The sequence below is a fragment of the uncultured Chitinophaga sp. genome, assembly GCF_902168175.1.
GTDB lineage: Bacteria > Bacteroidota > Bacteroidia > Chitinophagales > Chitinophagaceae > Chitinophaga.
The window spans coordinates 173,015-230,685 of the sequence record NZ_CABHOU010000054.1; the positions used below are offsets into that span (position 1 = coordinate 173,015).

Genomic DNA, 57,671 nt, shown 5'->3' on the forward strand with positions numbered 1-57,671 from the left:
GTTTTAAGATCGATGGTGCGTACTTCGTCGCGGCCGCTGAGGTAAACGCCTTCTGTACGCTCTTTGTTAAGCGTAAGTTGACGGTTGTTCTTCGCATCGCTGGTGAGTTGTTTAGCGGTACCACTGCCATCGGCAGCAATAGAGTACCAATTGGTGTAACCGTTCAGCGTTTGGCTGAAAAGGAGGGTACGGTTATCTTTCAGCCAGTTTACTTCAGAAGCACGTTCGGCCGGCTTCGACAGTTGTTTTACGAACTTTCCTTCCGCATCACTCACAAACAATTCACCACGGGAAATGAACGCGATCTTTTTACCATCGGGCGATACGTCGAAGGTGCTGATCTTACCGTTTACCTCAAAACTTTGTTGCTTAGGCAGGGTAAAGTTGCGCAGTACTCTTAAAGGTATTTTAGAAGACTGAGCGGTGGCTACATCGTAAATGTATACCTGGTAATCTTTCTCGAACACTACTTTACCGCCATTAGCCGCTACGGATGGGCGTTTGATGGAAGTATTGAATTTCGTAAGACCTTTCTTTTTACCGTTCTCGAAAGTGTACAGGTTATATTCTCCGTTCGCTTCGTCGCTTACAAAGTAGATATTTCCTTTACGGTCGATGCTGGTCCAGAAGTCTTTACCGCGGTAATCGGTATAACGTTTATGGGTCTTGGTAGCGGGAACGTAGGATTGGATATCGGGGTTGAAGTCGCCCTTGTAACCTTTCCTGTTTGCCATATTGCTGCTTTCCCAGGTATCGTTAAAGAATATTTCGCCTGTTGTTGGGTGCAGGGCTATATTGTGTAACTGGTTAAAGTAGTGAGGGAACAGCCTTTCGGGGTTACCGCCTTCAACCGGGAGTTTATACACCGTTGGTGCGCCCTGGCGACTGCTGCGAAAGTAAATGAACTTCGAATCCCAGCTCCATGTTTCCATGTCGTCGAGCGAGGCGTGGAAGGTGAGTTGTTTCACTTCGCCGCCTTCAATGGGAATGATAAATATATCAGCATTGCCGAACTGGGAGCCGGTAAAGGCCACCCATTTACCATCGGGCGATACTCTTGCATTGCCTTCCTGACCGGCCATGGCGGTGAGGCGGGTAGCATGCGGATTAGCCACATCGGCTTTCCAAAGGTCGCCTTCGTAGCTGAATATAACCGTTTTGCCGTCGGGGGTAAGGGTGGGCATGGTAGTAAAGTAGGCTTCACTGGTTTGGGCGCTGGCCGCCTGGCATAGTAGTGCGGCCATGAAACTTAGTATGGTAGTCCTCATAAGGTGATTTTGTTGAAGGGTAAAATAAGAAGGAAACAGGGAATTAGGAAACCGATTATTATTAACGGTTATTCCCGGCCTTCTATCAGCTGGAAAAAGGCATCGCGGTAGGTATCGCCAATGGGTATAACCTCTTTACCGATAAAGATGCGGTTGCGTTCGATGGTATCGGTTTTTTCGAGGGACACGATGTAGGATTTATGCACCCGCATGAACCTGGGCGCTGGTAATATTTTCTCCATCCTTTTCATGTTCTGCAGGGTAATGATCTTTTCGGTGGTGGTCTGGATGGCGATGTAGTCCTTTAATCCTTCCACGAAGAGGATGTCAGACAGTTGCACCTTTACCATCTTATTATCGGTTTTAACGAATATAAAATTAGGGATGTCGGTGCTGGTCTTTTCCGCTACGGGCATTGGCTGGCTTGGGCTGATGAGTGTTACCGCTTTTTGCGCTGCTTTGTAAAAACGTTCGTAGGCAATGGGTTTAAGCAGGTAATCTACCACATCGTGCTCATAACCGTCCAGGGCGTATTGCGGATAGGCGGTAGTGAGTATTACGCGTGCTTTGCCATGGATGATCTTCATGAACTGCAGGCCGTTCAGTTGGGGCATCTGGATATCGAGAAATACCAGGTCTGCCCCGCCGCTTTCCACGAACTGTAAGGCATCCAGCACCTGGTTGGTGCTGTACACCAGCTCCAGGAAGGGCGTTTTGCGGATGTAATCTGTAATTACATCCAATGCCAGCAGTTCATCGTCGACCGCTATACAGCGTAGTTTTTGCATGCGTTATGCCAGTTGAAGGGTGAGTTCACAAATGTAATGCGTTCCGTTATTATCGATCTTCAATTCGTGCCTGCCGGGGTACAGCAATTCCAGGCGACGTTTGATGTTCGCGATACCGATGCCGCCGGTCTGGTCTTTTTGCTGTTGATTGATTTTGTTTTGTACATAGAGTTGCAGTTGTTGTCCCTCCACTGTGATCTGGATCAGTACCGGCTCATCCGGATCGTTGAGTATGCCGTGTTTAAACGCATTTTCCACAAAGGCGATGAGTAACAGCGGGGCAATCTGATGCTGCATAACCGCGCCTTCTACCAGCAGGTCGGCATAAATGGCTTCTTTAAAACGCATCTTCTGTAACTCCACAAAGTTACGCAGGTATTGAATTTCCTTATCCAGTGGCACCAGTTTCTCTTCCGTATCGTACAACATGTAACGCATAATTTCGGAGAGTTTGAGGATAGCGGCGGGTGCTTTTTCTGAATGTTGATAAGAAAGAGAATAAATGCTGTTAAGGGTATTAAATAAAAAGTGAGGGTTGATCTGTGATTTCAGAAAAGAGATTTCTGCCGCAGAATGCTGCTTCTCCTGTTCCCGCTGTTGTTCGCGTAAACGAAGCCAGTCCTGTATAAAGCGGATAATACTGCCGATGATGATCCAGGTGCCAAAGCGGAGGTAGTTATCTTCAAAATAATAAGTGTAAGTGGTGCCCTGGAAGTAGTTGGAATAGCCGAAGAGCTTTAAGTACAGTACTTCTTCCACCAGGTAGCGGATCACAATGAACGATAATACCAGCGCTACCACGCTGAACAGCCACAGCAAATACTTCTTTTTCGACAGCAGCCTGGGATGCAGCCATTGGTAGTTGATGTAAAACAGGGCCAGTTTCATCAGGGTAAAGCTGATGCCATAGAAGCTAAACGTAGTGTCGATGTGTACGTTAAGATAGAGGTCCATGAACCCTACCCCGATGAAGAGCAGGACGTTAAAGAGTATATGTTGCCGTTTGTTCATAGTGCCGTTTTGTAGTATTCAAAGTTACCAAGCCGCCTGCCGGTGAATACCCCTGCTTCGACAAACGGCCCTTTTCGTCCGACAAACTGCCATGGTCGGTGTTCGTCGTACGGGCGGGGCTGTTGGTATAAAAGGGAAAGAGCGGGCGGGCGCATCCAGCCATCTTTGTACTGTTCTCAATTTAAGACATATGAAAACAGTAATTACCTCCTTCCTCCTTTTTTTACACCTTAGTACATATGGCCAGGGCCGCATTGCCGGCCAGGTAAACACGCCTTCCGCCACGCCGGCTTCCTTTGCCACGGTAGCGCTGTTAAAAGCAGCCGATAGTGCCGTGGTTAAAGGGGCCGTGTGCGATAGTCTGGGGAATTATACCATTGTTGCGCCATACGGCCGTTACCTGCTGGCCGCTACGCAGGTGGGCATGGCCAAAACCTACAGTGCCCCGTTTGTGACCGACAGTATAAATAGCCATGTTACGATGCCAGCCATCGTGCTGGTGAGCCGTAATACGCTGAAAGAAGTAGCCGTAAATGCGCAGAAACCTTATGTAGAAATGCAGATAGATAAGATGGTGCTGAACGTAGAAAATAGTGTAATGGCGCAAGGCAATACGCTGTTCGATCTGCTCGTGCATGCGCCAGGCATCAGGCCCGATAAAGATGAAAATTTGGTGATGATGGGCAAATCGGGCGTGCAGGTTTGGATAGATGGCCGCCCTTCAAACTTAAGTGGAGAAAGCCTCACCGCCTGGCTTAAGGCCCAGCCGGCCGACGTGGTGGCGAAAATAGAACTGATATCACAGCCGTCAGCGAGGTTCGATGCGGGCGGCAGTGCGGGTATTATCAACATAAGGTTAAAGAAGAACATGCAGCAGGGTGTTAATGGCAATGCGTATACTTCCCTGGCCATGGGTAAGTACCCTAAAGCCTCTGCGGGATTGAATCTTAACTACCGGAAAGACAAGCTGAACTTCTTTGGTAATTATAGCTACAACTATTCCGAATCGTTCAACTACCGCACCCTGAACACGGTTATTCATGGTAAGGGCAAGGAGTCGTACATGGATTACGACAACTACTGGCACCCGGTAAGTGATTTTCATTTTCTGAAGATAGGTGCTGACTACAAGCCAACTGCCAAAACCACCATTGGTTTTATTGTGAACGGAAACCTCAGCAGCTCGAACAATACAACAGAAGCCAACACCTTTGTATACGACATCCCCACCGAAAAGAGTCTGCTGGCGGCTAACTCCCGGGGCAACGATGACTGGTCGAAACTGAGTTATAACCTGAACCTGCTGCATGAAATAGACAGCCTGGGCAGCACGCTGAACCTCGATGCTGATTATTCTAATTACGGCAAAGAAGTGACCGAGGGCATCGAGAACCGTAACAATTCAGGCGCTTTGTTCGCGCAGATCAGGGCGGCTGCACCAACCGATGTAGATGCATTATCGTTCAAGGCCGACTATACAAAGTACTTCTCTAAAACCCTCCGTTTAGAGGCCGGCTTTAAAGTGAACCGTGTACAAACCGACAACGACCTGCGGTACGATTCGCTGCTGCAAAACGTTTGGGAGCCCGATGTAAACAGGTCAAACCAGTTCGTGTACACCGAAAACATACAGGCCGCTTACGTTACGCTGGCTAAGGAATGGAAGAAGTGGACCCTGCAGGCAGGCCTGCGCGCCGAACGGACAGAGGCCACCGGTTATTCCGTAACCCTGGGCCAGAAAGTAAAGCGCCGTTACACCGGTTTGTTTCCCACAGTAAACGTGATGAAGAAAATCAACGAAACCAATGACCTCAGCTTTAGCTATTCCCGCCGCATTGACCGTCCTTCCTACGGCTCCCTAAATCCTTTTATTGTAGCGATAGACCCCTATAACAGGCAGGTCGGTAATCCCTACCTGAATCCATCGTACAGCAACACCTTCCAGTTGCGCCATGGGTTTAAACAGGCCCTTTGGACAACCTTGTATTATAGTCGTGGCAACCGCGATGTGGTAAGGCTTATTTCGCAGGATAGCGTTACAAAGATCCAGACCACTACTTCTGAAAACCTGGGCAGCAGCGACTACGGTTATATCTCCGTAAGCCTGGGCCTGCCGGTAACCAGCTGGTGGCAGCTCGATTTTAGCGGTGGGGTCGGTTATGCCGAGTATCGTTCTAATACCTTTACTAATGGTAACTGGGGCGCCGAAACCAGCCTGGATAACACCTTTACCATTTTCAAAGATCTTCGCCTGGCGATCAGCATGTTCTACAATACCGCCGCTCCCTCGGGTCAGCAGGTACAACGCGCCAACTATGGCGGCCGTTTCAGTGCCAGCAAACCCGTATTTCGCAAACAGGGCCGCGTTTCATTTGGCCTCCAGGACCCCTTTAATATGCAGCGCTACGATGCCGATATATACACCAATGCCTCCACCATCCGCTGGGTGAACCGTTGGGAAAGCAGGAAGGTGAGCCTCAGCTTTTCGTGGAAGTTCGGTAGTCAGCAGATAAAGGCGGTAAGGGAGCGGAAGAATAGCATGGGCGATGTAGAGAACAGGGTGAATATGTAGGAGGTGGCAGTATTATACGTATCAGCCTTTCGTTAGACCCTGGTACCTACGAGGGTAGATATAGGAAAGATAGGAGGTAGATACGAGGTGAGCGGCACGTAAGCGGACGGTGAGCGGAGGATAAGCGGACGGTGAGACGTGTTTTTGACACGCGGGGGTGATTGCGACAGATGTCCTGGAAGTAGGGAGGGAGTATGGTGAGAGTATGGTGAAGCGGAGGATGAGCGGACGGTGAGACGTGTTTTCAGGCACGCGGGTGTGATTGCGACAGGACTTGACCAGTAGAATTGTTGCCGCTGAAGAGAGTGACACAACGGGGGCTGGGGAGGGAGTAAATGTTGATTAAATAGTATTTAAAAAGCCGGCCCTTTACGAGGCCGGCTTTTACATAGAATTATATAACGATGTTGATCATTTTTCCTTTTACGAAGATGATCTTCTTCGGTTCTTTGCCTTCCAGCCACTTCTGCACTACTTCGTTCGCCAGGGCTATTTTGCCGGCTTCGTCCGCTTCCACATCGAGGTTGATGACGATGGTGGTGCGCAGTTTGCCGTTTACCGAAACGGGGTACTCCTTGGCGCTTTCTGTTACGTACTGCTGCTCGAATACCGGGTAAGCGGCATCCAGGATGGAGCCACTGTTGCCCATCAACTGCCACAGTTCCTCGGCAACGTGCGGTGCGTAAGGGGTGAGCAATACCAGCACCTGTTCCAGCACAGCTTTTTTATGACATTTAAGATCGCTGAGTTCATTTACACATACCATGAAGGCGCTCACGGCGGTGTTGTAGCTCAGGCGTTCGGTATCTTCCTCGATCTTACGGATGGTTTTATGCAGCGTTTTCAGTTCGTCGGCAGTTGGAGCATCGTTGGTAACAACGAGGCCTTTCTGCTCGTCGGCGAACAGGCGCCAGAGCTTTTTCAGGAAGCGGTGTACGCCTTCAATACCTTTGGTTTCCCAGGGTTTGCTCTGCTCTACCGGGCCGAGGAACATTTCGTACATACGGAAGGTGTCGGCACCGTATTTCTCCACAAGCGTGTTGGGGTTTACGGCGTTGAAGTAACGTTTGCTCATCTTTTCCGACAGTGTTCCGCAGATATACTTACCGTTTTCGAGGATGAATTCTGCGTTGGTGTAGTCGCTGCGCCAATGTTTAAACGCTTCGGTATCCAGTTCTACTCCGTCTACGATGTTCACATCTACGTGCAGTTCGTCGGTTTCGTACTTATCTTTTAAACCGGCAGATACAAACTGATGTGTACCGCGCACACGGTATACGATGCGGCTGCTGCCGGTGATCATACCCTGGTTTACGAGTTTTTTATAAGGTTCGTCGAAGCTCAGGAAGCCGAGGTCGAACAGTACTTTGGTCCACAGACGGGAGTACAGCAGGTGGCCTACGGCGTGTTCGGTACCACCGATGTAAAGATCTACCTGGTTCCAGTAGTCCATTACATTGCGGTCGGCAAATACCTGGTCGTTCTTCGGGTCCATAAAGCGGAGGAAGTACCAGCTGCTGCCGGCGTAACCGGGCATGGTATTGGTTTCGCGGATGGTGCCATCGCCCAGTTCAACCCACTCGCGTACGTTGGCCAGCGGGCCTTCGCCTTCTGCGCCGGGTTTGTAATTCTCTACGTGAGGGAGTTCTACGGGCAGGGTGGTTTCATCTACCGCGTAAGGAATACCGTTTTTATAGATGATCGGGAATGGTTCGCCCCAGTAGCGCTGGCGGCTGAAACCGGCATCACGCATCTTAAAGTTGATCTGGCGTTTACCATTACCACGTTTTTCCAGCTCGCTGATCACCAGTTCCATCGCGGGTTTCATATCCATACCGGTAATGAAGTCGCTGTTTACCAGTTTACCTTCTTTAGTAGGATTCGCTTCTTCGCCATTGTAGGCATCACCCACAATATTGGTAATGTGGATGTCGAAGTGTTTGGCGAAGTTGAAGTCGCGCTGGTCGCCGCAGGGCACCGCCATAATAGCACCTGTGCCATAACCGGCCAGTACGTATTCAGATATCCAAACGGGTATCTGACGGCCGTTGAAGGGGTTGAGGGCGTAAGCACCGGTAAAGGCGCCTGTAACCTGTTTCACTTCGGCCATACGTTCGCGCTCGGAGCGGCTTTGTACGTATTGTTTATAATCATCTATCGCCTGGCGCTGCTCGTGCGTAGTAATTAAATCTACCAGCTCGTGTTCCGGTGCCAGTACGAGGAAGTCTACACCAAAAATGGTGTCGGGACGGGTGGTATAACATACCAGTTTCTCGCCCTGCACACCTTCAATCTCAAAGCTAATTTCAGCGCCCTGGCTTTTACCGATCCAATTGCGCTGCATATCTTTCATAGCCTCGCTGAACGATACCTGTTCCAGGCCTTCGAGCAGGCGGTCGGCGTATTCGGTAATACGGAGGAACCACTGGCGCATTTTCTTTTTCACTACGGGGAAGCCTCCTCGTTCGCTCACGCCGTTCACTACTTCGTCGTTTGCCAGTACGGTACCGAGTTCGGCGCACCAGTTTACTTCAGCATAAGCGAGAAAGGCGATGCGGTAGTGCATGAGTATTTCGCGCTGGTCTTGTTCTGAAAAGCCTTTCCAGCCTTCGGCGCTGAAGCGGATGTTGCGGTCGCCGGGGCATTCGTGGTTGGCATTACCTTCGGTTTCGAAGATATTTACCAGGTCGGTGATGCGTTGGGCTTTAGACAACTTACGGTTAAACCAACTGTCGAACAACTGCAGGAACAGCCACTGCGTCCATTTATAATAGGCGGGGTCGCTGGTGCGTATTTCGCGCTCCCAATCGTAGCAAAAACCGATATTATCCAGTTGGTCGCGGAAGGAGTTGATGTTGTTTTCGGTGGTAACGGCGGGGTGCTGACCAGTTTCCAGGGCATATTGCTCTGCGGGTAAACCAAACGCATCGTAACCCATTGGGTGTAAAACGTTAAAACCTTTAAGACGTTTGTAGCGGGCATAAATGTCGGATGCAATGTAACCGAGCGGATGGCCTACATGCAGGCCGGCACCGGAGGGGTAGGGGAACATATCCAGTACATAACATTTGGGTTTGGAGCTGTTGTTCGACACGCGATAGGCGTGTGTTTCTTTCCATCGCTGCTGCCATTTCTGTTCGATCGCTCTGAAATTATATTCCATATACTGATGTATTCTGAAAGTTAAGCGCTGCCCATGCACTGGAACAGCGTTAAATCCATATATTAAAAAATAAAAATGTTAAAATGCCGTTTAAGATGGCAAAAGTAAACATAACTGCTAATTTTTATTATTTTCGCCAATAAACTATAGATTAATGGCTCAACCCGGGAAATCGTCAGCAAAGAAATCGAAGCCTTCATATATTTACTCCATCGTTGGTATAGCACTGGTATTGCTCATGTTGGGCATTCTGGGTCTTATCATGATCAACGCTACTAAGTTGAGCGTTTATTTTAAGGAAAGCATCGTTGTGCATGTGATTTTCAGGGATAACGTGACTGAAAAGCAGGGCATGGCGCTCCGCGACTCACTGGCCGGACAGCCGTACGTGAAAAACATCAAGTACATCTCCAAAGAAGCGGCTGCAGAAGAATTTAAGAAAGAGTTTGAGGACTTTACGGCGCTGTTGGGTTACAATCCACTGTATGCCAGTATTGAAATAAGCCCCAATGCTTCTTATGTAAATAATGACAGTCTCAAAATAATAGAGCAGAAGCTTACCAGCCAGGCTAATGTACGCGAAATTCACTACCAGCGTGCGCTGGTACAGTCGCTTAACGAAAACGTACGAAAAATAGGGCTGGTGTTATTGGTTATCAGTGGTTTGCTGGCTATTGTGGTATTGGTATTGATCGATAATACTATCCGCCTGGCCATGTTCAGCAACCGTTTCCTGATCAAAACCATGCAAATGGTAGGAGCAACGAGGGGATTTATTGCCAAGCCTTTTGATGTACGCAGTATTATCAACGGAGCTGTAAGTGCTTTGCTGGCCATTGTCGGCCTGGTACTCATCGTTTACTTTATAGAAAGCCAGGTGCCTGAATTAAAGGCCATGCGTGATTATTTCCTGCTCGGGGTACTTTTCCTCGGAATGATATTGCTGGGTATAGGCATATCGCTGGTAAGTACACACCGCTCGGTAATGAAGTACCTGAAACTGCGCCTGGACGATCTTTATTAATTTTAACAACATATTCTGAAATACAATATTATGGCTAAAGAAGTCGCAAAACCACAAACTACGCCCGTTGCCCAGGAATCAAAGGGCCTTTTCGGGAAAGAAAATTACACTTACATGCTGGCAGGCGTAGTGCTCATCGCTATCGGTTTCCTGCTGATGATGGGTGGCAGCAGCAAAGACGGTTCTTTTGACGTGAACGAAGTATACAGCTTCCGCCGTATTACCCTCGCACCCATCGTGATCCTGCTGGGGCTGGGCCTGGAAGTATACGCCATCATGCGTAAGCCAAAAGCATAATTATAAAACATATTGAGATACCTGGGAAGCGATGATGGTTCATCGCTTTTCGTTTTAACAGATTGATAGATGAGCATTTTAGAAGCGGTAATTATCGCCATCGTAGAGGGACTTACAGAGTTTATCCCCGTTTCGTCCACCGGCCATATGATCATTGTGAGTTCCATTATGGGGATTAACAAAGATGAGTTTACAAAACTGTTCGAGGTATGTATACAGTTGGGTGCCATATTGGCCGTGGTGGTACTTTACTATAAGAAGTTCTTCAACTTATCGAAGCTCCAGTTTTATGTACGGTTGTTTTTCGCCGTGTTGCCTGCACTTATACTTGGGTATCTTTTAGGTGATTATATAGATGCAGCATTGGAGAAGCCTGCCGTAGTAGCCGCTATGCTGCTGCTGGGTGGTATCGTGCTGTTGTTTGTTGATAAATGGTTTAAGAACCCCACCATCGATTCCGAAGAAAAGATCAGTTATTTCCAGGCTATTCGCATAGGTTTGTTCCAGTGCCTTGCCCTGTTGCCTGGCGTAAGCCGCAGTGCCGCCACGATCATCGGTGGTATGCAGCAAAAGATGACGCGTAATGCGGCGGCTGAGTTCTCCTTTTTCCTGGCAGTGCCTACCATGGCGGCTGCTACTGGTTACAAGTTGCTGAAACATCATGAACTGATAACAAAATATCCCGAAAACCTGAAACTGCTGGTGATCGGTAATATTGTGGCTTTCGTGGTGGCGATGCTCGCCATTAAGTTCTTTATCGGTACGCTTAAGAAATACGGGTTTAAGATGTGGGGGTATTACCGTATTGTGGTAGGCCTGGCTATTCTTGTTTTCCTGGCAATGGGTTATTCGCTGGAAGTATAGTTACTGCATCAATATAAATAAAAAGCCGGACTTCACAGCCCGGCTTTTTATTTACCCCTTCACCGCCAGCAGCAGCTCCAGGTCAGTATATTTCAATTTAAATTTCTCACTTAAATGGTAGTTGGTAAGTGCGCCTTTGTACAGGTAAATACCGTTACGTACGCCGCGTTTGATCCAAACCAGGTTCTCGAAACCACCATCATCGGCAGCATCCAGCAGCAAAGGCATCAGTACGTTGCTGATTGCCTGTGAGGCGGTGCCTGCAAAACCAGAAGGGATGTTGGGTACGCAGTAATGAATAACATCGTACTTCTTAAACACCGGGTTTTCGTGTGTGGTTACTTCCGAAGTTTCGAAACAACCGCCGCGGTCGATGCTTACGTCCACGATTACCGAACCGGCTTTCATGTGGCTCACCATGGCTTCGCTAACAACAATAGGTGTGCGCCCGCTTTGGGAAGAAAGGGCACCTACCGCCACATCGGCTGTTTTCAGTTGTTCGGCCAGCGTTTTAGGTTGTATAACGGAGGTGAATACCCGCACGCCAATGTTATTCTGCAGCCTTTTGAGCTTATAAATGTTGTTATCGAATACTTTTACCGAAGAGCCCATGGCCATGGCCGTACGGGCGGCAAATTCGCCCACAATGCCTGCGCCGATGATCACCACTTTGGTAGGGGGGATGCCCGTAACACCACCCAGCAAAATACCTTTACCACGGTTGCTGTTGCTCAGGTATTGGCCCGCTATCAGCATCACCGCACCTCCGGCAATTTCGCTCATGGCACGTACAATCGGATAGGTGCCGGCATCGTCCTTCAGGTTTTCGTAAGAAAGAAGGGTGATGCGTTTATCCATCATCTTTTGTACCTGGGCGGCCTTTAATACCGAAAGGTGAATGGGGGAGATAACGATCTGGTGAGGGCGGAGCAGTTCTATTTCTTCATCATTGAGCGGGGCCGATTTTACGATGATCTCGGCCTTGAATACCTCTTTCTTATCGTACACGATCTCGGCGCCTGCTTCGGAATAGTCGGTGTCGTAGAAGTGTGAACCATCACCGGCTTTATGTTCTACCACAATGTGGTGGCCATTGTTACAAAGTATGCTCACTGCGTCCGGCGTTAATGCAATACGGTTTTCCTGGAAAGAAGTTTCCTTGGGGATACCAATAAACAAACGCGGATTCTTCTGCCGTATGTCAAGCGTTTCTTCCATCGGGGAATATGTAAAGCCAGCACTTACAACAGGTTTTTGCCTTTGCTCCATAAATTTGAAAGATATTTCGGTAATGTTAGGTCCTGCCAAAGATACACTATTTGTTTAAACAGCTACGCGGGCCTTTAAAAGCCGCTTTTGGTCGGGTAACACCTCCAGGTGCAGGTGTACGGTACCATCCGGGAGTAGCTGTTCCGCTATCTCCGGCCACTCTACAAAACAGGTGGCGTTTTCCTGGTAAAGCACATCTTCTACCCCGGCTCCAACGGCTTCTTCTGCATTTTTGAGGCGGTAGAGGTCCAGGTGAAAAATGGAATGCGGAAGGCCGGCACCATCGTGGTACTGGTACTCATTAATGATCGAGAAGGTGGGACTGCCCGTAGTATCTTCCACGCCTTTAACAGCACAAAGTGCCTTCACAAAGGTGGTTTTACCTGCGCCCATTTGTCCGTGTAACACAAACACCCGTTGCTGCGGGAATGCTTCCCAGAAGCGGGCTGCCGCCGCCGGTAGCTCGTCGAACGTAAACGTCATTTCCATGGCCTAAAATTACAATCTAGTTGCATTAAAAATTACTGTTCACCCAATATGGTTCTTTAATTTTGTTAAAGATAATCCATTAGCCCTGGCCCCGCATACTTACGCCGCCTCGTTCTACTCCGCAGATCGAGGCCTAAAAAAGACACGATGCAAACCATTAATTGCAAGGTTAAAGGAATGAATTGCGCCAATTGCGCGCTCACAATATCTAAATATCTCGAAAAAAAAGGGGTTGATGATGTAGTGATCAGCTTCGCTACCGAGGAATTAAGTTTCTCCATGCCTGCCGAAGCCGATGCCGCACCGGTACTGGAAGGTATTAATCACCTCGGCTATCACGTGGAGTTGCCCGGCGACAATCAAACCATCCCTTTTCATAAAACACTAACGTTTAAGTTCTTCTTTTGCCTGGTATTTACCCTGCCGCTGTTGCTGCATATGTGGGTAAACTGGCACTGGCTGCATAATACCTGGGTGCAACTGGCGCTTACCACACCCGTATACATCGTGGGTATGTTACACTTTGGCAAAAGTGCCTTCCGCTCGTTACGTAACGGCATCGCCAATATGGACGTGCTCATCACAATCGGCGCCACTGCGGCTTTCGGGTATAGTCTTACCGGCAGTTTACAAAACCTCGGAGCCGATTATCTCTTTTACGAAACCGCTGCTGCTATTATCACCCTGGTGTTTCTCGGCAACCTGCTGGAAGAGCGTTCCGTAAAACAGACCACCACGGCTATTGCCAGCCTGGCGCGTATGCAGATTACCACCGCCCGCCAGATACATATGGAGAACGGCGCGGAACATATTCATGAAATAGATAACCGCGATTTAAGGACGGGCGACCAGGTGCTGGTCAACACCGGCGATAAAATACCCATGGACGGCACCATTTACTGGGGCAGCGGTCATGTGAACGAGTCGATGATATCGGGCGAAAGTGCGCCCGTGGAAAAGAAAGAGAAGGATAAAGTAATAGGCGGTACGATACTCGAAGAGGGCAGTATCAAAATATTTATTACCGCTACCGGTAAGGATACCGTACTGTCGTATATCATCGACCTGGTTAAGCAGGCCCAGGGTAACAAGCCTCCTATGCAGAAGCTGGCCGACAAGATCAGCGCGATATTTGTTCCGTTGGTGCTGGCCATTGCGCTGCTCACCTTTGCGGGCTGGTACTGGATTGGTGATACTACATTCGCTGTGGCCATGATGCGTAGCGTAGCCGTACTCGTAATTGCCTGTCCCTGCGCCATGGGCCTGGCCACACCCGCAGCGGTAATGGTGGGATTGGGCCGCGCCGCCCGTAACGGCATTCTCATTAAAGGAGGAAATACGCTCGAAGAGTTCCGCAACATCCGGCAGATCGTGTTTGATAAAACGGGTACACTTACCACGGGCAAGTTGCAGCTCGGTGCTTACAGGGCTATTGGTATGGACGAGCAGACTTTCAAAGCCATCGTTATCAACCTGGAGAAATACTCTTCGCACCCTGTAGCCAAATCGATTACCGCACAATGGAAAGGTGCGGGACAGTATGCACTGCAACAGGTACGCGAGCATAAAGGTGTGGGCATGATGGCCAGGGATAAGGAAGGGAACGAATGGCAACTGGGTTCTTATAAACTGGCAGCGCATCTCACTACCGAATCGGAACACAATATCTACCTTATCAAAAATAATGAACTGGCCGGCTGGCTCAACTTCACCGACGAACTGCGTCCCGAAGCAACTGGTGTGATGCAGCAACTGAAGGCGGCTGGTATTAAAACGGTATTGCTTAGTGGTGATATGGCCAGTAAGTGTAATGCCGTTGCTCAGCAATTGGGTATGGATGAAGTATATGCAGAGCAAAGTCCGGCGCAGAAGCTGCAGAAGATCGACGAGTTGATGAAAGCAGCACCGGTAGCTATGGTAGGCGATGGCATTAATGATGCGCCCGCACTGGCAAAAGCGGCAATAGGCATTTCGCTGAGCGATGCCACGCAGGTAGCGATGCAAAGCGCCAATGTGATCTTACTCAATAATAACCTCGGAGCTTTACCACTGGCTATGGGGCTGGGCAAACACACCTATCTCACCATTAAACAGAACCTTTTCTGGTCCTTTGCCTACAATGTGGTAGCCATACCCGTAGCAGCACTGGGTTTCCTGAACCCTATACTGGGCGCACTGGTAATGGGCCTTTCGGATGTGGTGCTGGCCGTTAACTCTGTACGGCTGCGTTTCAAGAAAGTACGGTAAAGTTTTTTGTTGTCGAACAATCCAGTAATTTACAAGCTATTGCCTAAGCTATGATGACCTATTGGATTGATATTACCGGCACTTTTATGTTTGCCATTTCCGGCGCGCTGGCTGCCTGGGATAAAAAGATGTACCACGATTTGTTCGGGGTGTTTTTTACCGGCTTTATTACGGCCATAGGCGGCGGTACGCTGCGCGATGTTACGCTGGGCGTACATCCTATCGCCTGGGTAAAAGATGCGTATTACATTATTGCCATTACTTCGGGCGTACTGCTCACCATCATTTTCCGCAACCGCATTCTCAAATTCCGCCGCTCCCTGTTCCTTTTCGACACCATTGGTATTGGCTTTTACACCATACTCGGGGTGGAAAAGTCGCTGAAATACGGCGTAAACCCGCTGGCGGCTATCATACTGGGAATGATGTCGGCCATATTTGGCGGGGTGATCCGTGATATGATGGTGAATGAAATTCCATTGATCTTTTCGCGGCAGATCTATGCTACGGCCTGCCTGGCAGGAGGTGTACTATTCATATTACTGCGGCATCTTGGCGTGGCGGAGGATGTAAATGAGATCGTGAGCATTATAGCTGTGATCTCTATACGACTCGCTTCACTGAAAAATGGCTGGTCGCTGCCGTACCTGGACAAACGGGGAAACTGATATTCCGCATTGCGTAAATTGTTTTCCTGATTTCATAAAGGGCTTTGGGGCAGATGTGGTTTCTTTGTATCGGAAAACACACACATTGTTTATTAATCCCGAAAACCCTCGTCCTGACTTATACCTTAGTATAGCTTGCATAGAAATAAAGCCGCTCCATGAGGAGCGGTTTTTTTATCCGCGTAAAGTTTCAGTATTTTAGCCTTGTATTGGCTTCTCCCGTTTCCATATTACAAAAGTATTGGGGTTACGAGCAGTTCCGTCCTTTGCAGGAAGATATCGTGCAATCGGTGCTGGATGGTAACGATACCCTTGCATTGCTGCCCACGGGCGGTGGTAAATCCATTTGTTTCCAGGTGCCGGCCATGATGCTGGAAGGCGTATGCCTGGTGGTTACACCGCTTATTGCCCTGATGAAAGACCAGGTACAGAACCTGGAAAAGCGGGGCATACCTGCTATGGCCATTTATGCCGGCATGTATTTTAAAGATGTGGAAAAGGTGATGGACCTGGCCCGCAATGGTAAGATCAAATTCCTCTACATCTCTCCTGAAAGATTGCAGAGCCCCCGTTTCCAGTCGCACTGCGAAAGCCTGGACGTTGGGCTGATAGCGGTGGATGAAGCGCATTGTATATCGCAGTGGGGCTACGATTTTCGACCGGCTTACCTGAAGATAGCGGAGATAAGGAGTTACTTCCCCCGTACGCCCATCCTGGCACTCACGGCGACGGCTACGTTAAAGGTGCGCGAAGATATTTGTGAAAAGCTGGAATTTGAGAACGGAAAAGTGTTTACCAAAAGCTTTGTACGCAGTAATTTATCATACAGTGTTTTTGAAGATGAGGCGAAACTGAACAGGATACGCCACATCCTTGACAGGGTGCCTGGCAGCGCCGTGGTATACTGCCGCAACCGCCGCCACACCAAAGAAATAGCCAACCTGCTGCAATCGCAGGGCATTGGTGCCGACTATTACCACGCAGGCCTGCCTGCCGCTGAACGTAGTTCTAAACAGGAAGACTGGATAACCGGCCGCACCCGCGTGGTAGTATGTACCAACGCTTTCGGTATGGGCATCGATAAGCCTGATGTACGCAGTGTGATTCACTATGATGTACCCGACAGCCTCGAGGCTTATTACCAGGAAGCCGGACGGGCAGGCCGCGACGAACAAAAGGCATACGGCATTTTACTATATACCCAACAGGAACTGCTGGAAATGAAAGCCCGCATTCCGTTACAGTTCCCACAGCTCGACGAGATCCGCGAAGTGTACCAGTGCGTGGTGAACTATTTGCAGGTACCGGTGGGCAGTGCTGAAAACGTGTATTTCGATTTTGACATCAATGACTTCGTCCGCAAGTTCTCGCTCAACATTACTGTGGCCTACAGCGCCATGCGTATACTGGAACACGAAGGTGTGGTACAGTTAAGTGAAAGCGTGTACATGCCTTCGCGGGTAGAATTCATCACCAATAAAGAAACCCTCTGGGAATACGAGCGCCATGGCTCTACACTGGAGCCGCTTATCAAAGCCCTGCTGCGTACTTACCAGGGTATTTTTGACAGCCCCGTACACGTTTACGAAAAACAACTGATGCGCATTTTGCGCTCGGATGAGGCTACGATCGTCGACTGGCTGCAACGCCTGCACCGGCAGGGTATTATCCGTTACCAGCAGCGTAAAGACGAACCACAGCTCTGCTTCCTGCAGGAGCGGGTGCCTGTTCAATACCTTCGGATAGATATGTTACGTATCGCGGAACGCAAACGCATCTATGAAGCGAAGATAGATGCCGTACAACGGTACGCCGGCAACCACGACACCTGCCGCACACAATCGCTGGTAAGTTACTTTGGCGAAGAAAACCCTGAACCCTGTGGTGTTTGCGATGTATGCCTGAAGAAGAAGTCCGGCGGACTCAGCACACCACAATTCGGTAAAATTGCCGAGGCTGTACTTTTGCAACTGGAGCAGCCGCTTACTTTCACTTTATTGGCAGATGCGTTACCTGGTATTAAAGAAGACCTGCTGATGGACACGCTGGAGTTTATGCTGGCGGAGGATATGGTAGTGCGCGACAGGGATGGGATGATCAGCAGGAAGTAGCTGTTGAAGGGTGCGACGCAACGGCGGCTTAATTGAAAATCTACCGCTGGTCCCCAAATAAAAAAGCAAACTCCCCGAAAGAAGTTTGCCTGTCTAGAAAAGTTAATTCCGTTAGAATTTAATCACCCTGCCTTCCTCACTGCTCTTGAATCCGGCTTCGATCACGCGGATCACATCAATTCCCTGCTCAGGCGTAACCGGGTTAGGTTTGCCTTCGGCAAGCGTGGCATATACACCGTTATAGAAATCCATGTAATTGCCGTTCGTAGAAGGCATGTATTTTTTCACTACCTCACCATCGATCTCGCTGTGGATAAGGCCCCATTCGTGCGGCGCTTCTGCGCCCCAGTCGGCCCCTTCGGGCAACAGTCCTTTGAGCAGCAGGGCTTCCTGTACATCCGATTTAGATTTGATAAAGGACCCTTTGCGGCCGTGCAGGATGTAGGCCGGGAGCGATTCGCGCACGAGGTAGCTGCTTTTCAGTCTTACACGCAGCTGATCGTAGTAGAGTATCAGCTCGAAGTAATCGTCTACCAGCGAGTCTTTACGGATAATGCGGATATCGCCGAACACCGCTTTCGGGAAACCGAATATTTGCAGTGCCTGGTCGATCAGGTGAGAGCCGAGATCGTACAGTACACCAGTGCCGGGTTGGGCTACTTCTTTATGTTTTTTGTAGCTCAGTTCTTCCTTGAAACGGTCGTAATGGAACTCCGCTTCCAGTACATCGCCCAGCTGGCCACTTTCCACTACTTTTTTGATGATCTTAAAGTCGCTGTCGTAGCGGCGGTTCTGGTAAACAATGATCGTCAGATTTTTCTCTTTCGCCAGTTTCGCCAGTTCCTCGCCTTCTTCGGCACGAATGGTGAAGGGCTTTTCAACGATCACGTGTTTGCCGGCCAGCAGGGCGGCTTTCGTATATTCGTAATGCGTGCTGTTGGGCGTGTTAACCACGATCAGCTGCAGGCTTTTGTCTTCAATCATTTCGGTCACGCTGCTATACACCTTCACTTCAGGGAAGCGTTGCTGTGCCTGGCGTTTGCTGCGTTCTACGATAGCGGTGAACTCAAAACCCGGGTGCAGGTGGATGAATGGAGCGTGGAATACATAACCGCTGTGCCCGTAGGAACATAAGCCGGTTTTAATGGGTACGTGCATGTGTCAGTTCTTTTTTTACCAAGATAAAAATTATTAAAACCAGCTGCTCTTCTTTTTGCTGCTGCGTCCACCAAGACCCAGTGCGCCCAGCAGGCTGCGGGTAATGATGTTGGCCGCGGTGCGACCGGCCTGTTTGGCCGCGCTGCTGGTGAGCATGGTTTCCAGCAAACCTTTTTCTTCTTTCGCCTTAGCGCCTTTCGCAGGTGCTTCTTCCTTCGCCTGGGCTGTTTTTTCGGCCGCTTCTTCCAGTTTGGCGGTTAGTATCTCGTAAGCGCTGTGACTGTCTACATCCTGGTTGTATTTCTTTACCAGCTTACTGCTGCCGATAAGGCTGTTCAGTTCGATATCGCTTAATACATCCATACGCGAACGGGGTGTGGTAAGCATAGTGGCGGCGAGTGGGGTAGGCGTGCCTTTTTCACTGAGGCAGGTAACCAGTGCTTCGCCAATACCAATTTGCGTTAACAGCTCGTCGGTTTTATAGAATTCCGATAACGGGTAGTTTTCGGCAGTTTGTTTGATGGATTTGCGGTCGGTAGCTGTAAACGCGCGCAGGGCGTGTTGTACTTTTAAACCAAGCTGGCCCAGTACGGACGGTGGTACGTCCATCGGGTTTTGGGTGCAGAAGAAGATGCCCACACCTTTAGAGCGGATCAGTTTAATAATGGTTTCTATCTGTTGCAGCAAAGCATCGCTGGCTTCCTGGAAAATCAGGTGGGCCTCGTCTATGAACATCACCAGTTTCGGTTTGTCCAGGTCGCCCTCTTCAGGTAAGGTGGCGTACAATTCCGCCAGCAGACTTAACATGAAGGTAGAAAACAGTTTAGGCCTGTCCTGTATATCTGTTACGCGTACGATGGAGATAATCCCTCTGCCATCGTCTGCAATGCGCATCAGGTCATCTACCTCAAATGATCTTTCACCGAAAAACAGGTCGGCCCCTTCCTGCTCCAGTGCAATTACCTTCCGCAAAATGGTGCCGGTAGAGGTGGTAGATATCTTTCCATATTCCTTTTCTATTTCCGCTTTGCCATCGCCGCCGAAGAACTGTAGTACTTTCTTGAAGTCTTTGAGGTCGAGCAGCGGCAGCTTGTTATCATCACAATACTTAAATATCATGGCAACGAGGCCCGATTGCGTATCGTTCAGCTCCAGTATTTTCGATAACAATACCGGGCCAAATTCGGTAACTGTAGCCCGTAACCTGGCACCCTTATCGTGGCTTAGGGAGAGCAGTTCTACGGGGTAAGCGCTGGGTATATAGGTGCCACCTATCTTCTGGTAACGCTCTTCAATTTTTGGGTTGATGGCCCCTGCCGCAGCAATACCACTCAGGTCGCCCTTGATGTCCATCATCACAACCGGGATGCTGGCATCACTTAATCCTTCGGCAATTACCTGCAGGGTTTTGGTTTTACCGGTACCCGTGGCGCCGGCAATAAGGCCGTGGCGGTTCAGGGTTTTAAGCGGGAGCCTTACTTCTGCGCCGCTTACCACTTCGCCATCCAGCATAGCGCAGCCCAGTTTAAAATATTCTCCTTTAAAAGTATAGCCGTTTTTGATGTATTCGAGAAACGCATCTTTATTTGCCATAGGTAGAATTTTATAAGTAGATACAGAAAAACGACGGCAGCCCATGAGCTGCCGTGCAATCAATTATTATTTGTTCTGCAGCACCTTTGTAGCGGCATCTATTGCATTTAGCATAGTGTCGCGTACCGCGGTGATTTTGGTACGTTCAGAAAGGAGATAGGCTTTCTTCTGAGCGGCGTCCTTACCTTCCAGGTCCATGTCGTATACGTGCATCCAGTTGTTCATGGCACTGTTGGCTACTTCCAGCGAGGCCTGTTGTTCGGTAAAAACGGTTACCGGTTTACCTGCCTTCTTTTGTACCATGATGGCAGTATCCAGCTGTGCTTTCAGGCGACGGATGGTCATCATTTTTGCCATGCCTTCGTCGTGGATGTCCATTACTTCTTTCGAGAGTAAGTCAACAGAATCTACAGGGGCGGCGGTAGTTGTTACCGAGTCTTTCTCCGATGGTTTGCCCGCCTGCTGGCAGGAGCTAAAGAGGGCCAGCAATAGGGCTGCGCTCATCAAGGTCTTTTGCATCATGTCGAACGTTTCGTTTTATAGTTCTTCGTCCCTTTCCAGCAACAGTATGGAGCTTTGAGGTACGATGTAATATTTTTCGCCCTGGTATTCCACTTCAGTGGCACCGTTCACCAGGAATATGGCCAGGTCGCCTTCGCGGGCCTGTAAGGGAATATATTTCACCTTCTCTTCTTCCGGTTTCCAGCTCTCGTCCGATTCAGACGCTACGGGTAAAGCGTATCCGGGCCCGGTTTTAATCACATATCCCTGTTGTGTTTTTTCTCTTTCGGCAACACCGGGTGGCAGGTATAAGCCGCTGGCAGTGCGCTCGTGCGGTGTGGTGGGTTTTACCAGTACACGGTCGCCCACTACGATCAGTTTCCTCAGTTTGTTATCAGGCGTAATATGCATTGTTAGTTTCTGTTTATAAAGCGCTCAGGGGAAATGCTTCGCCCAGGCGTATGCCTTTTTCTGTTTGTTGCAGCACACCACATTCGTGAATAGGGTCGTGCTCGAAGTAAAGAACGTATTTTTTGTCCAGCGCTTCCTGCAAAAAACTTTTCTTTTCGTCCAGCGTAAGCAGGGGGCGTGTATCGTAAGCCATTACATATGGAATGGGAATGTGTGCTGCCGATGGCAGCAGGTCCGCCATGTAAATGATCGTCTGGTCTTTGTATTTGATCTGCGGTAACATCATTGCATCGGTATGTCCATCCACGAAGCGGATTTTAATATCATCAGTAAATGAAATCCCTTCTTTAGAAGTTACAAATTCCAGCTGCCCGCTTTGTTGTATGGGCATGATGTTCTCTTTCAGGAACGACGCTTTTTCGCGGTCGTTAGGCTGTGTAGCCCATTGCCAGTGGCGGGCGTTACTCCAGTAATGGGCGTTTTTAAAGGCCGGCACCAGCTGGTCGCCTTCTCTTTTTATACTGCCGCCGCAATGGTCAAAATGCAGGTGAGTGAGGAACACGTCGGTAATGTCATCCCTGTTAAACCCATGTGCGGCCAGCGATTTATCCAGCGTGTCGTTGCCATGCAGAAAGTAGTGCCCGAAAAACTTCTCGTCCTGTTTATCGCCAATGCCATTATCTACTAAAATCAAACGTTTACCGTCTTCTATCAGCAGGCAACGCATGGCCCAGGTGCATAAATTGTTATTATCCGGCGGATTTAGTTTTTGCCATATGCCTTTAGGCACTACGCCAAACATAGCGCCGCCGTCTAATTTAAAGTATCCGGTGTTGATGGTGTATAAGTTCATGCTACTGCTGTTGATGGACCGTTGCCTGCGAATTTACGCTGTTTGCGCAAAGCAGAAAAGAGCCAGATAAGACCTATGCTGAAAAATACGATCAGTATCAGTACTGAGTTGCGCATAGAGCCACTGATATGATCTATAAAACCGAAGGTGAAAGTACCGATTACGATGGCCAGCTTCTCCGTTACATCGTAGTAGCTAAAGAAGGAGGTGGTATCGGTTGTTTCCGGTATCAGTTTGGCGTAGGTAGAACGGCTGAGGGCCTGTATGCCACCCATTACCAATCCCACCAAACCCGCGAGGATAAAAAACTGTGTTTGAGTGTAGGTAAAGTAAGCCCCTGTACAAACGCATATCCACAGCATTACGGTCGCGATCAATACTTTAAAGTTGCCGTATTTCGAAGAGAGTTTTGCCATGATCCATGCGCCCAGGATGGCCACCAGTTGAATGATCACTACCGTAAAAATCAGCATGCTGTTTTCCATATGCAGCTCTTTTTTACCGAAGATGGTAGCAGCCAGCATTACCGTTTGTACGCCCATGCTGTAAAAGAAGAAGGCGCGCAGGTAGGTTTTGAGTACAGGCATTTTGCTTACCTGATGGTATACTTTCTTCAGCTCTGTAAAGCCATCTTTCAGCACGTTGCCTTTTACCTTTGGTTTTGCTGGTGGATTTGGCAGGCGGCGGAAGGTGATCTGCGCAAAACTCGCCCACCAGATGCCTACCAGCAGAAAAGTGGTGAGTACCGCACCGCCTTCGGTTAGACCAAAAGGTTTGATCATCACTAATGCGAAACCTACCAGTTGCAGTAATACGCTGCCGATATAACCGTAAGCGTAGCCTTTTGCACTGATGCGGTCGCGGTCTTGTACGGCGGCAATTTCAGGCAGATAGGAGTTATAGAACACCAGGCCGCCGCAATAACCAATAGTGGCGATCATAAAGCAGAAAACGCCGTATTCGAGAAAATACGGCCCGATGATGTCGGGCGTAAAGAAGTATAGTAACGAACAGCCGATAGCACCGGTATAGCAGAAGAATTTAAGGAAGTTCTTTTTATTGCCTCTGCTATCTGCAATAGAAGATAGTATGGGCAGGCAGAACGCGATGAGCAGGTAAGCACAGGCCAGCGAATAGTCGTACAGCGCAGAGTTGCGTAGCTCCATACCCAGGAACTTCACGTTATCGTTGCCATTATGCTCCGTAACGCCAATGAAATAGGCGGGGAAAAAGGTGGTGGTGATCACCAGGTTGTACACGGAATTGGCCCAATCGTACATGGCCCAGCCGTTAAGGACTTTTTTGTTACTCGTGCTCATAGGTTAAATCGTGGCGGGGTTTGCAATCCCGGGCGGAAAAATAAGCATTCTGGGGCGAAAGCTGTGTGCCTGCCCCATACATTTAACAAATTCCTGAAAAGCTACTTGTAATCGGTGATGCTGATGGTGTGCTGGCAGAAGTCGTACTCCTGGGGATCGTTGGAGCTTACGATCACCATACGGTCCATGCAATAGTCGTTGATCATGCTGCGGTACAGTGCCGTGCCGGCGGCGTCGAGGTTGGTACAGGGCTCATCGAGCAGCAGCAGCGGTACGTTGGAAAAGATGGCCAGGGCCAGTTTGGCCCGTTGTTTCATACCGGAGGAGAAGTTACGCACCTGTTTATTCACCGCCTTGTCCAGCCCAACGATCTCCATGATCTGCCTGGGCGTGTAGCCAGGTAAAAAAGATTTGAAGGTCTGGTGGAAGTCGAAGGTTTCCTGCAGGGTAAACTCTTCGATAAGCTCCAGGTAAGGAGCAGCAATGGCGCTGTACCGGAAAAGGTTGTCCTGTTCCAGCACGGCGCCATTGAGCGTATAGGCTATTTCACCCTTATTATGTTGTTGATGGCCGCTAATGACCTGTAACAGCGTAGACTTTCCCGAACCGTTGGGGCCCAGGATGGCGTATTGTTGTTTATCGCTAAACGTATGGCTTACTCCCCGGAATATCCAGTCGTAATTAAATCGTTTTCCTACGTTATTAAGCGAGATCGTCATTGCTGGACTTTGTGCTGTATCCTCTCATAATGCCACGGCCAGACTCACGGATGAAGGAGAGTATTTCGTCTCTTTCGTCGGTAGCCGGAAACTCGGCTTCGATGATGCGGATCGCTTTGGAGATGTTATTTCCTTTTACAAAGATGATGCGGTAGATGTCGAGAATGTGGTTGATTTTCTCCAGGGAGAAACCGCGGCGTTTAAGGCCAACGGAGTTAACACCTACATAAGACAATGGTTCGCGTGCGGCCTTAACATAAGGCGGCACATCTTTACGTACCAGCGAGCCGCCTGTTACAAAGGCATGATCGCCAATTTTACAGAACTGCTGTACGGCCACCATACCTGCCAGTACTACGTGGCTGCCCACCGTAATATGACCCGCCAGGGTAGTGTTGTTGGAAAAAACACAGTAGTCGCCTACTTCACAGTCGTGCGCAATATGGCTGTAAGCCATGATCAGGCAGTTGCTGCCGATGCAGGTTTTAAATTTATCCTTGGTACCACGGTTAATAGTCACATACTCACGGATGGTGGTATTATTGCCTATTTCAACCAGTGTATCTTCGTGTGCGAATTTGAGGTCTTGTGGAATAGCAGAGATAACCGCGCCGGGGAAAATACGGCAGTTGCTGCCAATACGCGCGCCTTCCATGATCGTCACATTGGAACCTATCCAGGTCCCTTCCCCTATCTCAACGTTTTTGTGGATAACGGTAAAAGGATCGATTTTAACATTAGGCGCAACCTTGGCGTCTGGATGTATGTACGTAAGCGGATGGATCATTAAGCTGTTTTTTTCCTTATCTGGATTTGATGATTTGAGCAATTAAATCGGCTTCGGCCGCTACTTTATTGCCAATGAAAATCGTTCCCCGCATTTCCACGATGCCTCTGCGGATAGGGCTCAGCAATTCCATCTTCATGATGAGCGTATCGCCGGGCATCACTTTCTGCTTAAACTTGCAGTTATCTATTTTCAGGAAGTAAGTATCGTAATTTTCGGGATCAGGCACGGTGTTAAGGGCGAGCATGCCACCTACCTGCGACAAAGCCTCGATCTGCAACACGCCGGGCATTACCGGGTTGTTGGGGAAGTGACCCTGGAAAAAGAACTCATTGAAAGTAACGTTCTTAATACCTACTACCATATTGTCCGAAAGTTCGATGATCTTATCAACCATCAGGAACGGGTAGCGGTGTGGCAGGGTGCGCGCAATGCGGTTAATGTCAAAAACGGCAGGCTGGTTAGGATCGTAAATCGGAATATCCTTAACGTGCTTGTTCTTTTTGATGTATGATTTGATCTTCTTCGCAAACTCCACGTTAGAAGCGTGGCCAGGCCTGTTGGCAATGATATGCGCCTTGATCGGGTAGCCTATCAGCGCCAGGTCGCCTACGATATCCAGCAGCTTGTGGCGGGCCGGCTCGTTCGGGAAACGAAGGGATATATTATTGAGGATGCCTTCTCTTTGTGCAACAGATATTTTTTCGCGGTTAAACACTTTGGCCAGGCGTTCCAGTTCTTCTTCCGTTACCGCTCTGTCTACTACCACGATCGCGTTATTGATGTCGCCACCTTTGATCAGGTTGTTGGCTACCAGGTATTCCAGCTCGTGCAGGAAACAGAAAGTACGGCAGGGTGCGATCTCTTTTTTGAAATCGTCCATGTGCTTCAGGTTGGCGTGTTGTGTGCCAAGTACCTGTGAGTTAAAATCGATCAGCGCGGTAATGCGGTAGTCTACAGAAGGCAAAGCCACCATTTCTACCTTTTTTACATCATCATAATAGCTGATGTTGGTGTCGATAGAGTAATAGATCTTTTTTGCATCTTGCGACTGTATACCTATTTCTTCAATAATGTCGATGAAAGGTTGTGAACTGCCGTCCATAATAGGAATTTCAGGACCGTTCAGTTCCACGAGTACGTTGTCGACGCCGCCGCCTACGAGGGCGGCAAGCAGGTGTTCTACGGTGCTGACTTTGGCACCGTTATGCTCCAGGGTTGTGCCACGTGCGGTGTCAACAACATAGTCGCAATCTGCTTTCACCACCGGTTGGTCGGGCAGGTCTATACGTTGGAATTTAATACCAAAACCGGCGATAGCCGGCTTAAGGGTCATATTTACGTGTGCGCCGGTATGTAAACCAACGCCGGATATCGTTACCTGGCTTTTAAGAGTATGCTGGTTGGGTAACTGCGTATTTTCCATCATAATTATAACTATAAAACTTTCCTACAAATTCTTAAACACCTTCTTTTTCGGACAGTAGTTGCTTAACCATGTCCTCCAGTTCTTTCACACGCTTTTCCAGGTCGGGCAAATTTCTAAATATAGCCTGGCTTTTCAGTGAGCTCTTATAATCAAACGCAGGTGAGCCGGTAAGTGATTTATTCGGATCGGTGATCGATTTAGACAAGCCGCTTTGTGCATTGATCTTGGTGCCATCCGCAATCTGGATGTGACCAACGATACCTACCTGCCCGCCGATAATACAGTTACGGCCAATTTTTGTGCTGCCGGATACACCGGTTTGCGCTGCTATCACCGTATTCTGTCCAATCTCCACATTATGCGCTATCTGGATCAGGTTATCCAGCTTTACGCCGGTGTGGATAACGGTAGAGCCCATGGTAGCACGGTCGATAGTAGTGTTGGCGCCAATTTCTACATTGTCGTGCAGTACTACGTTGCCGATCTGGGGTACTTTTTTATAACTGCCGTCCTGCTGGGGTGCAAAGCCGAAGCCATCGCCGCCCAGTACACAGCCTGCATGTAATATCACATTTTTACCTACCTGGCAAAAGTCGTAAACCTTTACACCGGGGAATACCACCGTGTTGTCGCCAATCTTCACATTATCGCCTAAGTATACGCCAGGGTAGATCTTTACATTGTTACCCAGCACCACGTTTTCGCCCAGGTAAGCGAAAGCGCCTACAAACACGTTTTCACCCATCTTTACCGAAGCGGGGATGAAAGAGGGTTGCTGGATGCCGCGTTTATCGCCGGCCATCTGGTTGTATTTTTCCAGCAGCAGGGCAAAACTGCTGTAAGCGTCCTTCACGCGTATAAGCGTAGGTGTTATCGGGCGTTCAACTACCAGCGTATCGTTTACAATTAATATAGATGCCTTCGTGGTATAAATAAACTCTTCGTATTTCGGGTTGGCGATGAAACTCAGGAGTCCCTCACCCGCTTCCTCAATTTTAGCGATGTTGTGTACCTTAACGTCCGGATTTCCTTCGAGCTTACCACCCAAGATGGTTGCCAATTGTAATGCGCTAAACTGCATAAATATAATTTGAATTGTTACCTACCAGGCCATCACCGGATAATATAAACGTAATATATAACATGTTAATTATTTTATAAAACGTTGTTAGCCTAGATTTTTGGATGACAAATGTAGAATTTTTTTATCGGTATAGCCAATGTATGGCTGATTAATGCGTTATCGATCGACGAAATGTCCTTAAACGTGCCATCTTTAAAAAGGATATTGATCTTCTCGTCGGTCATATTATACGCCCGGAGGCTCGCATTGTCGGTAAATACAAAGTAGTCGAGTTCATCTCCTTTAAAGCCCCATGCCAGCTCCACCTTGCTTTTAAGCACAGTAACAGTTTCCTGGTCGAAGGGTTCACTGGTGAGTACCACTTTAAATAAGTTTCTGTTTATCAGCATATTACTTAAAGTGCTCAGTACTTTGTCGGGGTGAGTGGCCCAGGCTTTAATGGCACCCATCACATCGTAATCGTCCAGCAGGCAGAACTGCGCCAGGCATTCCGGGTTTTGCTCGAACTCGGTTTTACTAACGGTATTATACAGGAAATAGTGCAGGGCGGGGGAGCTGAACACCTCTTCGCCGGCCAGCGCCAGGTGTTTTGCCCTGGAAAGCACCTTTACCAGCATATTTTCGGCACTTAATACGGTTTTGTGCAGGTACACCTGCCAATACATCAGCCTGCGCGATACGATGAACTTTTCTATGGAATAGATTCCCTTCTCTTCCACCATCAGCTCGCCTTTGTGTACGGTAAGCATTTTTATGATGCGGTCGTACCCGATTACACCTTCCGACACCCCGGTAAAGAAGCTGTCGCGGTTCAGGTAGTCCATTCTGTCTACATCTAACTGGCTGGAAACCAACTGATGTAGGAATTTTTTATGATAAAGGCCGTTAAATATCTCAATCGTCAGCGTCAGCTCTCCATCCATTTCCTTATTGAGTGCTTCCATCAGGTAACGGCTTATTTCCTCATGGGATACGCCTTCTACGATGGAATGTTCCAAAGCATGGGAGTAGGGGCCGTGACCAATGTCGTGCAGTAAAATGGCCATTTTAGCCGCAATTTCCTCCTCATGGGTGATTTCGAAGCCTTTACCCTTTAACTCTGACAAAGCGCAGCTCATGAGGTGATAGGCCCCTAAACTGTGGTGGAAACGGGTGTGCATGGCACCCGGGTAAACCATCTGGGCCAGGGCCATCTGGTGGATGCGCCGTAAACGCTGGTAATAGGGATGTGATATAAGTTTGAATATCAAGGGGTGATCAATGGTTATAAAACCATATACCGGATCGTTTACAATTTTACGTTTTCGCTCAGTCATTCATTACTTTATTTCGGAAGCGGTACAAAGCTACTGTACTAAAACTTCATTCGGCACTTTTTTAATGATAAGACGCTCCAACTGGAAAATACCCTCATCGGTTTTTGCGTTCTTTAACATTTTATTGGATGAGTACGGTAGGAATGGGGAATGGTTTTTGTCGAAATTGGGCGTAATTTTAAAAACACACATATAAAAGCCAGCATGAGCCAAATCAACATACTTTGGGTAGATGATGAAATAGAGTCGCTGCGGTCGCAGATAATGTTCCTGGAAAATAAGGGTTACCACGTGTCTGCACTCACCAACGGGTATGATGCACTGGACTTCCTGAAGGAAAATATTGTGGATGTGGTGCTGCTCGACGAGTCGATGCCCGGCATTACAGGCCTGGAAACACTGGGCAAGATCAAAGAGATCGACCAGCAGATCCCGGTGGTGATGATTACCAAAAATGAGGCGGAGAACGTGATGGACGAGGCTATTGGCTCACAGATCACCGATTATCTTATTAAACCGGTAAACCCCAACCAGGTATTGTTGTCGCTTAAAAAGATCATCGATAACAAAAGGCTGGTATCTGAAAAAACAACTACCGCCTACCAGCAGCAGTTTCGCGATCTGTTCATGGCACTTAATGATAACCCCGACCACCGCGGCTGGTCGGATATCTATAAAAAACTGGTGTACTGGGAAATGGAAATGGAGAAAACCGACAGTGCTTCGATGACGGAGGTGTTAAGTTCCCAGAAGGCCGAGGCTAACACTGAATTTGCCAAGTTCATTGCCCGTAATTATACCGACTGGCTGAAACCCAATGCTAAAGATGCGCCGGTACTGTCGCACACGCTGTTCCGCGACAAAGTATTCCCTAACATCGATCCCAACGTTCCTAACTTCTTTATATTAATAGATAACCTGCGTTACGACCAGTGGAAAACGATCCTGCCGATCTTTTCGGAAACGTTTCGCCTGGTGGAAGAAGATACGTTTTACAGCATACTTCCCACATCTACCCAATACGCCCGTAACGCCATTTTTGCCGGCATGCTGCCCATAGATATTGAGGCCCGCTTTCCGGAAGAGTGGAAAAACGATGATGAAGACGGGGGTAAAAACCTGTTCGAAGAGAAGTTCTTTGCCGGCCAGTTGCAACGCCTGCGCCACGACATGCGCTTTTCCTATACCAAAGTGGTGAACCATAACGACGGCCAGCACCTTGTGAATAACATTCACAATATGATGAACTTCCCGCTCAACATTATTGTATACAACTTCGTGGACATGCTGAGCCATGCCCGTACGGAAATGGAAGTACTTAAGGAACTGGCGGGCGACGAAACGGCCTATCGCTCTATTACAGCTAGCTGGTTCGAACACTCGCCCTTACACCAGGCCTTAAAGAAGGTGGCCGATAAAAAGATCAATATCATTGTGGCTACCGACCATGGCAGCGTGAGGGTAAAAACACCGGTAAAGGTGATCGGGGATAAGCAAACCACTACTAACCTTCGTTACAAACATGGCCGCAACCTCAACTATGATGCGAAAGAAGTACTGGCTTTCCGTGATCCCAAGGATGCCGGACTGCCCCGACCGAATGTAAACTCTTCGTACATCTTTGCCCGTGAAGACGGTTACCTCTGTTATCCTAATAACTACAACTATTTTGTAAACTATTATCGCAACACCTTCCAGCATGGCGGCATATCCCTGGAGGAAATGATCGTTCCGGTGGCGCGGATGGTGAGCAAATAAGCCTTTTTGTTACATTTGCACCATGAATCTGAAGATCACACCAAATAATCTGGCTAAGCTGGAAAAGATTTTCGAGGAGTCTAAGTACATCATTCGCTATGAGAAGGGCAGTTTTATGTCCGGTTACTGCCTGCTCGAACACAAAAAGGTAGTGGTAGTCAACAAGTTCCTCACAATGGAGGGGCGTATTAACACCCTGCTGGACATTTTACCCAACATACAGGTAGATGTGGACTTTATGAGTGCGGAGTCGCAGAAACTGTACAAACAGGTATTAGACAGTAAAGCCCTTACCGATGCCGCAACAACTGCGGAGCAGGATGAGGAAGAAACCCCCACCACCACACCGGAATAATCGTGAGCAAACTGAAATTTACTTTTCTTGGAACAGGCACCTCGCAGGGAGTACCTGTAATTGCCTGTGGATGTGAGGTATGCGCCTCGCATAATCCAAAAGATAACCGCCTGCGCAGCAGTCTGCTCGTACAGTCTGATGCGGGTAATATTGTAGTAGATACCACGCCCGACTTCCGTTACCAGATGCTGCGGGCTAAGATGAAACACCTCGAATGTGTGCTCATCACCCATAGCCATAAAGATCATATCGCCGGTATGGACGATATCAGGGCCTTTAACTATTTCCAGAACAGTGCGATCGATATTTATGCCAGCGACTTCTCCCAGAATGTGATCATCCGCGAGTTTTCCTACGCTTTTGCGGATTTTAAATATCCCGGCATACCGGAAATTACGTTGCGCACTATACCCGACGATGCCTTTGAGATCAACGGCCTGTCCATTACACCGATTAATGTAATGCACCATAAAATGCCGGTAACGGGCTTCCGCTTTGGCGACTTCACTTACATTACGGATGCTAATTACATCGCACCGGAAGAAAAGGAAAAAATCAAAGGATCGAAGGTGTTGGTGTTGAACGCGCTGCGTCACGAAAAACATATTTCTCACTTTACACTCGAAGAGGCTATCGAGATCGGGCGGGAGCTTGAAATACCACAATTGTACCTTACGCATATCAGCCACCAGCTTGGGTTACACGATGAAGTGAGCAGGCAGTTGCCGGCCGGTGTTGCGCTTGCGTACGATGGATTGGAAATCGAAATTTAGCTGTACATTCATACAGTTAAATGTTGTTAACCCATGTTCAGGAAATTCCTAAAGGATTATCTCGACTTCTCGGCGCGCGAGCGCAAAGGCATCATCGCTTTACTTGTGCTGATCGTTGTTATTTACCTGGTGCCACTCCTTCGTCCTTACTTTTACCAGCCACCGGTAGTGGATAAAGTTGCTTTTGAAAAAGAAGTAACCGCTTTTCTTTCGCGGCCTGTAGAAGCTCCGCCTGCCTATAAGCCCCGGAAAGAAAAAGCGCCCATCTTCTCACCGACCCCCTTTGATCCTAACACCTTAAGTTTGGAAGGATGGATGAAGATGGGTGTAAGAGAGCGCACTGCCCGCAGTATCAGCCGGTTTGTAGAAAAGGGCGGCAGGTTCAGGAAAAAGGAAGATTTACAGAAGATATATACGCTGGCTAAGGATGAATACGAACGATTATTGCCTTACGTACGCATTCCTGAAAGCAGGGATACCGTATATAAGCGCCCGTTCGCAGCCCGGAAAGGCCCGCAACCGGTGGATGTGAACGAGGCAGATTCTGCGGCATGGGAGCAATTACCGGGTATCGGCCCGGGATTTGCAAAGAGGATAGTGAGGTTCCGGGACAGGCTGGGAGGCTTCTATTTTCCGGAGCAGGTAGCAGAAACCTATGGCCTGCCGGATTCGGTTTTTAATAAAATTCAACCTTTCCTTCGCATGGGTAGCATTTCACTAAGAAAAATCGATCTCAATCATACAGATGAGAAATCTTTAGCAGAACATCCATACATCAACACGAAACTGGCTATACAAATCATCCGGTACCGCAGTGTTCACGGGGCTTTTAAGTCGATAGAAACGCTTAAAGAGCTACCATTGGTGGATGATATTATTTATCGTAAAATTGAAAATTACATCACGATCAATTAAATCACTTTCCTGTTATGAATTTTGAGCCTACGGAAATGCAACAACAGATCGCGCAGATGATTAGGGACTTTGGAAAAACGCACATGCAACCCCACATCATGGACTGGGATGAAAACCAGACCTTCCCCGTTGATCTTTTTAAACAGCTTGGCCAGCTTGGGCTGATGGGCGTATTGGTGCCCGAAAAGTACAATGGCGCCGGCCTTGGTTACCTCGAGTATGTTACTGTAATAAGCGAAATATCTAAAATCTGCGGCGCCATCGGTCTTAGCGTAGCCGCTCACAACTCCCTCTGCACCGGCCACATTCTGCAATTCGCCAACGAAGAACAAAAACAAAAATACCTGCCCAAACTCGCTACTGCCGAATGGATTGGTGCCTGGGGCCTAACCGAACCTAACACCGGCTCTGATGCAATGAACATGAAATGTGTGGCAAAGCAGGATGGCGATGACTGGATACTGAACGGTGCCAAATGCTGGATCACACATGGTAAAAGCTGCGACGTTGCTGTTGTGATCGCCCGTACGGGCGAGGTGCGCGATAGCCACGGTATGACTGCTTTCATTGTAGAAAAAGGCACTGCAGGTTTCAGCGGTGGTAAAAAGGAAAACAAACTGGGCATGCGGGCTTCCGAAACTGCCGAAATGATATTCGATAACTGCCGCATACCAGCCGCCAACGTACTGGGTGTAGTGGGAGATGGGTTTATACAGTCGATGAAAGTACTGGACGGTGGCCGTATTTCAATCGCCGCCCTTTCCCTTGGTATTGCTAAAGGCGCGTTTGAAGCTGCCGCCAAATACGCCCAGGAACGCTATCAGTTCGATAAACCCATTGCATCTTTCCAGGGTATTTCCTTTAAACTGGCTGATATGGCTACTGAAATTGAAGCAGCAGAACTACTGACCATGCAGGCGGCCGATATGAAAAACAGGAAACAACCTATGACGAAAGAGGCTGCTATGGCAAAGTATTATGCAAGCGAAGTGGCAGTTAGAACAGCGAACGACGCCGTGCAGATATTTGGCGGTTATGGCTATACGAAAGACTTTCCAGTGGAAAAGTTCTACCGCGACGCCAAACTTTGCACCATCGGCGAAGGCACTTCCGAAATACAAAAGATCGTAATTGCAAGAGAAGCGTTAAAGAAATAACGGAATCGTTTGCGCAAATATTTAACACATAAGCCGGTGGAATAACCACCGGCTTTTTTATATCTTACTGATCTTAATCAACATGTTATGGAATTTGAAGAACAGTTAAGCCATATCTTCCCCGAGGCCGAAGCGATCCCGGAAGCCTTTCGTTTGCCTGCCGAAATGCACCAGCGCGAATATCTTTCCGGTGGCGAAATGAAACCCTGGAATGGCGATGTACATACCGTATTGTCCCCCATCTGCATTAAAACACCTGAAGGACTGCAACGTAAAATAATAGGCTCGTATCCGCTGTGTGGCCAGCAGGAAGCTATGGCCGCCCTGGACGACGCCGAAAAAGCCTATAACAATGGCCGCGGCGAATGGCCTACGATGTCGGTGTCTGAAAGGATCGGCTGCGTAGAGAAGTTTACGGGCAAAATGATCGAAAAGAAAGAGGAAGTGGTAAAGCTCATTATGTGGGAAATCGGTAAATCATACGCCGATTCTGCAAAAGAGTTCGACCGTACGGTAGAATACATTCATGCCACCATCGATGCGCTGAAAGAACTGGACCGTAAATCATCGCGCTTCGAGCAGGAGCAGGGCATTATAGGCCAGATCCGTCGTAGCCCGCTGGGCGTGGTGTTGTGTATGGGCCCATTTAACTATCCGCTGAACGAAACCTTTACCACGCTTATTCCGGCGCTTATTATGGGTAATACCCTTTTGTTCAAACCTCCTAAACACGGCACCTTAGTACATTACCCGCTGCTGGAAGCTTTCCGCACCTGTTTCCCCAAAGGTGTGGTAAACACTATTTACGGGCGCGGTAATGTGATCATTCAGCCGCTGATGGAATCGGGCCGTATTAATGTGCTTACGTTGATCGGTTCCAGCAAAGTGGCCAATCAGTTGAAGAAAATGCACCCGAAGGTAAACAGGCTGCGCGCCATCCTGGGCCTCGATGCTAAGAATGCGGCGATCATTACGGAGAAAGCTGATATTGATCTTGCGGTGCAGGAGTGTGTGCTGGGCTCTCTATCGTTTAACGGTCAGCGTTGTACCGCCATCAAAATTATATTCGTGCATCGTAAGGTGGCCGATCAATTCCTCACGAAGCTGTCGGCCGCTATTGAAAAACTGCCGTTCGGTATGCCATGGCAGAAAGGTGTGGCCCTCACGCCCTTACCTGAACCACAAAAGCCCAAGTATCTTAAAACGGTGATAGAAGATGCGATTCAACACGGCGCTAAGGTGATCAACAAACACGGCGGTGCCACTAACGAGTCGTTCGTATATCCGGCAGTATTGTACCCGGTGAACTCGCAAATGAAATTATATAGTGAGGAACAATTCGGTCCGGTGATACCGGTATTGCCTTTCGATGATATCGAAACGCCTATCGAATACCTGATCGAATCGGAACATGGTCAGCAGGTAAGCGTGTTCAGTAACAACGCTGCCGAACTGGCTTCGCTCATTGATCCGTTGGTGAACCAGGTGAGCAGGGTAAACATCAATTGCCAGTGTCAACGGGGGCCCGATATCTTCCCTTTCACGGGCCGCAAGGACTCAGCGGAGGCTACTTTGTCAGTTTTTGACGCTTTGCGCGCATTTTCTATTCGCTCGCTGGTGGCCACCAAACAAACCGAGCAGAACAAAGCTTTGATCAATAAAATCGTTAGCGATCAGACATCTAACTTTTTATCAACAAAATATATATTTTAATATTTCTGATGTTAAGGAATGTCATGATATATTGTCATGACATTTACTTTACGAGACAAAAATAATTACATGTTAGTGTGATGGTTTTATGTAAAGAGAACGTTAAATTTGGGTTATTACTTTCCTTACCAATTTATCAACCTAACAAAACCACGAAACATCGAGAAAAAATCTACTCCAAAAAAACAGGCTGTAAATCTTTTACAGCCTGTTTTATTTTAAGCAGGTGATGTTTCAGCGAAGTAATTTTCCAGGGCAAAAGCCGTACATCTTCTTAAAGGCTGCCGAAAAATGGTTTGGCGTACTATAGCCCAATAATTCAGCTGTTTCATTCACGTTCAGGTTGCGGGTCATCAGCATATCGCGCGATAGCTGCATTTTAAGCTGGTGAGCGTAGCCGAATACCGTTTGGCCGAACAGCATCTTAAATCCCTTCTTCAGTTTAAATTCATTCAACCCAAACTTCTGGCAAAGCATTTTCAGGCTCAGGTCCTCGTCGAGGAAATGTTGCTGGAGATAACTTTTAATGGAATGCATGGTGCTGATGTCTGCTGGTTTCAGTTGGTAGTGTTGATGCGCCGAAAGCGTACGCCTGGCCGGTATGGCCATTTCGGTGAAGAACTTGTAATGGGCGGTTCCAACGTTGAGGAAAGAATAAGGAGCGGCAGCAGCCGTTGTTTGTTCGTTTGTTAATGTTTGCTGGGGTGTCATTGTTAATCCGTTTTACGTATTTGTTATTCCGTTGTACGTACCAGTTGGCTGGGTACGCTGGGGTAAATTTGCGATGTAAAAGTAGACGGAAACGATGTTAAGGAAAATAATAAAATGGACGGGCGTATTACTGGCCGGCTTATTACTGGCGGTTTTACTCGTGTGGGTGGTAAGGTTGTACATGATCTAACATTCAGGTACGAACGGCGAATGGGGCCATAGGCTGACGTTATCCGTATAACTACTTAAACCGCCACGGGAGCGGTTGTACGTAGGTGTTTTGAAGAGATGATTAATACGGTTGGTTTGTGATGAGCGGTAAATATGGCTTAGGGCCGGAAAAGAGAAGGCCGTATTCTGAAAAACCAGGAATGAGCGCTGAATGCCTGAACTAATTTTAGCAGGTGTCAGTTGTTTTAAGTGGGCGGTCCTCCATTTGGGGGCCGCCATTTTTTTATGTTGATGCGTATTGCCGGTTATATTACTTATTCACTTCGGATAGTGATCCGCGCATTTTACTCCTTTATTCGTACGTTTTACTACCCATTACGTACCATCCGATCAATGAAGCCCTTCTACCTTTGCCTTACTAAATCTAATAACCCCCATGATACGGAAGATCTTAAAATGGACCGGCATTTCCATTGCCTCCCTCATCGTAGTGATTTTAATCGCCTGGGTAGTGTTCTACATTAAAGTAACGAACAGGCAAAACAAGGTATACAATGTAACGGTGCATAAAGTTAACATCCCTACGGATTCAGCATCGGTTGCTGCAGGTAAACGTGTGTTCGATATGAAAGGCTGTGGCGGTTGTCATGGTGCAAATCTCGAAGGTCATACCGAATTGGACGACCCCATGATAGGTCGCTTCTCCGGCCCTAACCTGACCAAAGGTAAAGGCGGTATTGGCGCCGATCGTACAGACCTCGACTGGCTGCGTGCATTACGCCATGGTATTGATAAGGAAGGAAAAACTTTGTTCATCATGCCTTCGTATGAATACTACAAACTCTCCGACCAGGACCTCGGTAATCTCATTGCGTTCATCAAAGCGCAACCGGCTGTAGACAGTGATCTGCCGGAAGATAAATTAGGCCCGCTGGGTATCGTACTGGCCGCATTGGACAAAATTCCCATTGCACCGGCAGAGATGATCGATCATCAATACAAACCAAGAACTGAAGTAAAGAAAGAAGTGACGGCTGCTTACGGCGAATACCTGTCAATGTCGTGCAGCGGCTGCCATCATCCTACATTTAAAGGTGGCGAAAGCCCGGTGCCCGGTGGCAAATTCGTAGCAGATATTTCCAGCACGGGTAATCCTGGTAAGTGGTCGGACGAGCAATTTATTACTGCTTTGCGTACTGGTAAAACACCGGAAGGTAAAACGTTGAACAATGCAGAAATGCCCTGGAAGATGACACAGAATTATAGTGACGATGAGCTGAAGGCATTACACCTGTATTTGAACTCCATGAAGTAGTTTAGGTAGAATAAAATAGCAAAAAAGGGCGCACCATTCGTTGGTGCGCCCTTCCTCATTTATGTGTATTGCTAATTTTAACCGCCCTTTTAATTCTTCGCTGCGTTGATGAAAATGGATGAGGTCCAGATTGCGTAGACCGTTTTCCGGTTTTGATTAATGGAAAAAGGCGGCCCGTGAGGACCGCCTTCATACTTAGTCGAGAAAATCCTCGTCCTTTTCTGTTTTCGGCTTCTCCGCCTGGCCAGCGAGGCTACCGAACCAGGTATCTACATTACCAGCCAACATGGGCGGCAACTTCGCTTTTACGAAGTCTTTAACGGCTTCAATGGCTCTTTCTGCCTGTTCTGCCGATACTCCGGCCCTTTCTTGTATTTGTTGAATAAGCTCCTGCATAAAACGTGTGTTTTAGGGTTTAAAAAACAAATGCCGGCAGTTACTCCGGCATTTGCGTATAATTTATCTGGTGATAATACCTTAAGCTACTTTCAGTTTGGTGAGCGTCGACTGTTCCAGTTTAGCCTGGGCGTAAGCCTTGGTGAGCGTAAAGCTGGTTTCGTTGCTGGATGGCAGTTCGAACATTGCGTCGCTGAGTACCACCTCGCAGATAGAGCGAAGGCCGCGTGCGCCAAGTTTAAATTCCATCGCTTTGTCAACGATATAATCCATGGCATCGTCATCAAATTCCAGTGTAATACCTTCTACTTTAAACAGTTTACGGTATTGTTTCACCAGCGCGTTTTTAGGTTTGGTGAGAATTTGTTTGAGCGCGTCTTTGTCCAGCGAGTTCAGGTAAGTAACCACCGGCAGCCTGCCCAGTAATTCGGGGATAAGGCCGAACGATTTCAGGTCCTGTGAGCTTACATAACGCAGGATGTGCTTTTTCGCATCTTCTTCCTTCTCTTTGTTAACGGTAAAACCGATAGAGTGGGTTTGGATACGGCGGCTGATGATCCTGTCGACCCCATCAAATGCACCGCCGCAAATGAAGAGTATATTTTGCGTATTTACCTTGATCAGCTTCTGCTCGGGGTGTTTACGGCCGCCTTGTGGTGGTACCAGCACTTCGGTGCCTTCCAGCAGTTTCAGCAGACCCTGTTGCACACCTTCGCCGCTTACGTCGCGGGTAATCGACGGGTTATCGCTCTTGCGGGCAATTTTGTCGATCTCATCGATATACACGATTCCGCGTTCGGCTGCTTCTACGTCATAGTTACACACCTGCAGCAGGCGGGTAAGAATGCTTTCCACATCTTCGCCCACATAACCGGCTTCGGTAAATACGGTAGCGTCCACGATAGTAAAGGGTACGTTCAGCAGTTTGGCAATGGATTTAGCCAGCAGGGTTTTACCGGTGCCGGTTTCGCCTACCATGATAAGGTTCGATTTTTCGATCTCTACTTCATCATCGCCTACCTGTTGGTTCAGCCTTTTATAGTGATTGTACACGGCAACGGCCATGATCTTTTTCGCATCGTCCTGCCCGATTACGTAATCGTCGAGGAAATGTTTGATTTCCACCGGTTTAGCTACTTTAGGCACGAAATGCTGAGCCGCAGCCTTTTTGCTACCTTCCTGGTGAAACAGTTCCTGTTCAATGATTTCCTGAGCATTTGCCACGCAGTTCTCACATATATGCCCGTCTGCCCCCGCAATCAGTATCTGTACCTCATCTTTGGACCGGTTGCAAAACGAACATCTTATCTTGGAATCTTTCATCTAAATTTTTTTAAGGTGACTTTGTCCATCCCCCACACAAGGGCCTGTAAAATTACGCTTTTTTACGGTTAGCATAAGGGGAGCGGGCTGTTTTAACAGTTCTGTTATAAAAGTCACCAGCGGGATTTAAAAGAAACGTCCCGCAGCTGCGGGACGTTCTAAATATTACTGCGGGTTTTCAGCCGCTTTTTTTCTTGGGTTTTTTTCGAGTACGTCATCGATGATGCCGTATTCTTTGGCTTCTTCAGCAGTCATCCAGTAGTCACGGTCGCCGTCTTTCTCTACTTTCTTAACCGGCTGTCCACTGTGTGAAGCGATGATTTCGTTCAGCTCTTTCTTCAGTTTGATGAACTCCCTTGCGGTGATCTCGATATCTGAAGTCTGGCCTTCCGCACCGCCGTGAGGCTGGTGAATCATTACACGTGCATGTTTCAGCGCAGTACGTTTACCTTTTGTACCGGCTACCAGCAGTACAGCGCCGAATGAAGCGGCCATGCCTGTACAAATAGTAGCGATATCGGGGGTAACGAGCTGCATAGTGTCGTAAATACCTAAACCGGCATAAACGCTACCACCAGGGCTATTAATATACATCTGAATATCGCGGGTACGGTCTGTTGATTCCAGGAACAGCAACTGAGCGGTGATCACGTTTGCAACATAATCGCTAACGGGGTCGCCCATAAAAATGATGCGGTCCATCATCAAACGGGAGAATACGTCCAGCTGAGCTATCTGCATCGGGCGCTCCTCGATGATGTAAGGCGTCAGGGAGTTTACCTGGTGTTTTGTATAACTGTCTACAACCAGGCTGCTGATACCATGATGCTTGATGGCGTATTTCCTGAATTCGTTATTATTAATGTTCATGATGGTGATGTTTATGAGGCAATTTTACAAATTCTTCTGCAGTGATATCCTCTTCTTTCACTTTCACCTTCGTTTCGGCCCAATCAAACAGCTTGGTCGTAATCATTTCGCGGTAAGTCTGGTCTACCTGTTTTTCGTCCTGTAACAAACGTTCCATGTAGCTGTCCAACCATTCTGGTGCTTCGCCTGTAGCGCCACCAACCTGGCCAAAGTAGCCCATGATCTGTTGTTTCATTCTTTCTTTCAGATCTTCGAAAGAAACTTCCAGTTTATTATCGCGGATCAGTTTGTCGCTGATGAGGGTCCAGCGCAGCTGATGGTCGAAGTTAGGGTATTCTGCGGCTGCTTCTTCAGCAGTCTTTGGCTTTTCGCCACCGGTTTGTAACCAGCGAACCAGGAACTCTTTAGGCAGTTCGATCGGTGTTTCGTGCACCAGGGTTTCGAACAGGTCGTTGTGCATGTGGTTCTTGGCTTCCTGCGCCCAGTATTTTGCCATCTCTTCTTTCAATTTGGCATTGAAAGCCTCAGCGGTGGTAATGTTCTGGCCAGGGTAAACTTCGTTAAAGAAAGCTTCGTTCAGTTCCCTTTTAGCGATCAAACCAACTTTAGTGATGGTGAGCGTAAAGTACTTCTTGGCAGCGTCTTTATCGGCGGCGTCCAGTCCCAGGTCTTTCAAAATCCAGTCCAGTCTTTCTTTCTCAAAAGCTTTGGACAACTGGATAGTGATGGTATCGTTTACTTTCTTGCCCTGGAGTTGTTCCTGGATAGCAGTAGTGAAATTTTTAACGAGGACGGTGTTTTCTTTTTTGATTCCACCTTCGGTCAGCTTTCCTTTCGAGTCTGACTCATCAAATGTAACGGTTATTACGTTATCTTCCGTAGTGATGCTCTCAGGCTCGCTCATTTCGCCACCTTTCAGGCGCATACGGTCTACCTCTTCATTCACCATCTCATCTGTAACGGTTACATTATATTTGGTGAGGGCTGTTTTTGCCAGCAGGGCATCTACTTCAAAAGAAGGTTTCAAACCTACTTCGAAACCGAAGTCATATTCTGAAGGAGCAGAATGGTCAAAGTTGATGGAATTGGTTTCCAGAGGAAGCGGTTGGCCGAAAATTTCAAGTTTCTCTGTTTGAAGGTAGCCAGTCAGCTCTTTTTCTACTGTTTTGATCACTTCGTCCGCGAATATAGCCTGACCATGCATCTTCTTGATCATGCCGGCAGGTACCATACCCTTACGGAAACCAGGGATGTTGGCTGTTTTGGTAAAATGCTTAACAGCTTTATCATAATTCGGAAGGTAATCTTCCTGGCTCACTTTCACAGTGATCTTATCATTCAATAAACCAATGTTTTCTCTGGTTACAGTTGCCATCTTGTTATATAATATTAAAAATTAAAACACGTGTTTTGTTTAATTCAGGCCGGTGATACACTTGCACGAAGATTGTGCCATGAGCCTGCAGCGAAGGTTGTCCCTGCCTTTTTAGCAGGCCGAAGTGCCAAGCCCCCGGAAAAAGGGGCAGATTTGGCATAAAACTGAAAAAAGTGCGGGTGATAGGACTCGAACCTACAAGCTGTAAGGCACCAGATCCTAAGTCTGGCGTGTCTACCAATTTCACCACACCCGCATTTTAAAAGAGCATATCCCCTTACGAAAAAGGTCTGCAAAGGTATTGTTTTTTGTGAATTATAAAAATAATTACCAACGGCCAAATTCATTGATTAGTAGGTAGTTTTTTCATAATATGTACTGCGGTTTATGCTCACTACGGTTGCACAACAATCGTATCATGGAACCAATACATAACTTTCGTATTTTTGATATAGTATGGATACAGCGGTTGTTAAAAAATATAATCTGGACGAAGAACAGGAGAAAAAGGAAATCATTCGCCACTACCGCGCCCTGATGCGCGCGCTGAAGCCCCGTTTTAATAAAGGCGGCGACAGGGAAGCGGTACGTACGGCCTTTGAAATGGCAGCGGACGCCCACCGGCACATGCGCCGTAAATCCGGCGAACCTTACATCCTTCACCCCCTCGCAGTAGCACAAATAACTGTGGAAGAAATAGGACTGGGCGTACGCTCTGCTATTTGCGCCCTGTTACACGATACCGTGGAAGATACGGAAGTAACCCTCGAAGATGTGGAACGCGAGTTCGGTGCCGAAATCGCACACATCGTTGACGGCCTTACCAAAATATCCACCGTTATCGATTCTAATAATAACTCGAGTACCACCACCGCACAGGCGGAAAACTTCAAAAAAATATTGCTTACCCTGGCCGACGACCCCAGGGTAATACTCATAAAGCTGGCCGACCGTATGCATAATATGCGTACGCTCGACAGCATGCAGCGGGAGAAACAACTGAAGATCGCTTCTGAAACGGTGTTTATATACGCCCCGCTGGCACACCGCCTCGGCCTGTATAATATTAAAAGTGAGATGGAAGACCTGGCCATGAAGTACACGGAGCAGGATACCTATCGCGATATTGCCAAAAAACTGAATGAAACCAAACGCGAACGTACACGTTACGTGAACGAGTTCATCAAACCTATTAAGGAGGTACTCAGGGAAGAGGGTTTCAACTTTGAGATATACGGCCGTCCCAAATCTATCCACTCCATCTCCCATAAAATAAAAACCAAAGGGGTGCAGTTTGAAGAGGTGTACGACCTGTTTGCCATCCGCATTATCATGGACAGCCCGATAGAAAAGGAGAAGTCGGACTGCTGGAAGGTATATTCCATTATTACCGACTTTTACCACCCCAGCCCCGAACGTACGCGCGACTGGCTTAGCAACCCGAAGAGCAACGGTTATGAGGCCCTGCACGTAACGGTGATGGGCCCCAACGGTAAATGGGTGGAGGTACAAATACGGTCTAAGAGGATGAACGACTACGCTGAGAAGGGTCTTGCCGCCCACTGGCGTTATAAAGAAGGCAATCAAAGCGTGCAGGAGTCTAAGTTTGACCAGTGGTTTACGCAAATCCGCGAGATACTGAACAGTCCCGATTCCAATACGCTCGACTTTTTGGCCGACTTTAAAAGCAACCTGTTTACAGAGGAGATTTATGTATACACCCCCAAGGGCGATCTGCGTATACTGCCTGTAAACTCCACCGCGCTCGACTTTGCCTACTCTATTCACTCCGCGGTTGGTAACAAGTGTATTGGCGCCAAAGTGAACTATAAACTGGTGCCGCTTAGCCATAAACTGCGCAGTGGCGACCAGGTAGAGATCATTACCACCAATAAGCAGAAACCCTCGGAAGACTGGCTCAATTTCGTTATTACCGCCAAGGCCAAAACCAAGATTAAGGATGCGCTGAAGGAAGAAAAGCGTACCGTGGCCATGGATGGTAAAGATGTGCTGGAGCGTAAGTTCAGTCACCTCAAGGTGCCTATGAGCCAGCATAACATTAACGAGGTTACCCAATACTATAAACAACCGTCGCCGCTGGACCTTTACTACCAGATAGCGGTGAAAAACATAGACCTGGGCGAACTTAAGAACTTCCATGTACTGGGCGACCGGCTGGACCCTCCAAAACCGGTAAAACCCGCAGAGCCGGTACACGTAGAGGAAGCCAGCACCAAACACAGTAATAAAAAAGATGCAGAGCTGATCATATTCGGCGAAAGCTCCGACAGGATAGCCTATAAGCTGGCCAACTGCTGCCGGCCCATTCCCGGCGACGATGTATTTGGCTTTGTAACCGCCAGCGAGGGCCTTAAGATTCACCGCACGAATTGTCCCAATGCCGCGCAGTTACTGGCCAATTACGGCCACCGCGTCGTAAAAACCAAGTGGGTAAAGAATCGCGAGATATCCTTCCTCACCGGCCTGCGGATTATTGGTATGGACGATGTAGGTGTCATTCACAAGATCACCAACATCATTTCCGGCGAGTTAAAAGTGAACATTGCCGCCCTCACCATCGAGAGCCGCGAAGGCCTGTTCGAAGGCCGCATCAAGGTGTTTGTGCATGACAAAGAGGAGCTGGAGGAGCTGTTAGACCGCCTCAAATCGCTGGACGGTATACAGGCCGTCACCCGCTGGGAAGAATAAAATCTTTTGTAATAATCTGATAAGGTAGGGCGTCGCTGGCTTTGGCGGCGCCCTTTTTTTGTGCGTTCCTGTCATCATTTTACCAGCCACAGTACTACATTCAGCCCCCGTTACGTCGCTCCCTTCAACGCCAGTACAACGATGGGCAACGTTCAGTTCTTCCATGGGGGCGGTGTCTGTGCATCTAAATGGTTGCTCCCTCTGGCTGGGCTTCCGGTGTTTTTTCATTACCTGTTGTAAAACAATGTTTTACGCCGTGGCTTTCGTCCGGGTGTAGTACGATCCTTATACCAACCCTGCTGGACCCTGGCCATATTCCAGGTATATCCAAGGTAGATCTAAGGTAGATACTAGGTAGATTCTAGGCTTTTTAACCTAGAATGAACCTAGGATGAACCTAGGATTAACCTAGGATGAACCTAGGATGGAGCAACTGTCCTATAAAGATGTTACCAGGAGTGAGGGAGGCAGGAGGTAACGGAAGAACCTGGGCAAGGGGGGCTATATTATTAATGCCCTATGTTGTTACTGCCGTTGAAGGGAGTGATCTTTAGATTTGTACCCGGTACCACATATGATTACAGCGAAAGCCCTAGGGACGCCTGATTATTCTATTGTGTGCCCGCGTCAGCGGGCATCACCCTGACCGTCATCGCGAGGAACGAAGCGATCCTCGTGCGCAGTCTTTGCATCAGTAAAACCCTGCCGGCCAGCGTAAATTAGTACGGGCAAGGGAGCCGGGATTTCGCAAGGCACAGCCTATCACGCAAGTAAGCCGATAGTGTTGCCTGCCCTCCTTACAACCAATTATTGCAGGCAATGACTACACACGAGGATCGCTTCGTTCCTCGCGATGACGGGGAGAACGTTGCTGTTGAAGGGAGTGACACAACGGCGGTTGAGCAGAGATTTGTTGCTGGTTGCCCAAATTTCTTTTTTTACTTCTCCTTTTGCCGGTTTCGCTTATTTTTGCCTTTCTTTTTAAAACCGCACACGAAATATTAAACTTTAAATTATCATGGTAGATGTATTGTTAGGTCTGCAATGGGGCGACGAGGGTAAAGGCAAGATCGTTGATTACTTTGCAGGCAACTATGACGTTATTGCCCGTTTCCAGGGTGGCCCGAACGCAGGGCATACGTTATATGTAGAAGGCCGGAAAATTGTATTACATACTATTCCATCCGGTGTTTTCCATTCCAATACCATCAACCTGATAGGCAATGGTGTAGTGCTGGACCCGGTGACTTTTAAGAAAGAATGCGAAAAAATTGCGGCCGAAGGAGTTGATCTGAAGAAAAATCTCTTCATTTCAGAGAAAACGCATGTGATCATACCTACGCACCGTGCGCTGGATAAGGCGTCCGAACTGTCTAAAGGTCACGATAAGATTGGTTCTACCCTGAAGGGTATCGGACCTGCTTATATGGATAAAACAGGTCGTAACGGTATTCGTGTGGGCGATGTGATGTCACCCAATTTTGAAGAAGCGTATACTAAACTGAAGGCAAAGCATGCACAATTGCTGTCGAACTACGACTTTTCCGAGGATATTTCCGGGTGGGAGAAAGAATTTTTCGAGGCCGTTGAGTTCCTGCGTACCATGAACGTGGTAAACGGGGAGTATTTTCTGAATAAACTGATTAAAGAAGGTAAAAAGGTATTGGCGGAAGGCGCCCAGGGTAGTATGCTGGACGTAGACTTTGGTACTTATCCTTTCGTAACATCTTCCAATACCATTTCTGCCGGTGTTTGTACTGGTTTGGGTATTGCACCGCAGCATATTAAAGAGGTAATAGGTGTAACAAAAGCTTATTGTACCCGTGTAGGCAGCGGTCCTTTCCCTACAGAACTGGAAGATAGTACAGGGGAGGCCCTGCGCCAGGTTGGCGGTGAATTTGGTGCTACTACCGGCCGTCCACGCCGCTGTGGCTGGATTGACCTGGTTGCACTGAACTATACCTGCATGCTTAGCGGTGTTACCGAACTGGTAATGACCAAGAGCGATGTACTGGATGCGTTCGACGAAGTAGAGGCTTGCGTAGCGTATGAAATAGACGGAAAAGAGACGCAGGAGCTGCCTTTCCAGCTTAATGGCCTGGCAATCAAGCCTGTGCTTAAAAAGTTCAAAGGCTGGAGCCACAAAACTTCTGAAAGTAAAACTTATAATGATTTGCCAAAAGAGATGAAAGAATTCCTGATATTCGTAGAAGAATATTTGGGGGTACCTGTAAAGTTCGTATCAAATGGCCCTGGCAGGGACCAGATACTTGAAAAGTAAACCCAAAAAAGTACGGAAAAAATAGGGCAAAAAAAAGTTGGCAAAAAAAAAATTCTGTTAAAACTTTACGCCAGAAACATATTAAGTTACACTCATTATGAAATCAAAATCTGATAAAGAAAAAGAGACCAAGAAAACTACTTCGCCTAAGCCAGCTCCTGCCAAAAAAGCTGCTGAAAAGCCTAAAAAAGAAGTAGATGAGGATGAGGACGACGATGACGATGAGGAGGAAACTCCGCGGAAGTCTGCTGCTTCCAAAAAATCAGATAAGTCCTCATCTAAATCGAAGAAAGACGATGATGAAGAGGATGAAGATGGAGATGACAGCGATTTAGGCGATGAAGAAGATGATTCATGGGGTAAATCGGAGGACGACAACTACGATCCCGATTTCGAGGAATTCGACATGCCAAAGGCAAAGGCCAAACGCGGACGTCCGAGCTCTAAAAAGGGCGATGATGACGATGATCTGGGGATTGACGACGAGTTTAAAGACATGTTTAACGATCGGTACGACGACGACGATGACGATGATTTTTAATCATTAAACAGATAGGATATCAGGACGTTCCATAAATTTCCCGTAGACAACCTGACTAAATTTAAACAACAGATGTTGAGCTGGGGTAACCGGTTCAACATCTGTTGTTTTTTGGACAGTAACGAGTACAATTTCCCGTACAGCGAGTATGAAGCCGTACTGGCAGCCGGTTCCGTAGCAAATATAACCTGCGAAGCCGGTGTAGCCCTTGAGTCCCTCCGCGATTTTCATGATGAGCAACAGGACTGGCTTTTCGGCCACCTTGCCTATGACCTCAAAAACGAAACCGAGGCCCTCACTTCAGAACTTCCCGACTTTAAGGGCTTTCCGGACCTGCACTTCTTTGTGCCCGATATACTCATGTTCCTGCGCAACGGCGAAGTGGAAATTGGCGGGCATAATGTAAACCGCAAGTTTGCCAACTCTATTTATGAGGACCTGCTGGAGCTGGGCCCCGAAAAAGAAGGCAAAACAGAGAAACTGCCGCCTTTACAGTCACGGATAAACGAAAAGTACTACCTGGAGGCCGTAGCCGCCATTCAGGACCATATTGGCAAAGGCGATTGTTATGAGCTTAACTTTTGTGTAGAAAGTTACGCCCAGGGCATTACGCTTAAACCGCTGCCGCTGTTTAACCAGCTAAATGCGCTGTCGCCTGCCCCTTTTGCCGCTTATTACAAAAACGAGGACCAGTACCTGGTTTGTTCCAGCCCCGAACGTTTCCTTAAAAAGAAAGGAGATCAGCTTATATCTCAGCCCATTAAAGGCACGGTTAAACGCCTGCCCGATGCTGCCGAAGATGCTGCTGCCGCACAGGCGCTGAAAGACAGTCCGAAGGAACGTTCCGAAAATGTAATGGTGGTAGACCTGGTGCGTAACGACCTGTCGCATACCGCTGTGCAGGGCAGTGTGAAGGTGGAAGAGCTATATGGCCTTTATGCCTTTCCGCAGGTGCATCACCTCATTTCCACCATTACCGCCACGATGGATAAGAAGTTCCATTTCACCGAAGCGATCCGCCATGCGTTCCCGATGGGATCAATGACCGGCGCGCCTAAAGTGAAAGTAATGGAACTGATAGAGCAGTACGAATCTACCAAACGAGGCCTGTATTCCGGTTCGGTAGGATATATTACCCCCGAGGGTGATTTTGACCTGAACGTGGTGATACGCAGTATTCTTTATAATGCGGAATCCCAATACCTCAGTTTCCAGACTGGTTCGGCCATTACCGCCTACAGCGATCCGAAAAAGGAATGGGAAGAATGTGAGTTAAAAGCCGCAGCCATGAAGAAAGTACTGGGTTACGAGAAATAATTGTTCGTGTAATCAATAGCCGTTACGGTGCAGCAAACAGTTGTTCCATAGCCTTATCTATAACAGGGTAAGAGAACTGGAAGCCTGTTTGCTGTATTTTTTCGGCGGAAGCGATCACACTTTTAAGTACTTCCACGCTCATTTCGCCCAGCGCTATCTTTAGCACGAACGAGGGCACAGGCATGGCGATAAAACTTTTACCCTTGGCGGCATGCGCCATCGCCATTACCAGGGTTTTATGTTTCACTGGCGCAGGTGCCACTGCATTATAAGCGCCACCTCCCAGTTCCGTATTTACGATCGCATTAAAGTACAACCTTACCAGGTCCTGCATGTGGATCCAGCTAATGTATTGATCGCCGCTGCCCAGGATGGTGGCGAAGCCGAAGCGCAGGGGTTTATAGAACTCTTTAAGGGCGCCGCCTTCGCGGCTTAACACGATGCCCGTCCGTAACAGGATCACCTTTTTACCAAGGCTTTCCATTTGTTTAACGCTGTTTTCCCAGGCCTGGCATACCGTGCCGAGGAAGTCGTTAGCCGGAGCATCGTGCTCGCGGAAGGGATGGTTTTCGTCGGTGGTTTCGCCATAATAGCCCGTGGCCGAGGCGCTTATTATCGTTTTAACCTTATTGGGTTGGGATTTTAGCTGTTCGTACAGCAGGTTGCCCGCCTTTATACGGCTGTCCAGTATCTCCCTTTTGTAAGAGGCCGTCCAGCGGTGGTCGGATACGCCGGCTCCGGCAAGGTGTACAATATGGTCAGCTCCCTGCAGCACACCCGCTTCGAGGGTGCCGGCGGAAGGGTCCCATTGGGCATAGGAGAGGCGTTCATTGTCGGAATACCGGGGTTTACGCGTGAGAATAATCACCCTGTAACCACGTTCCAGCAAAAATGAGGTGAGTGCCTTACCTACAAGCCCGGTACCGCCCGTTACCAATATTGTTTCCATCCGATCGTGTCTTTTTAAAATTTTAACTAAAAATACACAATAAAATGCCAGCTTTGGAATTATACAGTTAATACTCCACGTAAATCAATTTGGGGAGATGTCCTTTGCAATAAGTAAATTTTCGTGTAGGTTTGGTTGTGGAAGACCTGTGAAATGTAAGGACCTATTCCCCGTATCAAAAACATAAAAATCGCCCATGCGCAGCTTATTTCGTTTACAGTTAGTCGCCCTCCTGCTTATTGCCGGCACCGTTGCCGCGCAAAAAGTAACGTATTCGGAGCCGGAGAGAGATGATTATAAAACCACGGAGTTCGAGATTCTTGGTAAGATAGGGGGCAATATCCTGGTATATAAAACCGACAGGGGCGCTTACAGCATTTCCGTGTACGACCAGGGAATGCAACTGAAAGACCGGGTGAAATACGACTTTTTACCAAAGAAACTGATAACGGTCGACTTTGTATCATATGCCAACAAGGCATTAATGATATACCAGTTCCAGCGCCGCGATGTGGTATATAGCTTTTGCGCCAAGATAAACCCTAACGGTAACTTCGACGAAGCACCGGTGATGGTAGACAGTACGCATATTGGGAACTATACAAAAGAAAACAAAGTGTATTCGGTAGAGGTGTCGGAAGACAAGAACCGGATCATGGTATATAAGATTAACCAGGACAAGGAAGATAACCATGTGTTTTACACCTTCCTGTACGATAGCGCGTTTGCCCTGGTAAACAACAGCCGCCTCTCGCTGCCCATGGAAACCAAAAAAAGCTTCCTGAGCAACTTTAACCTTACCAACGACGGCGACCTGGTATTTACCAAACTGGAACGCACCAGCAACCGCGATTACATCATCAACGGTAACCTGATACTGAAAAGACCTACAACAGATGCGTTTGAAGTAGTGCCTTTCGAGTTAAAGAACATGCTGCTGGATGAGGTGAAGATGAAGCTGGACAACCCGGACAAACAGGTGCTGATCACCGCATTTTACTATAAACAGAAGCGCGGCAACGTGGAAGGGCTGTATATAAACCGCCTGGACTATGCCAACCGCAAGATGATGATGGAGAAGATAGCGCCATTCAGCGCCGAGTTGAAATCCAGCGCCAGGGGCGAATCGTCTACCGCAGCCGCCTTTAACGACTACTTTATCCGTAAGATCGTGAATACCAGTGATAATGGCTTCCTGCTTACGGCAGAATCCTATTATACCTCCAGCCGTTACCAGCCATGGAACAGGTGGAACTACCTGTACGGTCCTTATGGTGGTGGCATGGGCGGTTTTGGTGGCATGGGGGGATATTACCCGTACTACTCGCCTTACACCTCCGGGTATTACAATCCATGGAACTGGAGCGACCAGCAGGGCACCCGTTACCACTACGACAATGTGGCCGTACTTTCCTACAATGCCGATGGCGAACTGGCCTGGAGCAACTTTATAAACAAAGAGCAGTTTGACGACGGGGCCGACCTGTACCTGTCGTATATGCTGGTAAATGTGGGCAGCGAGCTGCGGTTCCTGTTCAATACCCTTGACAGGCGTAATTATGTGCTGACCGAGAATGCGATCGGGCCTGATGGCAAGATCAACCGTATGCCTACATTGCGTAACCTGGACAAAGGGTTTATATGGATGCCCCGTTACGGCAAGCAGATAGGCGCCCGTACCGTGGTTATACCCACCATCTACCGGAATTATATTTGCTTTGCAAAAATTGAGTTTTAATCACACCTTTGCAACGTGATAAAATTGTTTCGCTCCGGTAATCCGCTAACAGTCGTTACGCTGCTGGTATATACCATTGTCATTAAGTTTTACTATATCCTGCATCCGCAAACCTATATGGCCGACGGGAGCGAAGGATTGTTATACCGGCTGTTCGTAGGCTGGCTGGATGGCCTGGTGGGTAAAAGCCCCGGTTTTTTCACCATGGTGGCCATTGTGTTATTGTTCCTGCAGGCTTTACTGCTGTCCAGGATCATTAACTATCACCGTTTATTTGCCAAGCCCAACTACCTGCCGGCAATGTGTTACCTGCTGTTTACCTCGCTGTATGCAGGCTGGAACATATTTTCACCCGCATTGCTGGTAAACACCATTATGCTCTGGATCATTTCCAGCATCACCGAACTGTACAACCGTTCCTCCGCCCGTGATGTAAGCTTTAATATTGGTTTTGCACTGGGCGTGGCCGGACTGATATATCCGCCTGCGGTACTGTTTTGCACCCTGTTGTATGCGGGTTTGCTGAACATGCGGGCCTTTCGCCTGGCAGAATGGATCATTGCCCTGTTAGGCGTCATTTGCCCGGCCTATTTGCTGGGTACTTATCTTTTCCTGACAGACAGGAGCGTATTGGACGTTTTGCCCCGTATGGGCCTGGAAATGCCCATTATCAACGACTATAAAGTATGGGGTGCCATTATTGCCTGCCTGGTATTTTTCGCTTTAGGCTGGCTGCTGTTGCAGCGTACCTTCAAGAAAATGCTTATCCAGGGCCGTAAAATATGGGCCGTGCTGGCTATATATGTGATTATCGCGATGCTCATTCCTTTCTTCAGCTACCATTTTTCACCTGCCAACTGGGTGTTAGTGTTGCTGCCGCTATGTATGTTTGCGGGTAATGTTTTCTGGTCGATTAACCACAACGGGTTGGCTAATGCAGGGCATTTCATCGTGCTTGCCTACGTGATAGTGATGCAGTATTTCAGTCATTAATAAGGGTTTGATTAGGATGGATGGCATAGTCCCTGCCAGCGTACCGGCCTTTGCTGCCGGGCCGTAAAATGTTAAAACGGGATGAATGGTGATGGAAAATTGGCCGGAGGGCAGTAAATTTGTGTCTTTTCCGGCTGGAAATAAAGTTAAAATATAGAAATCTTACAAAATATGAAGTTTGGCGTAGTTACATTTCCGGGTTCCAACTGTGATCAGGACATGATTGATGCATTAAGGTATGACCTTAACCAGGAAGTGATCGGGCTGTGGCATAAGGATAAAGACCTGAGCATGTTCAGCACCCAGGACTGCATTTTGTTGCCTGGTGGTTTCTCTTACGGCGATCACCTGCGTTGCGGCGCTATAGCCAAGTTCAGCCCTATCATGCAGAGCGTGGTGGAATTTGCGAACAGAGGCGGTCGTGTAATAGGCGTATGTAATGGTTTCCAGATACTGTGTGAAGCAGGTTTGTTGCCAGGTGTATTACTGCGTAACCAGAACCAGCAATTTATCTGCAAAAACGTATACCTGAAAAGCGAGAATACAACTACTTCTCTTACAAAAGATATTACCGGCCGTCCGCTGATGATACCTATTGCTCATGGCGAAGGTCGTTATTATGCAGACGATGCTACCGTTGAGGAGCTGTTCAAAAATAACCAGGTAGTGTTCCGTTACTGTGATGAGTTTGGCAACATTATTGAACAGGCTAACCCGAACGGTGCATTGCGTAATATCGCAGGCATCAGCAATAAAGCAAAGAACGTTTTTGGAATGATGCCGCACCCGGAAAGGGCTACCAGTTCATTACTCGGTAACACCGACGGCCAGCAGATATTCCAGAGCCTTATCAATAATAATTGATCAAAACCGAACCAAATCAATCAACCAACCACATTAAAAAAAGAGCTATGAAAAAATTGTTAGCAGCCCTGTGCCTCTTCGCTTTGCCCCTGCTGGCGACCGCACAGGAAGATAATCCGGTAAAATGGACATTTACAGCTAAAAAGACGGGCGCTCAGACTTACGAGTTGAAAGCAACCGCTAATATCGATAAAGGCTGGCACCTTTACTCCCAGTTCACTGGCGAAGGTCCGGTACCAACCGCTTTCACTTTCGCTAAAAACCCCCTGCTTACGCTGGACGGTAAAGTGGCAGAAGTAGGTAAACTGAAATCAGAATTTGATCCGAACTTCAAATCAGACATGAAGTTCTTCGAAAACACCGTGACCTTCGTACAGAAGATTAAGGTGAAAGGTAAAGCGAACGCGCAGGCTAAGGGCACCGTAGAATTTATGGTGTGCGACGATCACCAGTGTCTTCCTCCCACCGAAGTACCGTTTACGGTTAGTCTGAAATAGTGAGATCTGATCTATTTGAAAATATAACTGGAAACGAGTTCTTTGACGGAACTCGTTTCTTCGTTTTACCTCTGTAACAATCTGTTAAGTCTATATTCTATATGAAGTATATAATACTGTTGCTGGCGAGTTTCGGACTGATTTTCTCCCAGTCGGCGAAAGCGCAGGATTCAACAGCAGCCAACATCATCACCTGGAATTATAATGCCGAGAAGAAGAGTGATAAAGTATACGTGCTGCATGTAAAAGGAACAATTGCGCCTGGTTATAAATTATTCTCTAAAGAAATGGATGCCGATGGTTTTGGTGCTACGGTAACGCTGGATAGCAGCAGCCAGACCAAGGCCACCATTAAAAGTGTAAAGGAAACTGCGGCCGTTAAAGCCGAACATAGTGCCGAACTGGAAATGGATACCAAAATCATTGAGAATGAAGTAGCGTTTTTGGTAGAAGTGGAATACACCGGTGCTGTTAGCGACCTTAAAGGCCTGGTAACCTTCTTTGCTATCAAAGATGGCGAAGTACACGGCCCGGAAGAAAGCGAGTTTAAATACAAGGCAGGTACCGATGGTGCGCTGGCCGGTAGCAGCGGAGCGTTGGAAGAAGGTTCGAAAGACGCGCTTAAGATCGCAACGATCGATCTTAAAAACCCCGTTACCAATATCGGTGGAACAGACGATGGTTCAGGTAAAGGTCTTTGGGGAATATTCGGTCTTGGCTTTTTAGGCGGCCTTATCGCCCTTATCACCCCCTGCGTATTCCCGATGATCCCAATGACCGTAACCTTCTTCACGAAGAGCGCACAGGGTAAAAAAGGAGTGTTTAACGCGGTGTTGTATGGCTTTTTCATCTTCATGATCTACGTGTTGCTGAGCCTTATCTTTTATATTCCCGGCGTTAGTTCCGATATATTGAACAACATTTCTACCAACGTATACCTGAACACCTTCTTCTTCGTGGTGTTTATGATATTCGCGATATCGTTCCTGGGTTTCTTCGAAATATCACTGCCGAGCAGTTTTGCCAGCAAGGTAGATTCGAAGGCTAATATGGGCAGCGTGATCGGCATCTTCTTTATGGCCGTAACACTGGCGCTGGTATCGTTTTCCTGCACCGGTCCTATTTTGGGTTCGCTGCTGGTAGGTGCATTAAGTTCCGATGGCGGTCCTATTCAGCTAACGATGGGCATGGGCGGATTTGGTCTTGCACTGGCACTGCCATTCGCACTGTTCGCATTGTTCCCGGGTATGATGAGCAAACTGCCTAAATCCGGCGGCTGGCTCGATACCGTGAAGAAAGTACTGGGCTTCCTGGAATTGGCACTTGCGTTTAAATTCCTGTCTAACGCCGACCTGGTAGCACACTGGGGTATTCTTAAAAGAGAAGTGTTCTTCGCCATCTGGACGCTCATCGCCATTGCCTTCATCCTGTACCTGCTGGGTAAGTTGAAATTGCCGCACAGCACACCGGTAAAGAAACTTGGCTGGGGTCGTATCACCTTTTCTGTGTTGCTCGCAGCATTTACCGCTTATTACCTCATTCCGGGTATGACTACCATGCCATACACCAACAGAGGTCTGATCAGCGGTTTCCCTCCGCCACAGCACTATAGCATTTACGGAGAGCATGCCAATACCGGTGTGAAACCCAACGTAATGAACAATTACGAAGAGGCGATCGCACTGGCTAAAAAAGAAGGCAAACCCGTGTTGCTGGACTTTACCGGCTGGGCATGCGTAAACTGCCGTAAAATGGAAGAAAACGTTTGGCCCGAGGCCGACATCCGCAAAACGATAGAAGAGGATTTCATCCTCGTATCATTGTATGTAGATGATAAAAAACTGCTGCCGGATAACGAGCAGTTTATTTACAAAGCTGAAGACAGCACCACCAAATCAATCAAAACGATTGGTAATAAATACGCCACCATGCAGTCAGTAAACTTCAACAGTCAGGCCCAGCCACTCTATGTGGTGATAAGCCCCGACGAGAAGCTGATGACGCTGCCGGTAGGTTATACACCAGATTCCAAAGAGTACCTTAAATGGCTGAAAGCAGGGCTGGATGCCTATAAGAAAGGGAAATAAGTATTACAGTAAAAGCCGGATGTAAAAAAACATCCGGCTTTTTTTTGTATTTCAGAAAAAGCCGCTACATTTGCACACTCTAATGACGGGGGATTAGCTCAGTTGGTAGAGCGCTTGCATGGCATGCAAGAGGTCAGCGGTTCGACCCCGCTATCCTCCACTTGATAAAAAGCCACTTACAGGGAAAATGTAAGTGGCTTTTTTTATTTAGGTCTAACATCTTTTATCAGTTTCACTGAGTTTTTACGGTTTCAGTCGCATCTATCTCTCCCATTTTTTAGACTCCGGCTTTCGCAAAAAATGTGAAAGGCGAATCATTTTAACCGACTAACATAACTCAGCACTACGATTATACCACCGTATAATCGTAGTGCTAAAATACTTCCACAGCGTATAAAAACATAAAACGGAAGCTTCAGCATGTGTTTTATGTTCATTTAATTTTGAGTATTACGGGATAATGTGTAAGCTCAATCTTATTCGGCATCGCGCCAAAGCTTACCGGTTTTAATTCAACCACAAGGTATTTGCGATCATGACCTGGCACTGCTTCTAAACTGAATCAATTTTCGAAAATATATTTTTTCTAACAATAATGAGTAACACCCAAAGACCAAGTATAAGGGCCATTGCTGCAATAGGGGTTGCTGGTTGAACGGAAAATGGTTGGGCATAATAAAGAAAGACGATCAACCAGGTAAGGGCAATTCCAGCGAGTGCTTTGCCCAGCCATTGGTTGATCACCAGTTGCTGCGACAGTTTCCTTTTAGATTGTTCACGTATCAGTTCGTTGAGATGTGCGGAAAATTGGTCAGAAGTTTTGTTCAAGCCGTTTTCCTTCAAAATCATCCGGATGTTTGAATCACTATTGTCCTTTTTCATAACAAATCTTTTACTTCCGTATTTAGTAAATTTTTTAATGCTGCTTCGAGCTGTTTCCTGCCTCTGAGTAACCTCATTTTTATGGCAGATTTTTTTAGCCCCAATATTTCACTAATTTCTGAAATGCTTTTTTCGCCGATATAGAAATAAGAGATAACAAGATTGTCTTCTTCCGATAAGCTGTTGAGGGCTAACGCGACAAATTTTTCCCTTTCCCCCTTTTTTAACAGATCGTACCCGGTGTGGTCTGGTATGTCAAACGCATTATCGTCCAACGGGTTACCAAGTTCTGATAACTGTATTTTTTTGTGTTTGACTTTTGTAAGCGCGGTATTATAAACGATGCGGAACAGCCAGGTTGAGAATTTGGAAGCCCTTTTGAATTTCTCCAGTGAGGCAAAAGCTCTCAAAAAGGAATCCTGGACAACTTCTTCCGCGTCTTCTTTGTTCATGACAATGCGAAATGCAACGGTGTAGGCCAAATCTTTATAGGCATCCACCAGATATTCAAGACCAGCTCTTTCACCACGAATGGCTTGCTCCAAAAACGCATCTTCGCGATGATTTGTCTTCCTGAAAAGCATTTAATGTTTTAGAGTTTTCCGGTGGTAGAATCAATCCCCCCACAAAGACTTAGACTATTTTTTCAGAAAAGTGGTCACATTTTGTGACCACTTTTCTTTTTTACAAGTCATATCTAAAAAACAGTAACCATTCAATAACGAAACTATGGATGATACCACAGCCGACCTATTCCTTACCATGTCGATCACCTTCGGGTTTTTTGGAATATGTTATCACTATCTGATCATAAGATACAAAGAACGAACGGCTATTGTCGAAAAAGGACTGCCCAAAGACTTTTTTAAAGGCAGCACCAACTACCTGCCACTCTTATTATTGCTTGCTATTGTGAGCATCAGCATTGGTTTGGGGTTGCTGGCAGGGGCTTTTTTGGAATCGGTCGCTGCTTATCCATTCAAAGGTTTTATGCTGCCCTTTGCGATGCTGCTCTTTCTGGGCATCAGCTTGCTGATTTC

At 47.7% G+C, this 57,671-nt stretch carries 49 protein-coding genes and 2 tRNA genes (2 of these 51 running past the window's edge); 25 read left to right on the forward strand and 26 right to left on the reverse strand.

The window, feature by feature from the left end:
• The 3 genes from QZT80_RS11380 to QZT80_RS11390 form a co-directional block, all read right to left on the reverse strand.
• Positions 1 to 1,268, reverse strand: the beginning of a protein-coding gene (locus QZT80_RS11380) for a S41 family peptidase (protein WP_295121819.1). 1,924 nt of this gene lie to the left of the window's left edge; 1,268 of the gene's 3,192 nt are visible here — the first part of the coding sequence; the start codon lies at positions 1,266 to 1,268; its stop codon lies beyond the left edge, outside the window.
• 68 nt (positions 1,269 to 1,336) lie between these two features.
• A complete protein-coding gene (locus QZT80_RS11385; protein ID WP_295121821.1) occupies positions 1,337 to 2,056 on the reverse strand; it encodes a LytTR family DNA-binding domain-containing protein in 720 nt (239 codons plus the stop codon).
• A gap of 3 nt (positions 2,057 to 2,059) precedes the next feature.
• Positions 2,060 to 3,067, reverse strand: a complete 1,008-nt coding sequence (locus QZT80_RS11390) for a sensor histidine kinase (RefSeq protein ID WP_295121823.1) — start codon at positions 3,065 to 3,067, stop codon at positions 2,060 to 2,062.
• Positions 3,068 to 3,257: 190 nt separating this feature from the next.
• Here QZT80_RS11390 and QZT80_RS11395 point away from each other — a divergent pair, with 190 nt between their 5' ends.
• A complete protein-coding gene (locus tag QZT80_RS11395; protein WP_295121824.1) occupies positions 3,258 to 5,639 on the forward strand; it encodes an outer membrane beta-barrel family protein in 2,382 nt (793 codons plus the stop codon).
• A gap of 394 nt (positions 5,640 to 6,033) precedes the next feature.
• Here the strand turns inward: QZT80_RS11395 and leuS are convergent, their stop codons facing one another.
• Positions 6,034 to 8,802, reverse strand: coding sequence for a leucine--tRNA ligase (gene leuS, locus QZT80_RS11400; protein WP_295121825.1), 2,769 nt, complete (start codon positions 8,800 to 8,802; stop codon positions 6,034 to 6,036).
• A 154-nt stretch (positions 8,803 to 8,956) separates the two neighbouring features.
• On the opposite strand from leuS, the gene QZT80_RS11405 reads away from it, so the two are divergent.
• From QZT80_RS11405 to QZT80_RS11415, 3 genes are all read left to right on the forward strand, one after another.
• Complete coding sequence (locus QZT80_RS11405; RefSeq protein WP_295121827.1) at positions 8,957 to 9,826, forward strand: permease-like cell division protein FtsX; 870 nt, start codon at positions 8,957 to 8,959, stop codon at positions 9,824 to 9,826.
• A gap of 30 nt (positions 9,827 to 9,856) precedes the next feature.
• Complete coding sequence (locus QZT80_RS11410) at positions 9,857 to 10,123, forward strand: DUF3098 domain-containing protein (protein ID WP_295121829.1); 267 nt, start codon at positions 9,857 to 9,859, stop codon at positions 10,121 to 10,123.
• Between the two features lie 69 nt (positions 10,124 to 10,192).
• Positions 10,193 to 10,987 carry an undecaprenyl-diphosphate phosphatase gene (locus QZT80_RS11415; protein ID WP_295121831.1) on the forward strand — a complete coding sequence of 265 codons (795 nt, stop codon included), beginning with the start codon at positions 10,193 to 10,195 and terminating at the stop codon, positions 10,985 to 10,987.
• Positions 10,988 to 11,038: 51 nt separating this feature from the next.
• On the opposite strand, the gene QZT80_RS11420 is transcribed toward QZT80_RS11415, so the two are convergent.
• A complete protein-coding gene (locus QZT80_RS11420; protein WP_295121833.1) occupies positions 11,039 to 12,205 on the reverse strand; it encodes an alanine dehydrogenase in 1,167 nt (388 codons plus the stop codon).
• A 105-nt stretch (positions 12,206 to 12,310) separates the two neighbouring features.
• Positions 12,311 to 12,745 carry a tRNA (adenosine(37)-N6)-threonylcarbamoyltransferase complex ATPase subunit type 1 TsaE gene (tsaE, locus tag QZT80_RS11425; RefSeq protein ID WP_295121835.1) on the reverse strand — a complete coding sequence of 145 codons (435 nt, stop codon included), beginning with the start codon at positions 12,743 to 12,745 and terminating at the stop codon, positions 12,311 to 12,313.
• Between the two features lie 147 nt (positions 12,746 to 12,892).
• Here tsaE and QZT80_RS11430 point away from each other — a divergent pair, with 147 nt between their 5' ends.
• The 3 genes from QZT80_RS11430 to QZT80_RS11440 all read left to right on the forward strand — a co-directional run bounded on the left by QZT80_RS11430 (position 12,893) and on the right by QZT80_RS11440 (position 17,771).
• On the forward strand, positions 12,893 to 14,992 hold the full coding sequence (locus QZT80_RS11430) for a cation-translocating P-type ATPase (protein WP_295121836.1): 2,100 nt from the start codon (positions 12,893 to 12,895) through the stop codon (positions 14,990 to 14,992).
• A 50-nt stretch (positions 14,993 to 15,042) separates the two neighbouring features.
• A complete protein-coding gene (locus QZT80_RS11435) occupies positions 15,043 to 15,660 on the forward strand; it encodes a trimeric intracellular cation channel family protein (protein ID WP_295121838.1) in 618 nt (205 codons plus the stop codon).
• A gap of 158 nt (positions 15,661 to 15,818) precedes the next feature.
• On the forward strand, positions 15,819 to 17,771 hold the full coding sequence (locus tag QZT80_RS11440; protein WP_295121840.1) for an ATP-dependent DNA helicase RecQ: 1,953 nt from the start codon (positions 15,819 to 15,821) through the stop codon (positions 17,769 to 17,771).
• A gap of 111 nt (positions 17,772 to 17,882) precedes the next feature.
• On the opposite strand, the gene QZT80_RS11445 is transcribed toward QZT80_RS11440, so the two are convergent.
• The 11 genes from QZT80_RS11445 to QZT80_RS11495 form a co-directional block, all read right to left on the reverse strand.
• The gene (locus QZT80_RS11445) at positions 17,883 to 18,929 is read right to left on the reverse strand and encodes a Gfo/Idh/MocA family oxidoreductase (protein WP_295121842.1); all 1,047 of its coding nucleotides are present in this window, start codon (positions 18,927 to 18,929) and stop codon (positions 17,883 to 17,885) included.
• 33 nt (positions 18,930 to 18,962) lie between these two features.
• Positions 18,963 to 20,522, reverse strand: coding sequence for a helicase HerA-like domain-containing protein (locus QZT80_RS11450; protein WP_295121844.1), 1,560 nt, complete (start codon positions 20,520 to 20,522; stop codon positions 18,963 to 18,965).
• Positions 20,523 to 20,588: 66 nt separating this feature from the next.
• Entirely contained in the window at positions 20,589 to 21,044 is a 456-nt protein-coding gene (locus QZT80_RS11455; protein WP_295121846.1) for a hypothetical protein, read from the reverse strand.
• A gap of 15 nt (positions 21,045 to 21,059) precedes the next feature.
• The gene (locus QZT80_RS11460) at positions 21,060 to 21,434 is read right to left on the reverse strand and encodes a co-chaperone GroES family protein (RefSeq protein ID WP_295121847.1); all 375 of its coding nucleotides are present in this window, start codon (positions 21,432 to 21,434) and stop codon (positions 21,060 to 21,062) included.
• Positions 21,435 to 21,447: 13 nt separating this feature from the next.
• The gene (locus QZT80_RS11465) at positions 21,448 to 22,287 is read right to left on the reverse strand and encodes an MBL fold metallo-hydrolase (protein WP_295121849.1); all 840 of its coding nucleotides are present in this window, start codon (positions 22,285 to 22,287) and stop codon (positions 21,448 to 21,450) included.
• Positions 22,284 to 23,606, reverse strand: coding sequence for an MFS transporter (locus tag QZT80_RS11470; protein WP_295121851.1), 1,323 nt, complete (start codon positions 23,604 to 23,606; stop codon positions 22,284 to 22,286). Before QZT80_RS11470 ends, QZT80_RS11465 begins: the two co-directional genes overlap by 4 nt.
• Positions 23,607 to 23,707: 101 nt before the next feature.
• Positions 23,708 to 24,325: an ATP-binding cassette domain-containing protein gene (locus QZT80_RS11475; protein ID WP_295121853.1), complete on the reverse strand. Its 618-nt coding sequence runs from the start codon at positions 24,323 to 24,325 to the stop codon at positions 23,708 to 23,710.
• Positions 24,309 to 25,112: an acyl-ACP--UDP-N-acetylglucosamine O-acyltransferase gene (gene lpxA / locus QZT80_RS11480; protein ID WP_295121855.1), complete on the reverse strand. Its 804-nt coding sequence runs from the start codon at positions 25,110 to 25,112 to the stop codon at positions 24,309 to 24,311. The genes QZT80_RS11475 and lpxA overlap by 17 nt, the downstream gene beginning before the upstream one ends.
• Before the next feature lie 16 nt (positions 25,113 to 25,128).
• The gene (locus QZT80_RS11485; RefSeq protein ID WP_295121857.1) at positions 25,129 to 26,541 is read right to left on the reverse strand and encodes a bifunctional UDP-3-O-[3-hydroxymyristoyl] N-acetylglucosamine deacetylase/3-hydroxyacyl-ACP dehydratase; all 1,413 of its coding nucleotides are present in this window, start codon (positions 26,539 to 26,541) and stop codon (positions 25,129 to 25,131) included.
• A 31-nt stretch (positions 26,542 to 26,572) separates the two neighbouring features.
• Complete coding sequence (lpxD, locus tag QZT80_RS11490; RefSeq protein WP_295121859.1) at positions 26,573 to 27,622, reverse strand: UDP-3-O-(3-hydroxymyristoyl)glucosamine N-acyltransferase; 1,050 nt, start codon at positions 27,620 to 27,622, stop codon at positions 26,573 to 26,575.
• 92 nt (positions 27,623 to 27,714) lie between these two features.
• Entirely contained in the window at positions 27,715 to 28,941 is a 1,227-nt protein-coding gene (locus QZT80_RS11495; RefSeq protein WP_295121861.1) for an HD domain-containing protein, read from the reverse strand.
• A gap of 204 nt (positions 28,942 to 29,145) precedes the next feature.
• On the opposite strand from QZT80_RS11495, the gene QZT80_RS11500 reads away from it, so the two are divergent.
• From QZT80_RS11500 to QZT80_RS11525, 6 genes are all read left to right on the forward strand, one after another.
• Positions 29,146 to 30,699, forward strand: a complete 1,554-nt coding sequence (locus tag QZT80_RS11500) for a bifunctional response regulator/alkaline phosphatase family protein (RefSeq protein ID WP_295121863.1) — start codon at positions 29,146 to 29,148, stop codon at positions 30,697 to 30,699.
• Positions 30,700 to 30,721: 22 nt separating this feature from the next.
• Positions 30,722 to 31,054, forward strand: a complete 333-nt coding sequence (locus QZT80_RS11505; RefSeq protein WP_295121865.1) for a hypothetical protein — start codon at positions 30,722 to 30,724, stop codon at positions 31,052 to 31,054.
• 2 nt (positions 31,055 to 31,056) lie between these two features.
• Positions 31,057 to 31,827: an MBL fold metallo-hydrolase gene (locus QZT80_RS11510; protein ID WP_295121867.1), complete on the forward strand. Its 771-nt coding sequence runs from the start codon at positions 31,057 to 31,059 to the stop codon at positions 31,825 to 31,827.
• 33 nt (positions 31,828 to 31,860) lie between these two features.
• Entirely contained in the window at positions 31,861 to 32,742 is an 882-nt protein-coding gene (locus QZT80_RS11515) for a helix-hairpin-helix domain-containing protein (RefSeq protein WP_295121869.1), read from the forward strand.
• Between the two features lie 14 nt (positions 32,743 to 32,756).
• Positions 32,757 to 33,899 carry an acyl-CoA dehydrogenase family protein gene (locus QZT80_RS11520; RefSeq protein ID WP_295121870.1) on the forward strand — a complete coding sequence of 381 codons (1,143 nt, stop codon included), beginning with the start codon at positions 32,757 to 32,759 and terminating at the stop codon, positions 33,897 to 33,899.
• Positions 33,900 to 33,986: 87 nt separating this feature from the next.
• Positions 33,987 to 35,612: an NADP-dependent glyceraldehyde-3-phosphate dehydrogenase gene (locus QZT80_RS11525; protein WP_295121872.1), complete on the forward strand. Its 1,626-nt coding sequence runs from the start codon at positions 33,987 to 33,989 to the stop codon at positions 35,610 to 35,612.
• A gap of 234 nt (positions 35,613 to 35,846) precedes the next feature.
• On the opposite strand, the gene QZT80_RS11530 is transcribed toward QZT80_RS11525, so the two are convergent.
• Positions 35,847 to 36,323, reverse strand: coding sequence for a helix-turn-helix transcriptional regulator (locus QZT80_RS11530; RefSeq protein WP_295121874.1), 477 nt, complete (start codon positions 36,321 to 36,323; stop codon positions 35,847 to 35,849).
• Positions 36,324 to 36,930: 607 nt separating this feature from the next.
• On the opposite strand from QZT80_RS11530, the gene QZT80_RS11535 reads away from it, so the two are divergent.
• Positions 36,931 to 37,809, forward strand: a complete 879-nt coding sequence (locus QZT80_RS11535) for a cytochrome c (protein ID WP_295121876.1) — start codon at positions 36,931 to 36,933, stop codon at positions 37,807 to 37,809.
• A 195-nt stretch (positions 37,810 to 38,004) separates the two neighbouring features.
• Here the strand turns inward: QZT80_RS11535 and QZT80_RS11540 are convergent, their stop codons facing one another.
• The 5 genes from QZT80_RS11540 to QZT80_RS11560 all read right to left on the reverse strand — a co-directional run bounded on the left by QZT80_RS11540 (position 38,005) and on the right by QZT80_RS11560 (position 42,029).
• A complete protein-coding gene (locus QZT80_RS11540) occupies positions 38,005 to 38,205 on the reverse strand; it encodes a hypothetical protein (RefSeq protein WP_295121879.1) in 201 nt (66 codons plus the stop codon).
• Positions 38,206 to 38,286: 81 nt separating this feature from the next.
• A complete protein-coding gene (clpX, locus tag QZT80_RS11545) occupies positions 38,287 to 39,528 on the reverse strand; it encodes an ATP-dependent Clp protease ATP-binding subunit ClpX (RefSeq protein WP_295121881.1) in 1,242 nt (413 codons plus the stop codon).
• Positions 39,529 to 39,693: 165 nt separating this feature from the next.
• Positions 39,694 to 40,398 carry an ATP-dependent Clp endopeptidase proteolytic subunit ClpP gene (gene clpP / locus QZT80_RS11550; protein WP_295121882.1) on the reverse strand — a complete coding sequence of 235 codons (705 nt, stop codon included), beginning with the start codon at positions 40,396 to 40,398 and terminating at the stop codon, positions 39,694 to 39,696.
• Complete coding sequence (gene tig / locus QZT80_RS11555) at positions 40,388 to 41,773, reverse strand: trigger factor (RefSeq protein ID WP_295121884.1); 1,386 nt, start codon at positions 41,771 to 41,773, stop codon at positions 40,388 to 40,390. Before tig ends, clpP begins: the two co-directional genes overlap by 11 nt.
• A 174-nt stretch (positions 41,774 to 41,947) precedes the next feature.
• A tRNA-Leu gene (locus QZT80_RS11560) sits at positions 41,948 to 42,029 on the reverse strand.
• Positions 42,030 to 42,229: 200 nt separating this feature from the next.
• Here QZT80_RS11560 and QZT80_RS11565 point away from each other — a divergent pair.
• From QZT80_RS11565 to QZT80_RS11580, 4 genes are all read left to right on the forward strand, one after another.
• Complete coding sequence (locus QZT80_RS11565; RefSeq protein WP_295121886.1) at positions 42,230 to 44,482, forward strand: RelA/SpoT family protein; 2,253 nt, start codon at positions 42,230 to 42,232, stop codon at positions 44,480 to 44,482.
• 1,018 nt (positions 44,483 to 45,500) lie between these two features.
• Positions 45,501 to 46,763: an adenylosuccinate synthase gene (locus QZT80_RS11570; RefSeq protein WP_295121888.1), complete on the forward strand. Its 1,263-nt coding sequence runs from the start codon at positions 45,501 to 45,503 to the stop codon at positions 46,761 to 46,763.
• Between the two features lie 97 nt (positions 46,764 to 46,860).
• A complete protein-coding gene (locus QZT80_RS11575) occupies positions 46,861 to 47,304 on the forward strand; it encodes a hypothetical protein (protein ID WP_295121890.1) in 444 nt (147 codons plus the stop codon).
• A gap of 111 nt (positions 47,305 to 47,415) precedes the next feature.
• The gene (locus tag QZT80_RS11580; protein WP_295121892.1) at positions 47,416 to 48,621 is read left to right on the forward strand and encodes an anthranilate synthase component I family protein; all 1,206 of its coding nucleotides are present in this window, start codon (positions 47,416 to 47,418) and stop codon (positions 48,619 to 48,621) included.
• A 22-nt stretch (positions 48,622 to 48,643) separates the two neighbouring features.
• Here QZT80_RS11580 and QZT80_RS11585 read toward each other — a convergent pair whose 3' ends face one another.
• A complete protein-coding gene (locus tag QZT80_RS11585; RefSeq protein WP_295121893.1) occupies positions 48,644 to 49,570 on the reverse strand; it encodes a TIGR01777 family oxidoreductase in 927 nt (308 codons plus the stop codon).
• 196 nt (positions 49,571 to 49,766) lie between these two features.
• Between QZT80_RS11585 and QZT80_RS11590 the strand changes: the two genes are divergently transcribed.
• The 6 genes from QZT80_RS11590 to QZT80_RS11615 all read left to right on the forward strand — a co-directional run bounded on the left by QZT80_RS11590 (position 49,767) and on the right by QZT80_RS11615 (position 55,909).
• Positions 49,767 to 51,308, forward strand: a complete 1,542-nt coding sequence (locus QZT80_RS11590) for a hypothetical protein (protein WP_295121896.1) — start codon at positions 49,767 to 49,769, stop codon at positions 51,306 to 51,308.
• Positions 51,309 to 51,323: 15 nt separating this feature from the next.
• On the forward strand, positions 51,324 to 52,301 hold the full coding sequence (locus QZT80_RS11595; protein ID WP_295121898.1) for a hypothetical protein: 978 nt from the start codon (positions 51,324 to 51,326) through the stop codon (positions 52,299 to 52,301).
• Positions 52,302 to 52,472: 171 nt separating this feature from the next.
• Positions 52,473 to 53,165 (forward strand): phosphoribosylformylglycinamidine synthase subunit PurQ, encoded by a 693-nt coding sequence (gene purQ, locus QZT80_RS11600; RefSeq protein ID WP_295121900.1) that lies wholly within the window; start codon positions 52,473 to 52,475, stop codon positions 53,163 to 53,165.
• Between the two features lie 47 nt (positions 53,166 to 53,212).
• Positions 53,213 to 53,662 carry a protein-disulfide reductase DsbD domain-containing protein gene (locus QZT80_RS11605; protein ID WP_295121902.1) on the forward strand — a complete coding sequence of 150 codons (450 nt, stop codon included), beginning with the start codon at positions 53,213 to 53,215 and terminating at the stop codon, positions 53,660 to 53,662.
• Positions 53,663 to 53,763: 101 nt separating this feature from the next.
• Complete coding sequence (locus tag QZT80_RS11610) at positions 53,764 to 55,749, forward strand: thioredoxin family protein (RefSeq protein WP_295121904.1); 1,986 nt, start codon at positions 53,764 to 53,766, stop codon at positions 55,747 to 55,749.
• 87 nt (positions 55,750 to 55,836) lie between these two features.
• Positions 55,837 to 55,909, forward strand: a tRNA-Ala gene (locus tag QZT80_RS11615).
• 392 nt (positions 55,910 to 56,301) lie between these two features.
• Here QZT80_RS11615 and QZT80_RS11620 read toward each other — a convergent pair.
• Together QZT80_RS11620 and QZT80_RS11625 are read right to left on the reverse strand one after the other, a co-directional pair.
• Positions 56,302 to 56,631, reverse strand: a complete 330-nt coding sequence (locus QZT80_RS11620; RefSeq protein ID WP_295121906.1) for a hypothetical protein — start codon at positions 56,629 to 56,631, stop codon at positions 56,302 to 56,304.
• Positions 56,628 to 57,215 (reverse strand): RNA polymerase sigma factor, encoded by a 588-nt coding sequence (locus tag QZT80_RS11625; RefSeq protein WP_295121908.1) that lies wholly within the window; start codon positions 57,213 to 57,215, stop codon positions 56,628 to 56,630. The genes QZT80_RS11620 and QZT80_RS11625 overlap by 4 nt, the downstream gene beginning before the upstream one ends.
• Positions 57,216 to 57,393: 178 nt before the next feature.
• On the opposite strand from QZT80_RS11625, the gene QZT80_RS11630 reads away from it, so the two are divergent.
• A protein-coding gene (locus tag QZT80_RS11630; protein WP_295121909.1) for a hypothetical protein crosses the window boundary here: on the forward strand, positions 57,394 to 57,671 show its 5' portion. The gene runs 43 nt beyond the window's last position; 278 of the gene's 321 nt are visible here — the first part of the coding sequence; the start codon lies at positions 57,394 to 57,396; its stop codon lies beyond the right edge, outside the window.

What these genes read in the sequence shown, in the direction of transcription:
- QZT80_RS11420 (WP_295121833.1), bottom strand. Translation starts at nt 12,205, where the DNA reads ATGGAAGAAACGCTTGACATACGGCAGAAGAATCCGCGTTTGTTTATT.
- QZT80_RS11390 (WP_295121823.1), bottom strand. Translation starts at nt 3,067, where the DNA reads ATGAACAAACGGCAACATATACTCTTTAACGTCCTGCTCTTCATCGGG.
- QZT80_RS11485 (WP_295121857.1), bottom strand. Translation starts at nt 26,541, where the DNA reads ATGATGGAAAATACGCAGTTACCCAACCAGCATACTCTTAAAAGCCAG.
- QZT80_RS11385 (WP_295121821.1), bottom strand. Translation starts at nt 2,056, where the DNA reads ATGCAAAAACTACGCTGTATAGCGGTCGACGATGAACTGCTGGCATTG.
- QZT80_RS11625 (WP_295121908.1), bottom strand. Translation starts at nt 57,215, where the DNA reads ATGCTTTTCAGGAAGACAAATCATCGCGAAGATGCGTTTTTGGAGCAA.
- QZT80_RS11495 (WP_295121861.1), bottom strand. Translation starts at nt 28,941, where the DNA reads ATGACTGAGCGAAAACGTAAAATTGTAAACGATCCGGTATATGGTTTT.
- QZT80_RS11620 (WP_295121906.1), bottom strand. Translation starts at nt 56,631, where the DNA reads ATGAAAAAGGACAATAGTGATTCAAACATCCGGATGATTTTGAAGGAA.
- leuS (WP_295121825.1), bottom strand. Translation starts at nt 8,802, where the DNA reads ATGGAATATAATTTCAGAGCGATCGAACAGAAATGGCAGCAGCGATGG.
- QZT80_RS11405 (WP_295121827.1), top strand. Translation starts at nt 8,957, where the DNA reads ATGGCTCAACCCGGGAAATCGTCAGCAAAGAAATCGAAGCCTTCATAT.
- QZT80_RS11540 (WP_295121879.1), bottom strand. Translation starts at nt 38,205, where the DNA reads ATGCAGGAGCTTATTCAACAAATACAAGAAAGGGCCGGAGTATCGGCA.
- QZT80_RS11565 (WP_295121886.1), top strand. Translation starts at nt 42,230, where the DNA reads ATGGATACAGCGGTTGTTAAAAAATATAATCTGGACGAAGAACAGGAG.
- tsaE (WP_295121835.1), bottom strand. Translation starts at nt 12,745, where the DNA reads ATGGAAATGACGTTTACGTTCGACGAGCTACCGGCGGCGGCAGCCCGC.
- QZT80_RS11575 (WP_295121890.1), top strand. Translation starts at nt 46,861, where the DNA reads ATGAAATCAAAATCTGATAAAGAAAAAGAGACCAAGAAAACTACTTCG.
- lpxD (WP_295121859.1), bottom strand. Translation starts at nt 27,622, where the DNA reads ATGCAGTTTAGCGCATTACAATTGGCAACCATCTTGGGTGGTAAGCTC.
- QZT80_RS11440 (WP_295121840.1), top strand. Translation starts at nt 15,819, where the DNA reads ATGAGGAGCGGTTTTTTTATCCGCGTAAAGTTTCAGTATTTTAGCCTT.
- QZT80_RS11590 (WP_295121896.1), top strand. Translation starts at nt 49,767, where the DNA reads ATGCGCAGCTTATTTCGTTTACAGTTAGTCGCCCTCCTGCTTATTGCC.
- QZT80_RS11605 (WP_295121902.1), top strand. Translation starts at nt 53,213, where the DNA reads ATGAAAAAATTGTTAGCAGCCCTGTGCCTCTTCGCTTTGCCCCTGCTG.
- purQ (WP_295121900.1), top strand. Translation starts at nt 52,473, where the DNA reads ATGAAGTTTGGCGTAGTTACATTTCCGGGTTCCAACTGTGATCAGGAC.
- clpX (WP_295121881.1), bottom strand. Translation starts at nt 39,528, where the DNA reads ATGAAAGATTCCAAGATAAGATGTTCGTTTTGCAACCGGTCCAAAGAT.
- QZT80_RS11430 (WP_295121836.1), top strand. Translation starts at nt 12,893, where the DNA reads ATGCAAACCATTAATTGCAAGGTTAAAGGAATGAATTGCGCCAATTGC.
- QZT80_RS11445 (WP_295121842.1), bottom strand. Translation starts at nt 18,929, where the DNA reads ATGCACGTACCCATTAAAACCGGCTTATGTTCCTACGGGCACAGCGGT.
- lpxA (WP_295121855.1), bottom strand. Translation starts at nt 25,112, where the DNA reads ATGATCCATCCGCTTACGTACATACATCCAGACGCCAAGGTTGCGCCT.
- QZT80_RS11515 (WP_295121869.1), top strand. Translation starts at nt 31,861, where the DNA reads ATGTTCAGGAAATTCCTAAAGGATTATCTCGACTTCTCGGCGCGCGAG.
- QZT80_RS11395 (WP_295121824.1), top strand. Translation starts at nt 3,258, where the DNA reads ATGAAAACAGTAATTACCTCCTTCCTCCTTTTTTTACACCTTAGTACA.
- QZT80_RS11505 (WP_295121865.1), top strand. Translation starts at nt 30,722, where the DNA reads ATGAATCTGAAGATCACACCAAATAATCTGGCTAAGCTGGAAAAGATT.
- QZT80_RS11570 (WP_295121888.1), top strand. Translation starts at nt 45,501, where the DNA reads ATGGTAGATGTATTGTTAGGTCTGCAATGGGGCGACGAGGGTAAAGGC.
- QZT80_RS11455 (WP_295121846.1), bottom strand. Translation starts at nt 21,044, where the DNA reads ATGATGCAAAAGACCTTGATGAGCGCAGCCCTATTGCTGGCCCTCTTT.
- tig (WP_295121884.1), bottom strand. Translation starts at nt 41,773, where the DNA reads ATGGCAACTGTAACCAGAGAAAACATTGGTTTATTGAATGATAAGATC.
- QZT80_RS11450 (WP_295121844.1), bottom strand. Translation starts at nt 20,522, where the DNA reads ATGGCAAATAAAGATGCGTTTCTCGAATACATCAAAAACGGCTATACT.
- QZT80_RS11610 (WP_295121904.1), top strand. Translation starts at nt 53,764, where the DNA reads ATGAAGTATATAATACTGTTGCTGGCGAGTTTCGGACTGATTTTCTCC.
- QZT80_RS11460 (WP_295121847.1), bottom strand. Translation starts at nt 21,434, where the DNA reads ATGCATATTACGCCTGATAACAAACTGAGGAAACTGATCGTAGTGGGC.
- QZT80_RS11525 (WP_295121872.1), top strand. Translation starts at nt 33,987, where the DNA reads ATGGAATTTGAAGAACAGTTAAGCCATATCTTCCCCGAGGCCGAAGCG.
- QZT80_RS11530 (WP_295121874.1), bottom strand. Translation starts at nt 36,323, where the DNA reads ATGACACCCCAGCAAACATTAACAAACGAACAAACAACGGCTGCTGCC.
- QZT80_RS11415 (WP_295121831.1), top strand. Translation starts at nt 10,193, where the DNA reads ATGAGCATTTTAGAAGCGGTAATTATCGCCATCGTAGAGGGACTTACA.
- QZT80_RS11520 (WP_295121870.1), top strand. Translation starts at nt 32,757, where the DNA reads ATGAATTTTGAGCCTACGGAAATGCAACAACAGATCGCGCAGATGATT.
- QZT80_RS11535 (WP_295121876.1), top strand. Translation starts at nt 36,931, where the DNA reads ATGATACGGAAGATCTTAAAATGGACCGGCATTTCCATTGCCTCCCTC.
- QZT80_RS11500 (WP_295121863.1), top strand. Translation starts at nt 29,146, where the DNA reads ATGAGCCAAATCAACATACTTTGGGTAGATGATGAAATAGAGTCGCTG.
- QZT80_RS11585 (WP_295121893.1), bottom strand. Translation starts at nt 49,570, where the DNA reads ATGGAAACAATATTGGTAACGGGCGGTACCGGGCTTGTAGGTAAGGCA.
- QZT80_RS11435 (WP_295121838.1), top strand. Translation starts at nt 15,043, where the DNA reads ATGATGACCTATTGGATTGATATTACCGGCACTTTTATGTTTGCCATT.
- QZT80_RS11475 (WP_295121853.1), bottom strand. Translation starts at nt 24,325, where the DNA reads ATGACGATCTCGCTTAATAACGTAGGAAAACGATTTAATTACGACTGG.
- QZT80_RS11410 (WP_295121829.1), top strand. Translation starts at nt 9,857, where the DNA reads ATGGCTAAAGAAGTCGCAAAACCACAAACTACGCCCGTTGCCCAGGAA.
- QZT80_RS11470 (WP_295121851.1), bottom strand. Translation starts at nt 23,606, where the DNA reads ATGAGCACGAGTAACAAAAAAGTCCTTAACGGCTGGGCCATGTACGAT.
- QZT80_RS11465 (WP_295121849.1), bottom strand. Translation starts at nt 22,287, where the DNA reads ATGAACTTATACACCATCAACACCGGATACTTTAAATTAGACGGCGGC.
- clpP (WP_295121882.1), bottom strand. Translation starts at nt 40,398, where the DNA reads ATGAACATTAATAATAACGAATTCAGGAAATACGCCATCAAGCATCAT.